The 56,313-nt window shown below is 61.2% G+C and carries 54 protein-coding genes and 1 tRNA gene (1 of these 55 only partly in view); 34 read left to right on the forward strand and 21 right to left on the reverse strand.

The genetic code is table 11. The features are described from left to right. From FFR93_RS12810 to FFR93_RS12825, 4 genes are all read right to left on the reverse strand, one after another. A partial coding sequence (locus FFR93_RS12810) for a porin (protein ID WP_170960109.1) occupies window positions 1-143 on the reverse strand: 143 nt, incomplete at its 3' end. A 565-nt stretch (window positions 144-708) separates the two neighbouring features. Beyond that, window positions 709-799 (reverse strand) — tRNA-Ser (locus FFR93_RS12815). Window positions 800-989: 190 nt separating this feature from the next. Beyond that, on the reverse strand, window positions 990-2,207 hold the full coding sequence (locus FFR93_RS12820) for an FAD-dependent oxidoreductase (RefSeq protein WP_138393499.1): 1,218 nt from the start codon (window positions 2,205-2,207) through the stop codon (window positions 990-992). Window positions 2,208-2,294: 87 nt separating this feature from the next. Then, window positions 2,295-3,410 (reverse strand): Gfo/Idh/MocA family oxidoreductase, encoded by a 1,116-nt coding sequence (locus tag FFR93_RS12825; protein WP_138393500.1) that lies wholly within the window; start codon window positions 3,408-3,410, stop codon window positions 2,295-2,297. A gap of 209 nt (window positions 3,411-3,619) precedes the next feature. On the opposite strand from FFR93_RS12825, the gene FFR93_RS12830 reads away from it, so the two are divergent. The 6 genes from FFR93_RS12830 to FFR93_RS40835 all read left to right on the forward strand — a co-directional run bounded on the left by FFR93_RS12830 (window position 3,620) and on the right by FFR93_RS40835 (window position 10,752). Then, complete coding sequence (locus FFR93_RS12830) at window positions 3,620-4,495, forward strand: MurR/RpiR family transcriptional regulator (protein ID WP_064706719.1); 876 nt, start codon at window positions 3,620-3,622, stop codon at window positions 4,493-4,495. A gap of 91 nt (window positions 4,496-4,586) precedes the next feature. Continuing rightward, a complete protein-coding gene (iolC, locus tag FFR93_RS12835; RefSeq protein ID WP_138393501.1) occupies window positions 4,587-6,521 on the forward strand; it encodes a 5-dehydro-2-deoxygluconokinase in 1,935 nt (644 codons plus the stop codon). Between the two features lie 196 nt (window positions 6,522-6,717). Next, window positions 6,718-8,568, forward strand: coding sequence for a 3D-(3,5/4)-trihydroxycyclohexane-1,2-dione acylhydrolase (decyclizing) (gene iolD, locus FFR93_RS12840; protein WP_138393502.1), 1,851 nt, complete (start codon window positions 6,718-6,720; stop codon window positions 8,566-8,568). Window positions 8,569-8,629: 61 nt separating this feature from the next. Next, entirely contained in the window at window positions 8,630-9,547 is a 918-nt protein-coding gene (gene iolE / locus FFR93_RS12845; RefSeq protein WP_138393503.1) for a myo-inosose-2 dehydratase, read from the forward strand. A 198-nt stretch (window positions 9,548-9,745) separates the two neighbouring features. Further along, entirely contained in the window at window positions 9,746-10,543 is a 798-nt protein-coding gene (gene iolB, locus FFR93_RS12850) for a 5-deoxy-glucuronate isomerase (protein WP_138393504.1), read from the forward strand. A gap of 68 nt (window positions 10,544-10,611) precedes the next feature. After that, window positions 10,612-10,752 (forward strand): hypothetical protein, encoded by a 141-nt coding sequence (locus tag FFR93_RS40835; RefSeq protein WP_171049175.1) that lies wholly within the window; start codon window positions 10,612-10,614, stop codon window positions 10,750-10,752. A gap of 35 nt (window positions 10,753-10,787) precedes the next feature. Here FFR93_RS40835 and FFR93_RS12855 read toward each other — a convergent pair whose 3' ends face one another. Both FFR93_RS12855 and FFR93_RS12860 read right to left on the reverse strand, forming a co-directional pair. Further along, on the reverse strand, window positions 10,788-12,155 hold the full coding sequence (locus FFR93_RS12855; RefSeq protein WP_138393505.1) for an MATE family efflux transporter: 1,368 nt from the start codon (window positions 12,153-12,155) through the stop codon (window positions 10,788-10,790). 79 nt (window positions 12,156-12,234) lie between these two features. Beyond that, window positions 12,235-12,669, reverse strand: a complete 435-nt coding sequence (locus FFR93_RS12860; RefSeq protein WP_171049178.1) for a glyoxalase superfamily protein — start codon at window positions 12,667-12,669, stop codon at window positions 12,235-12,237. A 351-nt stretch (window positions 12,670-13,020) separates the two neighbouring features. Here FFR93_RS12860 and FFR93_RS12865 point away from each other — a divergent pair, with 351 nt between their 5' ends. After that, window positions 13,021-13,353 carry a hypothetical protein gene (locus FFR93_RS12865; RefSeq protein ID WP_064706712.1) on the forward strand — a complete coding sequence of 111 codons (333 nt, stop codon included), beginning with the start codon at window positions 13,021-13,023 and terminating at the stop codon, window positions 13,351-13,353. Here FFR93_RS12865 and FFR93_RS41430 read toward each other — a convergent pair. Next, entirely contained in the window at window positions 13,304-13,552 is a 249-nt protein-coding gene (locus FFR93_RS41430) for a hypothetical protein (RefSeq protein WP_138393507.1), read from the reverse strand. The two genes, FFR93_RS12865 and FFR93_RS41430, sit on opposite strands and share 50 nt — an antisense overlap. A gap of 89 nt (window positions 13,553-13,641) precedes the next feature. Between FFR93_RS41430 and FFR93_RS12875 the strand changes: the two genes are divergently transcribed. Next, on the forward strand, window positions 13,642-14,508 hold the full coding sequence (locus FFR93_RS12875) for a LysR family transcriptional regulator (protein WP_138393508.1): 867 nt from the start codon (window positions 13,642-13,644) through the stop codon (window positions 14,506-14,508). Window positions 14,509-14,562: 54 nt separating this feature from the next. Here FFR93_RS12875 and FFR93_RS12880 read toward each other — a convergent pair whose 3' ends face one another. Further along, on the reverse strand, window positions 14,563-15,009 hold the full coding sequence (locus FFR93_RS12880; RefSeq protein ID WP_138393509.1) for a host attachment family protein: 447 nt from the start codon (window positions 15,007-15,009) through the stop codon (window positions 14,563-14,565). Between the two features lie 298 nt (window positions 15,010-15,307). Here FFR93_RS12880 and FFR93_RS12885 point away from each other — a divergent pair, with 298 nt between their 5' ends. Beyond that, on the forward strand, window positions 15,308-15,733 hold the full coding sequence (locus tag FFR93_RS12885) for a hypothetical protein (RefSeq protein WP_064706709.1): 426 nt from the start codon (window positions 15,308-15,310) through the stop codon (window positions 15,731-15,733). Between the two features lie 180 nt (window positions 15,734-15,913). Further along, a complete protein-coding gene (locus tag FFR93_RS12890; protein WP_138393510.1) occupies window positions 15,914-17,026 on the forward strand; it encodes a pyridoxal phosphate-dependent aminotransferase in 1,113 nt (370 codons plus the stop codon). A gap of 58 nt (window positions 17,027-17,084) precedes the next feature. Here FFR93_RS12890 and FFR93_RS12895 read toward each other — a convergent pair whose 3' ends face one another. Beyond that, complete coding sequence (locus FFR93_RS12895) at window positions 17,085-17,522, reverse strand: VOC family protein (protein ID WP_138393511.1); 438 nt, start codon at window positions 17,520-17,522, stop codon at window positions 17,085-17,087. Window positions 17,523-17,830: 308 nt separating this feature from the next. Continuing rightward, the gene (locus tag FFR93_RS12900) at window positions 17,831-18,100 is read right to left on the reverse strand and encodes a sel1 repeat family protein (RefSeq protein ID WP_011424668.1); all 270 of its coding nucleotides are present in this window, start codon (window positions 18,098-18,100) and stop codon (window positions 17,831-17,833) included. A 445-nt stretch (window positions 18,101-18,545) separates the two neighbouring features. Between FFR93_RS12900 and FFR93_RS12905 the strand changes: the two genes are divergently transcribed. The 3 genes from FFR93_RS12905 to FFR93_RS12915 all read left to right on the forward strand — a co-directional run bounded on the left by FFR93_RS12905 (window position 18,546) and on the right by FFR93_RS12915 (window position 20,868). Next, window positions 18,546-18,884, forward strand: coding sequence for a DUF2147 domain-containing protein (locus FFR93_RS12905; RefSeq protein ID WP_064706706.1), 339 nt, complete (start codon window positions 18,546-18,548; stop codon window positions 18,882-18,884). A 215-nt stretch (window positions 18,885-19,099) separates the two neighbouring features. After that, on the forward strand, window positions 19,100-19,279 hold the full coding sequence (locus FFR93_RS12910) for a hypothetical protein (protein ID WP_138393512.1): 180 nt from the start codon (window positions 19,100-19,102) through the stop codon (window positions 19,277-19,279). 86 nt (window positions 19,280-19,365) lie between these two features. Beyond that, window positions 19,366-20,868, forward strand: a complete 1,503-nt coding sequence (locus FFR93_RS12915) for an AMP nucleosidase (RefSeq protein WP_138393513.1) — start codon at window positions 19,366-19,368, stop codon at window positions 20,866-20,868. 9 nt (window positions 20,869-20,877) lie between these two features. On the opposite strand, the gene FFR93_RS12920 is transcribed toward FFR93_RS12915, so the two are convergent. Then, the gene (locus tag FFR93_RS12920; protein ID WP_246661310.1) at window positions 20,878-21,093 is read right to left on the reverse strand and encodes a hypothetical protein; all 216 of its coding nucleotides are present in this window, start codon (window positions 21,091-21,093) and stop codon (window positions 20,878-20,880) included. Window positions 21,094-21,248: 155 nt separating this feature from the next. On the opposite strand from FFR93_RS12920, the gene FFR93_RS12925 reads away from it, so the two are divergent. From FFR93_RS12925 to FFR93_RS12940, 4 genes are read left to right on the forward strand one after another with little or no spacing between them, the layout of a single operon-like run. Next, window positions 21,249-21,605 (forward strand): YciI family protein, encoded by a 357-nt coding sequence (locus tag FFR93_RS12925; RefSeq protein ID WP_138393515.1) that lies wholly within the window; start codon window positions 21,249-21,251, stop codon window positions 21,603-21,605. Between the two features lie 10 nt (window positions 21,606-21,615). Then, a complete protein-coding gene (locus FFR93_RS12930; protein WP_138393516.1) occupies window positions 21,616-21,975 on the forward strand; it encodes a YciI family protein in 360 nt (119 codons plus the stop codon). Window positions 21,976-21,977: 2 nt separating this feature from the next. Beyond that, on the forward strand, window positions 21,978-22,337 hold the full coding sequence (locus FFR93_RS12935; protein WP_064706700.1) for a YciI family protein: 360 nt from the start codon (window positions 21,978-21,980) through the stop codon (window positions 22,335-22,337). Window positions 22,338-22,344: 7 nt separating this feature from the next. Then, window positions 22,345-23,586: an RNA polymerase sigma factor gene (locus FFR93_RS12940; RefSeq protein WP_138393517.1), complete on the forward strand. Its 1,242-nt coding sequence runs from the start codon at window positions 22,345-22,347 to the stop codon at window positions 23,584-23,586. On the opposite strand, the gene FFR93_RS12945 is transcribed toward FFR93_RS12940, so the two are convergent. Then, entirely contained in the window at window positions 23,554-24,516 is a 963-nt protein-coding gene (locus FFR93_RS12945; RefSeq protein ID WP_138393518.1) for a lysylphosphatidylglycerol synthase domain-containing protein, read from the reverse strand. The two genes, FFR93_RS12940 and FFR93_RS12945, sit on opposite strands and share 33 nt — an antisense overlap. 183 nt (window positions 24,517-24,699) lie before the next feature. On the opposite strand from FFR93_RS12945, the gene FFR93_RS12950 reads away from it, so the two are divergent. The 4 genes from FFR93_RS12950 to FFR93_RS12965 all read left to right on the forward strand — a co-directional run bounded on the left by FFR93_RS12950 (window position 24,700) and on the right by FFR93_RS12965 (window position 30,346). Beyond that, window positions 24,700-26,193 (forward strand): glycosyltransferase family 39 protein, encoded by a 1,494-nt coding sequence (locus FFR93_RS12950; RefSeq protein ID WP_138393519.1) that lies wholly within the window; start codon window positions 24,700-24,702, stop codon window positions 26,191-26,193. 136 nt (window positions 26,194-26,329) lie between these two features. Then, the gene (locus FFR93_RS12955; RefSeq protein ID WP_138393520.1) at window positions 26,330-27,346 is read left to right on the forward strand and encodes a glycosyltransferase family 2 protein; all 1,017 of its coding nucleotides are present in this window, start codon (window positions 26,330-26,332) and stop codon (window positions 27,344-27,346) included. 12 nt (window positions 27,347-27,358) lie between these two features. Then, window positions 27,359-28,858: a glycosyltransferase family 39 protein gene (locus FFR93_RS12960; protein ID WP_138393521.1), complete on the forward strand. Its 1,500-nt coding sequence runs from the start codon at window positions 27,359-27,361 to the stop codon at window positions 28,856-28,858. Then, entirely contained in the window at window positions 28,859-30,346 is a 1,488-nt protein-coding gene (locus FFR93_RS12965; RefSeq protein ID WP_138393522.1) for a glycosyltransferase family 39 protein, read from the forward strand. Window positions 30,347-30,352: 6 nt separating this feature from the next. On the opposite strand, the gene FFR93_RS12970 is transcribed toward FFR93_RS12965, so the two are convergent. After that, complete coding sequence (locus tag FFR93_RS12970; RefSeq protein WP_138393523.1) at window positions 30,353-31,720, reverse strand: aspartate aminotransferase family protein; 1,368 nt, start codon at window positions 31,718-31,720, stop codon at window positions 30,353-30,355. A gap of 83 nt (window positions 31,721-31,803) precedes the next feature. Here FFR93_RS12970 and FFR93_RS12975 point away from each other — a divergent pair, with 83 nt between their 5' ends. Beyond that, the gene (locus FFR93_RS12975; protein ID WP_138393524.1) at window positions 31,804-33,156 is read left to right on the forward strand and encodes a glutamine synthetase family protein; all 1,353 of its coding nucleotides are present in this window, start codon (window positions 31,804-31,806) and stop codon (window positions 33,154-33,156) included. Between the two features lie 18 nt (window positions 33,157-33,174). On the opposite strand, the gene FFR93_RS12980 is transcribed toward FFR93_RS12975, so the two are convergent. Further along, window positions 33,175-34,119 (reverse strand): diacylglycerol kinase family protein, encoded by a 945-nt coding sequence (locus FFR93_RS12980; RefSeq protein WP_064706691.1) that lies wholly within the window; start codon window positions 34,117-34,119, stop codon window positions 33,175-33,177. 291 nt (window positions 34,120-34,410) lie between these two features. Here FFR93_RS12980 and FFR93_RS12985 point away from each other — a divergent pair, with 291 nt between their 5' ends. Beyond that, window positions 34,411-35,640, forward strand: a complete 1,230-nt coding sequence (locus tag FFR93_RS12985; RefSeq protein WP_138393525.1) for an MFS transporter — start codon at window positions 34,411-34,413, stop codon at window positions 35,638-35,640. On the opposite strand, the gene FFR93_RS12990 is transcribed toward FFR93_RS12985, so the two are convergent. Next, window positions 35,596-36,003: a helix-turn-helix domain-containing protein gene (locus FFR93_RS12990; protein WP_138393526.1), complete on the reverse strand. Its 408-nt coding sequence runs from the start codon at window positions 36,001-36,003 to the stop codon at window positions 35,596-35,598. The two genes, FFR93_RS12985 and FFR93_RS12990, sit on opposite strands and share 45 nt — an antisense overlap. 103 nt (window positions 36,004-36,106) lie before the next feature. On the opposite strand from FFR93_RS12990, the gene FFR93_RS12995 reads away from it, so the two are divergent. Beyond that, window positions 36,107-37,120 carry a zinc-binding alcohol dehydrogenase family protein gene (locus FFR93_RS12995; protein ID WP_138393527.1) on the forward strand — a complete coding sequence of 338 codons (1,014 nt, stop codon included), beginning with the start codon at window positions 36,107-36,109 and terminating at the stop codon, window positions 37,118-37,120. Window positions 37,121-37,435: 315 nt separating this feature from the next. Next, complete coding sequence (gene mgtE, locus FFR93_RS13000) at window positions 37,436-38,809, forward strand: magnesium transporter (RefSeq protein WP_138393528.1); 1,374 nt, start codon at window positions 37,436-37,438, stop codon at window positions 38,807-38,809. 160 nt (window positions 38,810-38,969) lie between these two features. Here mgtE and FFR93_RS13005 read toward each other — a convergent pair whose 3' ends face one another. Continuing rightward, window positions 38,970-39,443, reverse strand: coding sequence for an Lrp/AsnC family transcriptional regulator (locus tag FFR93_RS13005; RefSeq protein ID WP_064707055.1), 474 nt, complete (start codon window positions 39,441-39,443; stop codon window positions 38,970-38,972). Between the two features lie 144 nt (window positions 39,444-39,587). On the opposite strand from FFR93_RS13005, the gene FFR93_RS13010 reads away from it, so the two are divergent. Next, window positions 39,588-40,493: a DMT family transporter gene (locus FFR93_RS13010; protein ID WP_064706686.1), complete on the forward strand. Its 906-nt coding sequence runs from the start codon at window positions 39,588-39,590 to the stop codon at window positions 40,491-40,493. 82 nt (window positions 40,494-40,575) lie between these two features. Here FFR93_RS13010 and FFR93_RS13015 read toward each other — a convergent pair whose 3' ends face one another. After that, window positions 40,576-41,190, reverse strand: a complete 615-nt coding sequence (locus tag FFR93_RS13015; RefSeq protein ID WP_064706685.1) for a L,D-transpeptidase — start codon at window positions 41,188-41,190, stop codon at window positions 40,576-40,578. Window positions 41,191-41,325: 135 nt separating this feature from the next. Beyond that, on the reverse strand, window positions 41,326-42,990 hold the full coding sequence (locus FFR93_RS13020; RefSeq protein WP_138393529.1) for an electron transfer flavoprotein-ubiquinone oxidoreductase: 1,665 nt from the start codon (window positions 42,988-42,990) through the stop codon (window positions 41,326-41,328). A 244-nt stretch (window positions 42,991-43,234) separates the two neighbouring features. Between FFR93_RS13020 and FFR93_RS13025 the strand changes: the two genes are divergently transcribed. Beyond that, window positions 43,235-44,023: an SDR family oxidoreductase gene (locus FFR93_RS13025; RefSeq protein ID WP_064711290.1), complete on the forward strand. Its 789-nt coding sequence runs from the start codon at window positions 43,235-43,237 to the stop codon at window positions 44,021-44,023. Between the two features lie 9 nt (window positions 44,024-44,032). Here FFR93_RS13025 and FFR93_RS13030 read toward each other — a convergent pair whose 3' ends face one another. Next, window positions 44,033-44,914, reverse strand: coding sequence for an aminoglycoside phosphotransferase family protein (locus FFR93_RS13030; protein WP_064706682.1), 882 nt, complete (start codon window positions 44,912-44,914; stop codon window positions 44,033-44,035). 274 nt (window positions 44,915-45,188) lie between these two features. On the opposite strand from FFR93_RS13030, the gene FFR93_RS13035 reads away from it, so the two are divergent. The 6 genes from FFR93_RS13035 to FFR93_RS40840 all read left to right on the forward strand — a co-directional run bounded on the left by FFR93_RS13035 (window position 45,189) and on the right by FFR93_RS40840 (window position 52,650). Next, entirely contained in the window at window positions 45,189-46,487 is a 1,299-nt protein-coding gene (locus FFR93_RS13035; RefSeq protein ID WP_064706681.1) for an efflux RND transporter periplasmic adaptor subunit, read from the forward strand. Then, window positions 46,484-49,600, forward strand: a complete 3,117-nt coding sequence (locus tag FFR93_RS13040) for an efflux RND transporter permease subunit (RefSeq protein WP_138393530.1) — start codon at window positions 46,484-46,486, stop codon at window positions 49,598-49,600. The genes FFR93_RS13035 and FFR93_RS13040 overlap by 4 nt, the downstream gene beginning before the upstream one ends. A 221-nt stretch (window positions 49,601-49,821) precedes the next feature. After that, a complete protein-coding gene (locus FFR93_RS13045; RefSeq protein WP_138393531.1) occupies window positions 49,822-51,114 on the forward strand; it encodes an Hsp70 family protein in 1,293 nt (430 codons plus the stop codon). 68 nt (window positions 51,115-51,182) lie between these two features. Next, entirely contained in the window at window positions 51,183-52,076 is an 894-nt protein-coding gene (locus FFR93_RS13050) for a uracil-DNA glycosylase (protein WP_138393532.1), read from the forward strand. Between the two features lie 132 nt (window positions 52,077-52,208). Next, window positions 52,209-52,400 carry a hypothetical protein gene (locus tag FFR93_RS13055; protein WP_138393533.1) on the forward strand — a complete coding sequence of 64 codons (192 nt, stop codon included), beginning with the start codon at window positions 52,209-52,211 and terminating at the stop codon, window positions 52,398-52,400. Between the two features lie 94 nt (window positions 52,401-52,494). Next, entirely contained in the window at window positions 52,495-52,650 is a 156-nt protein-coding gene (locus tag FFR93_RS40840; RefSeq protein WP_167358954.1) for a hypothetical protein, read from the forward strand. Here FFR93_RS40840 and FFR93_RS13060 read toward each other — a convergent pair whose 3' ends face one another. Next, window positions 52,651-53,523 carry a hypothetical protein gene (locus tag FFR93_RS13060; RefSeq protein WP_138393534.1) on the reverse strand — a complete coding sequence of 291 codons (873 nt, stop codon included), beginning with the start codon at window positions 53,521-53,523 and terminating at the stop codon, window positions 52,651-52,653. A gap of 230 nt (window positions 53,524-53,753) precedes the next feature. Then, on the reverse strand, window positions 53,754-54,692 hold the full coding sequence (locus tag FFR93_RS13065; protein WP_138393535.1) for a DMT family transporter: 939 nt from the start codon (window positions 54,690-54,692) through the stop codon (window positions 53,754-53,756). A gap of 416 nt (window positions 54,693-55,108) precedes the next feature. On the opposite strand from FFR93_RS13065, the gene pepN reads away from it, so the two are divergent. Continuing rightward, window positions 55,109-56,313, forward strand: the start of a protein-coding gene (gene pepN, locus FFR93_RS13070; protein WP_138393536.1) for an aminopeptidase N. It continues 1,444 nt past the right edge of the window; only the first 1,205 of its 2,649 coding nucleotides appear in the window; its start codon is at window positions 55,109-55,111; its stop codon lies off the right edge, out of view.

The raw sequence follows: 56,313 nt of genomic DNA on the forward strand, positions 1-56,313 counted from the left end.
AAGTAGCCGGTGCCGTAAGCGTCGCAGACGCGAACATATTCAACCGGTTCCGGCTCAGCAGCAACAATAGCGTCAGCAGCCTGAGCACCGGAAACTACTGCGAGAGCAGCAGCGGAGCCGAGAAGAAGGCTCTTGATGTTCATAAATGACCTCCAATTCAAAGTTTCGATCGGGCCTGGGATCTTTCGCTGAGCAGCGTTCCCTGCCCCATTCCCGTGTTTCAAGAAGTGGACGATCCGTCGCCCTTGCTTCCGATGGTGAAAATACAAGACGGCAGCCGTCACGCAATCACCAACTTACTCGAAGGAGGGGTTTCACCGAGCCTTCCCGTCAGTCTGTTGCTGAAAGGACACAAGTCGGGCAACCGGCCTCGATTTCCTTTATGCTTTGTTAAGAAAATCCTGATTCTGCCGTCGTTTAGGCCAACTCGACAAACAGCTGGACACGCGTCTCTCGACATATTCAAGGCACTTTTTGGACAAGAACTGGCTGCTGCGGGAAGAGAAGGCGGTTCCCGAAAGCGTAACCGGACATTCACCGATCCGCTCTCGCTGCCGCTTGAAGAGCAGAAGCGCGTAAGTGATTCCCGCCGGCGATTCTCTCTTCGGGTGAAACCATCCCCGATCACGCATGTGGCAGAGATAGCCGACTGAGCGACAGCGATTCCCGCCTGATGATAAGCGGCGACATGCGTTGGGGAAATCGAGGTGGCGGAGAAGATGGGATTCGAACCCACGATACGCTTTTGACGTATACTCCCTTAGCAGGGGAGCGCCTTCGACCACTCGGCCACCTCTCCGGTGCGGCCTAACTAGGGTGAGCGGTTTGTGAATGCAAGGGTTTTTTGAGTTTTCACCAGAAGAAATGCAGCGGCCGGCCTTTCGGCTTTTGACAGGCGGACGGGGACGGCCACTGGTCTGCGCCCGCCCCGCAAGTTCGGGCGATCTTCTTTCAGGCGCACACGCCTTGCGGGGAGCTCGCTCCCGGACTCAGCTCAACAGGCTCTTGAGATCAGCCGAGGGGTCGGCGAGAATTGATCGATCGGGATTGATTCCGGCTTCCAGCAGTTTCTTGCCGGTCACATAGGCTTTTGCGTCATTGATCGCATCGACAGCGATCAGCAGACCTTCCCTGAAGTACCAGACCGAATGCGCCCCTTCGCGGGCACCGGGACGCAGCAGCGTGTCGTCATAACCAAGATTGAAGCCGGCGATCTGCAGCTTGACGTCGTACTGGTCGGACCAGAACCAGGGTTTCGGCTCATAGGGTTCGTTGCCGCCGGTGATGACGGCTGCCGCAGCTTCGGCCTGGTCGACGGCGTTCTGCACCGATTCGAGTCTGATGCGCCCACCCTGCCATGGAAGCGCGGCGCAATCCCCGGCCGCAAAAATCGCCGGATCGGAGGTGCGGGCGAATTCGTCGACGACGATGCCGTTGGCGACTTCGAGGTCAGCTTCCTTCGCAAGCTGGTCGTTAGGCACGACGCCGATGCCGACGACGACGAAATCGACGTCGATGACGGAGCCGTCGGAAAGGGCGGCACCGGAAACGCGGCCATTCTTGCCGACCAGATGCTTCAGGCCGGTCTTCTCGCGGATCACCACGTCGTGGCTCTCGTGGACGGCGCGCATGAGGTCAGCCGTTTCCTTTGCTGCAACACGCTGCAGGATGCGATCGGCCATCTCGATGACAGTGACCTCGAGGCCGCGATGGCGGGCGACGGCCGCAGCCTCGAGGCCGATGTAACCGCCGCCGATGATAAGGACACGACGGCCGGGACGCATTTCGTCGGCCAGCAGATCGGCATCGCGCTTGTCGCGGGCGACATAGACGCCTTCAAGATCGCCGCCGATGGCCGCCGGCAGCCGGCGCGGCGTCGAGCCGGTCGCCAGCACTAAGGTGCCGTAGTTGAGAACGGAGCCGTCCTGCAGCAGAACCTCTTTGCTGTCCCGTTTGATCTGCTCGGCCCAGGTCGAGAGGCGAAGCTCGACGTCGTTGTCGGCATACCAGTGTTCCGGGCGGAACAGCAGGCGGTCGAAGCTCATTTCGCCGAGCAGATATTTCTTCGAAAGCGGCGGACGCTGATAGGGTGCCACATCCTCGGCGCCGATGAGGGTGATCGGACGGGTATCCTTCAAAGCACGCAGTTTAGCTGCCAAGGCGAAACCCGCCTGCCCCGCGCCGATGATTACCACTCTATCCGTCACGATCTCACTCCTGAAACTAGGCTCGACACTTACGCCAAGGCCTATCCCCTGCCCTATGCGCCGTCAACGGAAAGCGGCTTCTTACATTCAGCCGATCTCGATCCAGCGACGCTCGTGGAAGGACTGTGCCATGGCATGCACCGACTTCTCTATCCTGAGACCGTCTTTAAATGTCACGATCGACGACGGCTCGCCTAATATTGCCCGGATCAGCTCGCGGCACTCGATGATCTTAAGATCGTTGAAACCGAGACCATGGCCGGGGGCCGGAATGAAGCGATCATAGGGCGGATGGGCAGGCGCCGCCAGTATCTTGCGGAAGCCCTGTTCCGAGCCCGGCCCTTCTGCCTGATAGAGTTCAAACTCGTTCATGCGCTCCTGGTCGTAGAGGATCGAGCCTTTCGAGCCGTAAACCTGCAGGGCGATGCGCCCCTTGCGACCCCAGGCGGCGCGATTCGCCATCAACACGGCGGAGATGCCGCCGCCAAGTCGCATCAGCACGTTGGCGGCGTCGTGATTTTCGACGGCACGGCGGCCACCCTCGCTTAGCGGACGATCGGCATAGGGCTTTACCATGTCTGTTATGACGGCCTCGACATGGCCGAAAAGATACCAGAGCAACGACAGCGGGTGCACGGCGAAATCGTCAAGCGCGCCATAGCCGGCGGAAAGCTCACTCTTCCAATAAAAAAAGGCCTCGGGATCAGCCATGAAATCCTCGTCCATTTCGACGCGGATATGATTGACCGTACCGATCGCACCGCCGCCGACGAGCTTCCTGATGTGCCGCATGACGGGATTCTGAATGTAATTATAGCCAAGAGCGGCGACCTTGCCGGAACGCTCCGCCGTCGCCAGCATGCGCTCGGCATCGGCATAGGCCGGCGCCATTGGTTTTTCACACCAAACATGCTTGCCTGCTTCCAGGGCTGCGATCACCATTTCGGCGTGGAACTGATTGGGCGTGGTGACTGAAACGACGTCGACTTCAGGATCGGCTATTAGCGCCCGCCAGTCGGCGGTCGCCTTCTCGAAACCGAATTCCCCGGCACGGGCCTCGGCAAGCGCGGCATTGGCTTCCGCCAGATGCACGAGACGCGGACGCTCGACATCGCCGAACACGGTCTTCACCGCATTCCACGCCAGCGCATGGCATTTGCCCATATAGCCTGTGCCGATCAAACCGATACCGAGTGGCTTCATTTTTCGTCTCCTCCAAGGCTGCGCAGGGATTTTTGGAATATTTGGATCATTTTGACAAGGGACGACAGGTGACGCATTTTCGCGTCTTTCCAGCGAATTCCGCTCCAAGTTGCTTCAATTACAGGCGATTAAAAACAATTAGGCGCTCCATCTGAAATCGTCTATGCTCGACAATATGGAATATTTGTTTCATCCGGCGAGCCGCAAGCATGGATAACGACCCCCAAAGGCACGCGCGCGTGCCGCGTGATTTCGAAAGCCTGCGCAGCACCATCATCGAACGCAAGGCGAGCATGCCGAAGCGGCTGGCCCAGGTCGCCGCTTTCGCGCTCGGCAATCCCGATGAAATCGCATTCGGCACGACGGCGAGCATCGCGGCCGCCTCCGACGTCCAGCCCTCGACGCTGGTGCGCCTGGCGCATCATCTGGGTTACGAAGGCTTTTCCGACCTGCAGAGCATCTTCCGCGAAAGGCTGCGCGACCGGACGCTGAGCTATGAAGAGCGGCTCGTCACACTGGAGCAATCGAGCGGCGACGATGAAGACGCCAATCTGCTTTCCGGATTCATTGCCGCGGCGAACCAGTCGGTCAACCGGCTGGCCGCGACGGTACAGAGCGAGACGTTCACGAAGGCCGTGGATGTCCTTGCTGCCGCCGAGACGATCTATCTGATCGCGAAGCGGCGCTCCTATCCGCTGACGGCGCATATGACATACGCATTTTCCAAGCTCAACATCCGACACCAGATCGTCGCCTCGCCGAACGGAGTCGATCCTGAGATGGTGCAGTTCGCAACCCATAGGGATGCGGCGATTGCGGCGAGCTTCTCCCCTTATGCGGCCGACAGCCTCAGCCAGAGTCAGGAGCTTGCCGATCGCGGCGTCCCCGTCATCGCTATCACCGATTCGGCCTTCTCGCCGCTTGCCGCCTGCGCCACGCACTGGTTCGAGGTGGCTGAAGCCGACTTCGCCGGTTTCCGCTCGCTTTCGGCCTCGATGGCGCTAACCATGGCGCTGCCGGTCGCAATCGCAGAACGGCGCCGCAAGCATCAACATCCAAAAGCTGGAAAAGCGAAAATGGAATAAACATTCCGAATTGACAAAATATCGGAACCAATGTTTCATTATTGAAATTCGCAGGCACTGGAAGCCGCGCAAAATCTAGCGGGAGGACATCATGGTACAATCGAATCCGGGTTCACAGCCGGAGCCGGCGCTTGATGTAATCACCATCGGCCGCTCCTCGGTCGATCTTTACGGTCAGCAGATCGGTTCGCGGCTGGAGGATATCGCCTCCTTCGCCAAATCCGTCGGCGGCTGCCCGTCGAATATCGCCATCGGCACGGCGCGGCTTGGCCTCAAATCCGGCCTCATCACCCGCGTCGGTGACGAGCAGATGGGACGCTTCATCCGCGAGCAGGCGGCGCGCGAAGGTGTGGCGACGGAGGGCATCGTCACGGACAAGGAGCGGCTGACGGCGCTGGTGCTGCTTGCGGTCGAGGCCGAGGGCGTGTCGCCGATGATCTTCTATCGCTCCGACTGCGCCGACATGGCGCTCGAGGAAGGCGATATCGACGAAAATTTCATCAAATCGTCGCGCGCCGTTCTCGTCTCCGGCACACATTTCTCGAGACCCAACACCGAGGCTGCTCAGCGCAAGGCGATCCGCATCGCCAAGGAGAACGGCCGCAAGGTGATCTTCGACATCGACTACCGGCCAAACCTCTGGGGGCTTGCCGGCCATGCGGAAGGCTTCGAGCGCTACGTGAAATCCGATCGCGTCTCTTCGAAGATGAAGGAGACGCTGCCGGACTGTGACCTTATCGTCGGCACCGAAGAGGAAATCCTCATCGCCTCCGGCGCCGACGACGTGCTCGGCGCGCTGAAGGAAATCCGCCGCCTTACGCCGGCGACGATCGTGCTCAAGCGCGGCGCGATGGGCTGCATCGTCTATGACGGGCCGATCGCCGACGATCTCGAAGCCGGCATCGTCGGCCAGGGCTTCCCGATCGAAGTCTTCAATGTACTTGGCGCCGGCGATGCTTTCATGTCCGGCTTCCTGCGCGGCTTCCTGCGTGATGAGCCGTTGCAGACCTGCGCCACCTGGGCCAATGCCTGCGGCGCCTTCGCTGTCTCGCGCCTGCTCTGCTCGCCGGAATATCCGACCTGGGCGGAACTCGACTTCTTTCTGAAGACTGGCAGCAAGCATCGTGCGCTGCGCAAGGACGACGCAATCAACCATATTCACTGGGCATCCACCCGCCGCGGCGAAATCCCGCTTCTGATGGCGCTCGCGATCGACCACCGCTCGCAACTGGTCAGCGTCGCCGATGAGCTCGGCGTCGGCCATGAAAAGATCGTCGCTTTCAAGCGGCTGGCGGTCGAGGCCGCCGCGCGCGTTTCGAACGGCCGCGACGGCTACGGCATGCTGATCGATGAGCGTTTCGGCCGCGACGCCTTCTTCGACGCGGCGACGAAGAATTTCTCGTGGATCGGCCGGCCTGTCGAACTGCCGGGCTCTAAGCCGCTGCGCTTCGAATTCAGCCAGGATATCGGATCGCAGCTTGTCGAATGGCCGCTCGACCATTGCATCAAATGCCTGTGCTTCTATCATCCCGATGATCCGGCCGAACTGAAGGCGGAGCAGCAGGAGAAGCTGCGCACGCTTTTCGAGGCCGCGCGAAAGGTGGGCCGGGAGCTGCTGGTGGAGATCATCGCCGGCAAGAACGGACCGCTCACCGACGATACGGTCGCGACCGCGCTGCAGGAACTCTATGTACTCGGCATCAAGCCGGACTGGTGGAAACTGGAGCCGCAAGCCTCCGGCGAAGCCTGGAAGAAGATCGATGCCGTGATCGCCAAAAACGATCCATGGTGCCGCGGCATCGTGCTGCTCGGTCTCGAGGCGCCGGCCGAGGAGCTGATCTCCTGCTTCGAGGCGACGCTGGCCGCCCCTTCCGTGAAGGGCTTTGCGGTGGGCCGGACGATCTTTGCCGATGCGGCACGCGCCTGGCTTTCGGGCGAAATGAACGACGAAGCGGCGATTGCTGACATGGCCGACCGTTTCCGGCAATTGACAGAGGCGTGGATGAAAACCCGCGGGCTTCACTAAGAAACAAGCCCCTCCCCAACCTCTCCCCACAAAGGGAGGGAGTTAACTTGAGGCGCCGCCTCACGCCATGACCAAGCATCCTCGGGATGAAATGTCGCGGCGGGAATGCAGAGGCCGAGGAGCTTATCCCCTCCCCCTTGTGGGGAGGGGTTGGGGAAGGGAAGATGGACAAAAGTTAAACGTTCGGGAGGCCCCGATGGGCAAGACGATTCGGTTGACGATGGCGCAGGCCGTCGCGCATTTCCTCAAAAAGCAGATGACAGTCATCGACGGCAAAAAGGTGCCGATCTTCGGCGGGGTCTGGGCGATCTTCGGCCACGGCAACGTCGCCGGGATCGGCGAGGCGCTTTATCAGGTGCGCGAGGAATTGACGACCTATCGCGCTCATAACGAACAGGGCATGGCGCATGCCGCGATCGCCTATGCTAAGGCGAATTTCCGCACGCGCTTCATGGCCTGCACGACTTCGATCGGCCCCGGCGCGCTGAATATGGTGACGGCCGCAGGCGTCGCGCACGTCAACCGCATTCCCGTTCTCTTCCTGCCGGGCGACGTCTTCGCGAACCGTGCGCCGGATCCGGTGCTGCAGCAGATCGAGGATTTCGGCGACGGCACGGTGTCCGCCAACGATGCCTTCCGACCGGTTTCGCGCTATTTCGACCGGATCACTCGGCCGGAGCAGATCATCACGGCGCTGAAGCGCGCCATGCAGGTGCTGACCGATCCGCTGGATTGCGGCCCGGTGACATTGTCGCTCTGCCAAGACGTTCAGGCCGAAGCCTTTGATTATCCGGAAAGCCTGCTCGAGGAAAAGATCTGGGCGACCCGTCGTCCGCAGCCGGATGCCGACGAGCTGGCGAATGCCATCGCGCTGATCAAGGCATCTGAGAAGCCGGTGATCGTTGCCGGCGGCGGCGTGCTTTATTCGCAGGCAACAAGGGAACTCGCGGCCTTTGCCGAGGCCCACGCCATTCCGGTCGTCGTCACTCAGGCCGGCAAGTCGTCGATCAACGAAACCCATCCGCTGGCTCTCGGTTCGGTCGGCGTCACCGGCACATCGGCGGCGAATGCGATCGCGGAGGAGACGGATCTCGTCATCGCCGTCGGTACGCGCTGCCAGGATTTCACCACCGGCTCCTGGGCGCTGTTCAAGAACGACAGCCTGAAGATGATCGGGCTCAATATCGCCGCCTATGATGCGGTGAAACACGACGGCCATCCGGTCGTCGCCGACGCCCGCGAAGGGCTGAAGGCGCTTTCCGCAGGGCTTTCTGGATGGAAGGCGCCGGCAGCGCTTGCCGAGAAAGCGGCGGCCGAGAAGAGGGTGTGGACGGAGGCTGCGGCTAAGGCAATGGCGACGACCAATGCCGCTCTGCCCTCCGATGCGCAGGTGATCGGCGCGGTGGCGCGCACGATCGGCGGCGAGAACACAACGCTGTTGTGCGCTGCAGGCGGTCTGCCCGGTGAACTGCACAAGCTCTGGCCCGCAACGACGCCTGGCAGCTATCACATGGAATACGGCTTTTCCTGCATGGGCTACGAAATCGCCGGCGGCCTCGGCGCAAAGATGGCGCGTCCTGAGCGGGACGTCGTCGTCATGGTCGGCGACGGTTCCTACATGATGATGAATTCCGAGCTCGCCACTTCGGTCATGCTCGGCCTCAAGCTCAACATCGTCGTACTCGACAATCGCGGCTATGGCTGCATTAACCGGCTGCAGATGGGAACCGGCGGGGCCAACTTCAACAATCTGCTCAAGGACTCCTATTACGAGGTGATGCCGGAGATCGATTTCCGCGCGCATGCCGAAAGCATGGGCGCCATCGCCGTCAAGGTCAGCTCCATCGCGGAACTTGAGCAGGCGATCGTCGATTCGAAGAAGAATGATCGTACATCCGTCTTCGTCATCGACACCGATCCCTTGATCACCACTGAGGCCGGCGGCCATTGGTGGGACGTCGCGGTACCGGAAGTCAGCCCGCGCGAAGAGGTCAACAAGGCGCGCAAGGGTTATGTCGAAGCCCGTGCCTCCCAGCGCATCGGCTGAACACCGCCATTTTTCGGGGGAGCGGGTCCGCTCCTCCGCCGTATCTTTAAGGAGAATATTGATGAAGGCCAAACTCGGCATGTCGCCTATCGCTTGGTGGAACGACGACCTTCCTGAGCTCAGCGACGATGTGTCCCTCGAAGAATGCCTGCGGCAATCGCGCAGCGCCGGTTTCACCGGCATGGAGCAAGGCCGCCGTTTCCCCAGCAACCCGGAGGAGATGCTGCCGATCCTGCGCGCCGCCGACGTCACGCTGTGCGGCGGCTGGTTCTCCGGCACGCTCGTCGATGAGGAGCTTGCCGCCAACAAGGACCGCATTGCGCCGATGATCGAGCTTTTCAAAGCGGTCAATGCACCCTGCATCGTTTATGGCGAAGTCGGCCGCTCCATCCAGGGCGACCGCACAAAGCCGCTCGCGACCAAGCCGCGCCTCTCCGAAGACGAGATGAAGGCCTATGCGCGCCGCGTTACCGAATTCGGCGAATGGTGCGCCGAGCAGGGCATGCCGCTCTCTTATCACCACCACATGGCGGCCGTCGTCGAAACCGAACCGGAACTTGACGCCTTCATGCGCAATTCGGGCGAAGGTATTCCGCTGCTGCTCGACGCCGGGCATCTGGCCTTTGCCGGCGGCGATGTGCTGCGCGCCATAGACAATCACCACGCCCGCATCAACCACGTCCACGTCAAGGACATTCGCCAATCCGTGGTGGATGGGCTCGACCGCAGCCGCCAATCCTTCCTCGACGCGGTGGCGCTTGGCGCCTTCACCGTGCCGGGCGACGGCTCGCTTGATTTCGGCGCAATCGTCCAGCGCTTCGCCGACCACGGCTATGAAGGCTGGTTCGTCGTCGAGGCCGAACAGGATCCGCGCAAGGCGCCGCCGCAGAAGATGGCAGAGATCGGCCATGCCGAGCTGATGCGCGTCATGACGGCGGCTGGTTACACTGTGGAAACGGAAGGCTTTCCAAAGGGATAACGGAACGAAAGACCCCTCCCCACACCGCGGGGATAGGCTGAACGAACTGCCGGAGCAAGGCGCCCCCTCATCCGCCTTTCGGGCACCTTCTCCCTGATGGGAGAACGAAGCAGCGCGGCATAATTCCTTCTCCCCTCGGGGAAAAGGTGGCGGCAGCCGGATGAGGGGCCGCAGTCATAAATACGAGGAGAAACACCAATGCCAAACCTCAAGGTGAAACCATCAGGCACGCATGGCCGCGTCACGCATATCACCCCTGAAAGCGCCGGCTGGACCTATGTCGGTTTCGATCTGCACCGGATGAAGCCCGGCGAGACGGTTTCGGGAGAGACCGACGATCGGGAAGTCTGCCTTGTCTGGGTGACCGGCAAGGGCAAGGCGTCGGCCGGTACAAAGGATTTCGGGACGCTTGGCGAGCGGATGAATCCCTTCGACGGGGCTCCGCATGCGCTTTATATCCCGATGGGCTCGGAGTGGTCGGTAACGGCGGAGACCGATCTGGAGCTCGCCGTCTGCTCGGCCCCTGGCGGCGGCACCTATGAGGCGAAGGCGATCCCGCCGGGCACCCATCCGCAGTTGACGCGCGGCAAAGGCACGAATGTGCGCTACGTCAACAACATCATGCCTGAAGACGACAACTCGGCGCATTCGCTGCTGGTCGTCGAGGTGATTACGCCGGGCGGCCATACCTCCTCCTATCCGCCGCACAAGCACGACCAGGACGACTTGCCGAACGAAAGCTTGCTGGAAGAGACCTACTATCATCGTCTCAATCCGCCGCAGGGCTTCGGTTTCCAGCGCGTCTATACAGACGACCGCTCGCTCGACGAAGCGATGGCGATCGAGGACGGCGACGTGACGCTGGTGCCGAAGGGTTATCATCCCTGCGCGGCAACGCATGGCTACGATCTCTACTATCTCAATGTCATGGCCGGACCGAAGCGGATCTGGAAATTCCACAATGCCGCTGAGCACGAATGGCTGCTGAAGGCGTAAAGGCGAATGCCGTCTTCGATGCTGTTATGACGGCGTCCCGATCAAGGCCGTCGATGGAGTGTTACCAGATGAAGACCACATGCGCTGCCTGCGACTATCTCAGCGCGGAGATCGTCACCATCACGCTCGGCGGCAAGAGCGTCGGGGTGCTAATGAGCCCGAAGCCACGACATCTACGGCGCAGAGCCGCAGGGACTAGATGGCGATGACAGAAGCCGCGCCGGCGAGGCGCGGCTTTCTCATCTCAGGCGGGCAGAAGCCCGTAGCGCCAGCCGTGGCGCCTGGCGTTCTCGGACAGGACCAGCACGGCAAGGACGCCCATGCATGCCTCGGCGAAGACCGGCACCATCCAAATTCCCTGCTCGCCGACAACCACGGGCATAAGGAAAGTCAGCGGCAGGGCGAAAAGATAAGGCCGCGACAGACCGAAGATAGCCGCGCGCGGCGCATCGCCGATCGACTGGAAATAAGACGAGAGGATCAGCGTTTGCCCAAATAGGAAATAGGCCCCGATCGTCCAGGGCAGAATTCGCCCGACCTCGGCTACAATGGCTGGATCGCCCACGAAAACGGCGCCGAGGCGACCGGCCAGCAACTCCAAGGTGATCTCCACCAGGCTGCAGTAGGCGAGTGCCGAAAGCATGGCGATCTTCAGACTGTGGCCGACGCGCAGCCTGAGTCCGGCGCCGTGATTGTTGCCCGCAATCGTCTGCAGGGCGATGCTGAGGCCAAGCAGTGGCAGATAGGTGAATGTCAGGATGCGGGTGATGATGCCGTAGGCGGCGACGGTGGCGCTATGATCACCCGTGTTCCAGAGCGAGACGTTGACCAGAATCGCCGCCGAGGACAGCGATATGCCGATGAAGCCGAGGCTCATGGGCGCACCCAAGGCGACGATGCCGCGCCATTCCAGAAAGGCGAATGCGGGAGAAGGCCTGAGCGTCGCCGGCCGGCGCCACCGATAGACGATAACGGCCGCAAGACAGATCAATTGCGACGCGATGGAGCCGACGGCCGAGCCCAGCACGCCCCAATGCAGCACGGCCATGAACAGCCAGTTTGCGAGGATGTTGAGCAGCGAGGCCGATAGCGTCACCAGCGTCATGAAGCCGATCCTGCCTTCGCAGCGCAGCCCATCGAGATGCAGCGACAAGAAGAAACTCACTGGCGCCGAGGCGATCATCGCCCCCATAAAGAGCATGGCGCCGTCTGCCACCGCGAAATTGCCGACGGCGCCAGCGTTGATGATCGACCTGCCGAGGGTCCAGTAGACTGTGTTGAGGCTGAGAACGACGGCTAGCGCTAGCGTATGGGCGCCTGCGAATACAAGGCATGCTCCTCGGCGGTCGCCGGCGCCCAGCCGGCGTGCGAGAACGCTCGCCATGCCGTTCGAGACCAGCGCCTGCAGAGCCACCAACAGCATCAGCCCCGGGAAGATAAGGCTGACGGCAGACAGCGCATCCGGGCCGACATAGGCGCCGAGGAAATAAGCGTCGACAACGGCAAACAGGCCGTTGAGTGTGGTGATCGTGACGATCGGCGCTGCCGTCTTGAGAAAAACGCCCGGCAGCGGGCCGGAAAGAAAGGCATTGTCTTGAGAAAAATTGGTCATGGAGAAATCCGTGCAATATCAGGCGACATCCGACCCGGCTTGAACACGCTTGTGCGGAGGGCCTCAAATGAAAGAGCAATCAGAGATCGAGCACCAGATGAGGCACGCCGTTCGAAGTCTTCCTTGGGGAGACGCCGTCGGCATCAATCTGTGCACTCACGCGCCGACGAAAGGCTGAAAAGCTCTCGAAGGTGACCACGTCAACCGCTTCGTCAAAGTGGATGGTGATCCGGTGGAGACCGCCCGGCAGAGCCGAGAGCGAGAGGATTTCGCCAGCAAACGGCTGATTGAGATAGCGGCCGCGGATATGGGCGCCGACGAAGAGCGGCGTCTTCGGAGCCGCGTTGGGTCTTGCCGCAAGAGCCGCCAGCGTGTTCCAGTCACGCGCGCCGTGCTGGCGGGCAATCATTTCCAAGGCCGCACTGTGGGTCAGCGCGGTGCCGCGATCGTTCATCGCCTGGCGCAAGCGCTTGGCCTGGGCCTTCAGTTCTTCAATGCCGGGATAGGTCGTCATGGAGTGAGCCTTCGCAAGGCATGCTCTTCGACTGCAGATGGGAGCTCGCATTGCCGTCAGTCAGCATGCACAGGGGCCGTGACCATGATCACGAGGACTTCACCATGGATCTTCATCCGCGAGCGGCTGGTGCCTCGAACCGGACTTTGTATGCGCGATCGCCGTCGGCATGTCAAGAACAGTGCAAATCCCCGAAGAATGCACGAATTTGGAGCAAGTCTGCCGGAAATCTGTGCATTTTCCGGCCGATCTCAGCAAAAGCCTGCAATCCTAACGATGATCTTCAGCAATTGTCAGCACTCCTGCGTTATTCTCTACCTACGATGAGCGGAGGCTAAAAGGGCCTTTCAGATGCACCTCGATACAGAACACCCCAAGCCGGAACGTGCCTACAGGGAATTCAACCTCGACAGGCCCGGCAACATCATCTTCGTTGGCCATCACCTCAGCACCGGTACCCAGGTACGCTGTCTGATCCGTACGATCACGCTTGCCGGCGCAGTGCTCGAAGTCAGTCCCAGCCTGGAGATGCCGAGCCATTTCTTTCTCGAAATACTCGGCATCCATGACGAGATCGGTGCCACCGTCGTCAAGCGTGAAGATGAGTTGGTGACGATCAGCTTCAACATGCTGCTCAATCCGGAATTCCTGCACCACGTGCTAAGACTGAGCTTCGAAACCTGAGGCCATCTCCAATCGCTGCCCTATCGCGGCGCGGCCTCCTCGTCTCGCCTCTTACTGAGGTAAGATGCGCGATGATCGGAATGATCCACAGAAGTCCGCGCCATTCCGGGCCGTCGAGCGGATCGGCCATGGGATCGCGGCGCATCCGCCAATTGCGGGACGCGACTTCCTTGTAGAGTACTACCCAGTTGAGAAGCATTGCCTATCCTCCATCTATTGCTGGAGTACTTGAGCTAGGCCTTAATGCCGTCGCTATGTAGAGGCGCGGAGGAAAGGGGGTTTTCATCCATGAAAGACGCGAGCTGGGACGATCTGCAACTATTCTTCCATGTCGCGACCGGCGGTGGGCTTTCGGCGGCGGCGGCGCGTACGGGGCTCAGCGCCCCGACGATCGGACGGCGCATGCTGGCGCTCGAACGGGTGACCGGCCGTTCGCTGTTCACCCGCGGCCCCACCGGCTACCTCCTGGCCAAGGACGGGCAGGAGCTGCTTGATCGCGTCCGGCTGATGCAGGATGCGGCACGGGCAATTTCCGACTGGCGGGGCGAAGTGCTGACGCTGCCGATCGTCTCGACGGTCGTCGACAGCTGGACGTCGCGCTTCATCGCAGACCACCTGGCCAGCGTCTGGACGCCGAAGGACAGTTTCCGCATGTGTTACAAGACCTGTGACGCGAGCGTCGATTTCACCTATCGCGAGGCGCATATCGCCATTCGCCACAGCCGGCCGGACAGCGGCAACGTCGCAATCCGCCGCTCAGTCAAGGTGGCGCATGCCGTTTATCAGGCGGCGAGCTATGACGAGGCCAATTGCAACTGGATTTCGCTCGGCACCGACTCCGCCATCACGCCGGCTGACAAATGGACTTTCGAACAGCCGGATTACTGGATCACCAGCTGGACGAATACGCCGCATATGCTCTTTTATCTGATCCGCGGCGGCGCCGGCCGCGGCGTGTTGCCCTGTTTCATCGGCGACCAGGAACGCAGGCTCGTGCGCGCCGGGCCTGTCATCGACGAACTGACCTACGAGATGTGGATCGTCGCGCATGACGACGAGCGGCAAAGGCCTGAAGTCAGGACGGTCATTGACCGCCTGTCGGCGCTATTTGCCGATCATGAAGATCTGTTCGCCGGGGAGAGACCGTCGGTCTGAAGCAACAAGAAAGGCAGGCCACGGGGCCCGCGTCAGCTCAGTGCTCCGTCGTCATCACGCGGCCAGATGCCGCTCGATCTGGTCGACCGGCAGATTGGTGTAGTCTTTCGCCAGTTCCGCCGATATCGCCGCCTGCGTCTCGGCACTGAGCTCCGGCCGGAGGGTGCCGAGCGCCTTCGGCGGCGCAATGAGGACGATACGTCGCGCATCCTTTGCCTGGGTCAGCTCGTCCATTCGCTCCGCCACATGTTTCAGAAATTGAGTCTCGGCCTGCTCCTGCCAGCTGGTCTCTTCGACAGCGCTGCGGCTAAATCCATCTGCGGCATGGCTGCGACCGGGCTTGTCAGCGCCGATCTCGCGATCGGGTTCATTCGGCTGCGTCAGGGTTTCCAACACCTTCAGATTCATCAGTTGGGCATCGCCGGCGTTCTGCATTATGAGGGCCTTGGCTCCATTGCAGACTACGACCCATGATTTCCCAGGGATTCTGATGTCGGTCATCTTCAACTCCTCGCTGTCGTCATCGAAGCGCGCTGTGCTTCATCGGTCTAGGCAGAACGCCCGGTCATTGAAATAGTTCGAGAATTCGCCGAAATCCGTCGGCGTGCAGTCCGCAATTCGATTTGGCGTTCCGATCGTGAACATCAGCCGTCCCGCTTGGGAACAAAATTTGAACTCGTTAAAATTGTCTTTTTATGTTTGACGAATGTGCAAAACATTCATGTGACCGTGGCTGAAGCAAGATCAGCTTGCTCCAGAGCAAGAACCCAACTGTGCCCTGTCTGACGGAGAATGTAAGATGACTATGCTCCGCGCCACACACCTTGCAACGGTCAAATCCGCCATTTACGATCTGCGCTGGGAAGAATTCAACGTGAAGCGTCCGGCCCGCATCGTGGCCGTCCGGCCGTGCCTCACCGGCGTCTCAATGCGAAGCGCCGAGATCATTGATATATCGCAAGGCGGTGCAACCTTCATCGTCTCGACCACCGCCGGTCTGCCGAAACATTACTATCTCAATATTCTCGGCCTTGCCTATCGGATCGGTTGCGCCGAGGTCTACCGCCATAAGGAACGCGTCGGTGTACGGTTCATCAACCTGCTGGATCCCGATGTTCTGCGCCGCGTCGTGCGCGCCGATTTCCTTGTCGGCAACATGGAAGCGATCGACGCCCGGCGTGCACCGATCTTCCGGGAAACGAGGTCAGCGTCCGGCGCCATATAAGTCCGTTGGACCCAAAGCGATCCAAGGACAAATTATCGGCAATTCAAAGTGCTACGCCGCCCTGCCCTTTGAAAAAGATGCGCCGAGGGCACTGTGGTAACGGAATAATCTTGCTTGCCTTGGCCGTGCCCGGGCCTATTGTTGCGCCTGAATTCAACATGTCCGGGAAACCGCTTTCGCATGTCCGCCTTCTCGCGCTTCACGCCCCTCATCAGCGCCCTGCCCTCCACAGTTCCCTTCGTCGGTCCCGAGGCCATCGAACGTCAGCGGGGACGCGCCGTCCTGGCACGCATCGGCGCCAATGAAAACGGCTTCGGCCCGGCTCCTTCCGTGCTTGCCGCGATGCGCGAAGAAGCGCGCGACATATGGAAATATAATGACCCGGAAAATTTCGCGCTGAGGGAAGCGCTTGGCGCCCATCTCGGCGTCCCTGCCGCCAATATCGCTATCGGCAGCGGCATTGACGAGTTGCTCGGTCAGATCGTCCGGCTGGTGATCGAACCGGGCGCGCCCGTCATCACCTCGCTCGGCGCCTATCCGACCTTCAATTTCCATGTCGCCGGTTTCGGCGGCCGGCTGGTGACCGTCCCCTACGTGAACGATCGCGAGGATCTCGACGGGCTGCTCGAAGCCGTCAGGCGCGAGAATGCGCCGCTTGTCTATTTCGCCAATCCCGACAATCCGATGGGAAGCTGGTGGGACGCCGACAGGATCGTCGCTTTCGCCCGGGCGCTGCCGGAGACCACGATGATGGTGTTGGACGAAGCCTATAGCGAAACGGGGCCGGCAAATTCCTTGCCATCGATCGCCTCGCTCATCGATCTTCCGAACATCGTCCGCACCCGGACCTTTTCCAAGGCCTATGGACTTGCCGGCTCACGCACCGGCTACGTGATCTCGACATCAGGCACCGCGCAGGCCTTTGGCAAGATCCGCAATCATTTCGGCATGAACCGGTTGGCGACGGCCGCAGCGTTGGCCGCGCTCAAGGATCAGGCCTATCTGGCCGAAGTGGTCGGGAAAATCCATGCGGCGCGGGAGCGGATCGGCCGCATTGCCCGGGCAAACGGCCTTGAGCCGCTGGCTTCGGCGACGAATTTCGTGGCGATCGATACCGGCCGCGACGGCGCCTATGCGCGGACGATCGTCGATGGCCTGATGGAGCATGGCGTCTTCATCCGCATGCCGGGTGTCGCGCCGCTCAATCGCTGCATCCGCGTCAGCGTTGGGCCGGAGGCTGATATGGAGTTGTTCGAGGAAGCGCTGCCGCAGGTCTTGAAGACGCTCGCCTGACAAAGCGGGAGAAGCGAAGCCGATGAAGGAGCCGTCGCCGTTTCCTTCTCCGCACTGTTCAGCTGAGTTCCTGGGCGAGTCCGATGAGAAGCCGTTCAGGCCCGCGGATGTAGCAGAGCCGATAGGCTTCCTTATACTGGACGACTTCCCCGACAAGCTGCGCCCCGCGCCTGCGGAGCCTTTCGAGCGTTTCGTCTATGTCATCAACGGTGAACATAGCTCTGAGGTAGCCGAGCGCGTTGACCGGGGCGTTCCGATGATCTGCCACGACAGGCGGTGTGAGGAAGCGGGAGAGCTCCAGCCGGCTGTGGCCGTCCGGCGTGCGCATCATGGCAATCTCGACATGCTGATCGCCCAGTCCGGTGATACGTCCGGCCCATTCTCCCTCGATCGTCGCCTGCCCTTCGAGCTCGAGGCCGAGTTCGCGGAAGAATTCAATCGCCGCTTCGAGGTCTTCGACGACGATTCCGACGTTGTCCATTCGTTTGAGCGCCATGTTTCCAATCTCCAGGGTGTCGTTTCAATCGACAAGGTGTCGCCTCGTCGAACAAAGGACGTTCGAGATACGTCAACGCCGACAGTCATCCGCCCATCAGTATTTTCCGCATCAGAAACTGAATCATGGACGGGCTCAACCGTCACGGCTTCAAATGGTCTGACAGAGCGCCGTGCGTGCTTTCCGGACGCCCAGGGCGCTCTGACACTTCAGCGCTAGCGCGCCACATGAAACACTTCATGCGGCGCGCTTCAGCTCTTTCTTTTCAAGCATGACGCTATCCGCCGCTGCACGCTCGGGGACATGCATCAGTGAACGGTCATCCATTCGCGGGCAGCGCGCAACGCTTCCACGAGTTGCATCTTGTTCATGGCGGCGGCCACGTCGGCGCGAAGCTCGGCGGCGCGGTCATTGCCCTTGATTGCGGCGATGTTCAGCCACTTGTGAGCAGCAACGAGATCGACGGCGCAGCCTCGGCCAGTCGCATACATCAGACCCATTTCGCAGAAGACATCGGCGCTGTTGTTATCGCCACCCATGGTGGCCGTTTCAGCATTGTGCATTTCAAAGCGTGCCATCGGTTTTATCCCTGTTTAGCCTGTTTATGACTTACCCTGTTTTACCTTCGGACCTTGCCATCTATCGCGGCTTTGCGGCCCTTCCGGTCCGGCGGGTTTTCCCCGCTCGTTTGATGGTTTGACTATGCCAAACGGCTTTCAAAAAACGCCTAAAATGCATGATTAATTTGAGACAAACAAATTGCAAATACTTGGTAAAATTGGGTTTTCGTTAAACATCGGATTCCCTGGGCTTTAAGGATTTTCGCTCGAATTTTACGAAAGATTTAGATTCGGAAATAAACGGACCGTTCATCATGAAATCAGCAGGCTGCAGGTTTAAAAGCTCCATAGCCGGCCTTTCGACCGCTTTCAGCGAGCGCCGAACAGGCATTCGGCTCTATTTACCTTTACGTTCGCGTCAGTTATTTTCGCGGCCGGTCAGAGGAACATCAGGGAGGAAAAGATGATCCGCAGTTTCATTCTTGCCGGCGCCATCGCCGTGATCGCGGGCACCGCGCGTGCTGAGGAGCCGATCGTCGGCAATTGGAAGACGGCCTCCGGCGAAACGGCGGTGATTGCAGCCTGCGGTGGCGGTTACTGCGTGACGCTGAAAACTGGCAAATATAGCGGCCGCAAGATCGGCACGCTTGCGGGGAGTGGCGGCAGCTATTCCGGCGAGATCACCGACCCCGCCGCCGACAAGACCTATAGCGGCTCAGGAGAGGTTTCCGGCAATTCGCTGAAGATGCAGGGCTGCGTGCTGAAGATCCTCTGCAAGACGCAGACCTGGACCCGGCTCTGACGCGATAGCCCGTCGTGGCAATCATTCCGAAACCCACAATCCATGCCGGTCGAAAATGCCGGCATGCCTCGAAGTCCTCTCGGCTTGCCGATTTTCTGCAGTAGCCCCGAACCTGCCTTGCAAGCTGAACGGCGGATGAACCGGCATCTCAGCACTCGTTCAGCCGACGCGTGGCAAAACTCATGTCACGGTTAAGTTGCGTATCGGGGCTTGAGATGAACTACTATATCCTGGCAAGACGTTTCAGCATCATCACGCTGTTCGCGGCGATCTTCGCGGTCACATTTTCAGCGGTCGTCGTGCATAATGGCGGCGGCGGCACACAGTCGCATTTCGGTGCGATCTATACCTGCCTCGAAACAAGCGGGACCTTCTGTGCGCCGACGGTGCGATGACCGCATCAGGCCCACACCAGGATAAAAAATCGGATTCCGCCGGCGCGCGTCGTTTGCTTGTCAAAAACAACTCTCTATAATGCGCCATGAACAAACGAATCTCCCCTCTGTCGCCCCTCGACATCTCCTCTCCGCCCCCTTTCCAGCCTGAGAGCTTCGATGATCCCGCCAAGGCCGTCGAGACGCTGACTGCGCTTTACGAACGCAATACGGCGTTCCTGATCCAAAACTTCACCGAGCTTGCCCAGGGCGCTCCGATCGCCTCGCGGTATCGCGCCTTCTATCCGCAGGTCAGCATCGAGACGACGAGCTTCGGCCATGTCGATTCGCGCCTTTCCTACGGCCATGTCACGGCGCCCGGCATCTACACGACGACGGTCACCCGGCCGAAACTCTTCAAGCATTACCTGAAGGAGCAGCTGTCGCTGCTGATCAAGAGCCACAATGTTCCGATCGTCGTCTCGGAATCGTCGACGCCGATCCCGCTGCACTTCGCCTTCAGCGAGGGCGCGCATGTGGAAGCCTCGGCCGCCGCCTTCGTCGACGTTCCGATGCGCGATATCTTCGACACCCCCGACCTCAACACCACCGATGATGAGATCGCCAACGGCGAATATATTCCGCCGCCGGGGGAGCCCTCGCCGCTTGCGCCATTCACCGCGCAACGCATCGACTATTCGCTCGCCCGTCTGTCGCATTATACCGCGACGCATGCCGAGCATTTCCAGAACTTCGTGCTGTTTACCAACTACCAGTTCTATATCGATGAATTCTGCAGCTGGGCGCGCAAGCTGATGGCGGAGGGCGGCGACGGCTACACCGCCTTCGTCGAGCCCGGCAATATCGTCACCCTACCCGGCTCGAGCGTGCCGGAAACGGACGCGACATTGACCCGCCTGCCGCAGATGCCCGCCTATCATCTGAAAAAGAAGGGCCATGCCGGGATCACCATGATCAATATCGGCGTCGGCCCCTCCAACGCAAAGACGATCACCGACCATGTCGCCGTGCTGCGCCCGCATGCCTGGCTGATGCTCGGCCACTGCGCCGGTCTTCGCAACAGCCAGCGGCTCGGCGATTATGTTCTCGCCCATGCCTATATGCGCGAGGACCATGTTCTTGACGACGACCTTCCGGTCTGGGTGCCGATCCCGGCGCTGGCCGAAGTCCAGGTGGCGCTGGAAGCGGCCGTTGCCGAAATCACCGGTTACGAAGGTTTCGAGCTGAAGCGCATCATGCGCACCGGCACCGTCGGCACAATCGACAACCGCAACTGGGAACTGCGCGACCAGCGCGGGCCGGTGAAGCGGCTTTCGCAGGCGCGGGCGATCGCGCTCGACATGGAATCGGCGACGATTGCCGCCAACGGCTTCCGCTTCCGCGTGCCCTATGGGACGCTGCTGTGCGTCTCCGACAAGCCGCTGCACGGCGAGCTGAAGCTGCCCGGTATGGCGACGGCCTTCTACCGCACGCAGGTGAACCAGCACCTACAGATCGGCATCCGCGCCGTTCAGAAGCTTGCGGCCATGCCGCCGGAAGCGCTGCATTCGCGCAAACTGCGCAGCTTCTTTGAGACGGCCTTTCAATAGGCCGTATCCTCATCTCTCCGCCACGGCGGGCGCCGAGCCCGCCACAAGCGTCGACGGACTGCCGGCGGCAAGTTTCAGCCCCGATATCAGCAGGGCAAAGGCCATGACGACGAAGACGGTACGCAGAAGAATCTTCACCGCATCCGCATCGTCGAGCCCCAATTGACGCCTCTCATGGCGGCGTGCCCAGATCTGGCTTGCCAGCGCGATTTCAAGAATACTCATTTCAGTTCTCCTCGACAGGCTTTGACGAGGCCTTGTCGAGTGCCGTCCCGCGATTTCGACAGGTGACCGGCACAAAAGATTTTTCCTGGCGCTGTCGAAATGTGCGCGGCCCGTTCGTCCAGAGGTATAGAAACCCTGCAAGGAGGCTGTCCGCGATGAAATATCTCTGCCAGGTCTGGTTCGATGGCGCGATACTCGACGCCATGACCAAAGAGGAGAGAGTCGAACTCGACGCGAATTCCCTGAATTACGACAGGGACCTGGTGGAAAGCGGGCATATGATTGTCGCGCAGGCGCTGCAGCCGCCAACATCGGCGGTGACGGTTCGGGTGCGCCGCGGCGAGACATCGGTGACAGATGGCCCCTTCTCCGAGACGAAGGAAGCGCTCGGCGGCTTCATTCTCATCGAAGCCAAGGACCTGAACGACGCCGTCCGCGTTGCCGCCGGCATCCCGCTCGCCAAACTCGGCGCGATCGAGGTGCGACCAATCCACGAATTCGGCGCTAAATGAGGAGAAACCGATGAAATTTCTATGCCAGATCTGGTTCGACACGGAAAAAAGCAAGCAGGTCCCTCAGACCGAGTGGGATGCGCTCACACAGGAGTGCATCATCAGCGACAATCGCTGGCGCGAAAGCGGTCACCTGCAGGTGGCGCTCGCCCTACACGAACCGTCAACAGCGATCACGGTGCGCCTGCGCAATGGCGAAGTCTCCGCGACCGATGGCCCATTTGCCGAAATCAAGGAGCATCTCGGCGGTTTCGTACTGATCGAAGCGGCAACCATCGACGAGGCGCAGACGATCGTGTCCAGTTTTCCGATCCTCAAATATTGCTCGATTGAAGTGCGCCCCGCTTATTCGATCCAGGACGGGAGATAGCCATGCGCTACATCTGCCTCATCTACAATTGCGCCGACACCGACGGCACGCTGACGCCTGATGAAACCAGCGAACTCATCAAAGCACATTTGGCCTTCGACGAGGAACTGCTCCGCGAAGGCATCATGATCCACTCGGATGCGCTCGAGATGCCTGACCAGGCAACCGTCCTGCGCGTTCGAAACAGCAGGCTGTCCGCAACCGATGGCCCCTATGTGGAGACGAAGGAGCATCTTGCCGGCTTCTACGTCATCGAGGCGCCGGATATGGTGAAGGCGAAAGAGATCGCCGGACGAATCCCATCGGCGCGTTACGGCGCGGTCGAACTGAGGCCCGTTCGGACGCTCACACTGCCGGACTGAGGTGCCCTTGGAAAATGTGATCGAGGAGATTTATCGAACGCAGTCGCGCCGGGTGCTGGCGACACTGATCCGCCTGCTCGGGGATTTCGACCGGGCGGAGGAAGCGCTTCAGGATGCCTTTGCCGCGGCCGCCCGGACATGGCCGACGGATGGCATTCCCGTCAATCCGTTCGCCTGGCTGGTTTCGACGGGACGGTTCAAGGCGATCGACACCATCCGGCGGCGAGCGCGCTTCGATGCCTCGCAGCAGCACATCGAGGACAGCCTCTACAGCGTCGACGAAACGGAGATTGGCGATATGGAAGCAATCGAGGACGACATGCTGCGGCTGATCTTCACCTGCTGCCATCCCGCCATTCCCGCCGACGCGCAGACGGCGATGGCGCTGCGGGAAATCTGCGGATTGACTACCGAAGAGATCGCCCATGCCTTCCTTGTTCCGGCGCCGACGGTCGCCCAACGGATCGTGCGCGCCAAGAACAGGATCCGGGCAGCGAATATCCCCTACGAAGTGCCGGGCCGCGATTCATTGCCAGAGCGGCTGGATCAGGTGCTGCACGTCATCTATCTCGTTTTCAACGAGGGCTATTCCGCCTCATCAGGCGGAGACGTGGTACGCGCAGACCTGACCGCAGAGGCGATTAGGCTGGCGCGGCTGCTTCTGACGCTGCTGCCACATCCCGACGCACGCGGTCTGCTGGCGCTGATGCTGCTGCAGGATTCCCGCCGCTTGGCACGCAGCGACGAGCAGGGGGCGCTGGTCCTGCTTGCCGATCAGGATCGCTCGCTCTGGGACGACGCAAAAATCGCGGAAGGCCTGGCGCTGCTCACCGAGGCGATGCGGGCGGCAGAGATTGGCGCCTATACGGTACAGGCGGCGATCGCTGCCGAGCATGTCAGGGCGCTGACCGCCGAAGAGACCGACTGGCGGCGGATCACCTTCTATTACGACCTGCTGCTGGCGGCGCAGCCCTCCCCCGTCATCGAGCTCAACCGCGCCGCGGCGATCTCGATGGCCGAAGGACCGGCAAAGGGGCTGGATCTGGTCGATGCCATTTTAGCGCGCGAGGAGCTCAAGGCTTATCACCTCGCCCATGCGGCGCGTGCGGATTTCCTGCGCAGGCTCGGCCGCACCGAAGAGGCAATCGCAGCCTATCAAAGGGCACTGTCGCTCTGTCGGCAGGAGCCAGAGCTGGCCTTTCTGCGGAAGCGGATTTCAGAGCTTGCCGCGGCGCCCGAGCGGCAATGAGATCGCCGTGCCTGTCAGCGCCGAGACGATGATCAGGAGATGCGCATTGACGCTCGCCTGCGCTAGCGCGGCCAGCGCCATCCGCTCGCTCGACGCTCCAAGCGCAATGGCGCCGGCGGTGATGCCGGCGGGATAGGTGCCGACACCTCCGGGCGCATGCACCGGCAGAACGGAGGAGAGTTCGCCGCCGAGCGCGCCGCCGAAGCTTGCCGCCATCGGCAGCACCCCCATCAGGTCGAGCGCCCATGCGAGCACGATCACCTTCACCAACCAGTTGACGATGGTCATCGCCCAGGCGCGCGCGAAGGCTGCGGCATCAAGCGGCAGCCCGTTTTCGATCTCGACGACGAATTTCTGCAGCTTCGCAGGCAACAGCCTGGCGGCCACGCGCAACAGCGGCTTGCGGGCGGCGAACGCTGCGACAGGCAGCAGCAGGAAGACCACCCAAAGCGACCATGCGATGAGCGCATCGGCCGCGGCAAACGCAAAGCCGATGCCGGCGGCCGCGAGAAGCGCGTGCAGGTCGAGCAGCCGCATGACCAGGAGCGCCGAGGTTCCGCGCGTCAGGGGAATGCCGAATTCGGTGCGCATCAATAACGGAAAGCTGGTCTCGCCGGTGCGGAAGGGCAACATGATGTTCAGCAGATTATGGATCTGCGTGACGCGGAAGAGGGTCGCGAACCGGCCCGCCGCTTCCTTCGGAAAATAGTCGTAGATGCGCCAGGTCCGCAGGAAATAGGTACTTGTCAGAGCCACGAGCGCGCCGATCACGGGGCCAGCCCCGACATCGGCCCATTGGCCAATGATGACCGGCCAACCCCAGAACCATTGCACGAAGAGCGCATAGGCTGCGACAATAACGACCGTCAGCGCCGTCATGCGATTGCGCATAAACCAGGACTGCTGGCTTTCAACGGTCGAACTCTTCATGTAGTAGGCATTCCTCGCTTGGCGTCGGCATGGGCCTCGGTCCCGTCGCAGGCGTTTTAGGAGAAATGAAGGTTGCGCACAACGGCGGAGTTGATGGCGATGGCGGCGAGATCGCTTCATGGCCGACGATCCCCGCAGCGGACCGACGGATGACGGCGCCTCGCCCGCTTGACTTGGAGACCGATGTTGGAGCGCATTACCAGAAGCATCACGAGCGCCAGCATTTTTCTGGCAGTCTATTTTCTGCTGAACATCGCGCTCCGCGTCGCGCTCCCTCATACGCTCGATCTCGATGAGGCCGAGCAATCGTTCTACTCGCAATATCTTCTCGCTGGCTACGGTCCGCAACCGCCCTTCTACAACTGGATCCAATATGCCATCGTCTCGGTGACGGGCATCACAATGTGGGCCCTCTCGGTTCCGAAGAATATCATTCTCTTCGGCTGCTATCTTTTTTACGGGCTGGCTGCCCGCGAGGTGCTGAAGAGCCGCTTGCTCCCGCCCATTGCCATGTTGAGCCTGATTACCCTGCCGCAGGTCGGCCTGATGGCGCAGCGCGAACTCACTCACACAGTTGCCCTGCTGTTTGCGACCTCGCTCTTCCTCTTCGGCTTTTTTCGCACACTTCGACAGCCGACGATCGGCAGCTACCTCGTCGTCGGCATCGCCACCGGCATCGGGCTGATTTCCAAATACAATTTCGCCATCCTGCCATTTGCCGCCTTCGTCGCCGTCATGATGGACCGAAAGTGGCGCAGCCGCCTGTTCGACTGGCGTCTGCTGCCAGCGTTCGCAATCGCCATTCTGATCATTCTGCCGCATGCGCTCTGGTTGCCCGACAATCTCGTCAGCGCTTCGGCCCCGACCATGGAGCGGATGACCGCCGACCACGAGGCAGCCGCGGGCCTCCCGCGCATCGGACAGGGACTGCTGTCCCTCGTCATCGCCGTTATCGGCTTCGTCGCACTGCCGATCGTGCTTATCGCAGCAGCCTTCCGACGCGATTTCTTCCGTGCGCTTTCCGCGTCCAGTCCGATGATCCGGGTGATCGAACGGATGATGATCGTCAGCCTGCTTGCCTTCGTCGGCGTCGTTATCTTCGCCGGCGCGAGCGATATACATGAGCGATGGCTCGATCCGTGCCTGCTCGTCCTGCTGATCTATCTGTTCCTGAAACTCGAAACCGCAGGCTTGGATCTTTCCGCCGGCCTTGCGCGTTTCCGGCCCGTCGTGCCTGTCTTCATGACCGTCATCCTGGCGATACTTCTGCTCAGGATCGTCGCCATTCAGTATATCGGCACCTATACGAGAACGAACGTGCCTTTCTCCGGCTACGTGGCCGAGCTGACCAAGACCCGCAAACCTGTCCTGATCGTGGCCGGAACGAAGTTCGTGGCAGGCAATATGAGGCTGCGGTTTCCCGACGTTCCGGTCGTAATTCCATTCTTTCCAGGCCCCGGAGTTCCCGAATATGCGGCTGCCAAGGGTCCTGTGCTCGTCGTCTGGCGCGGTGAAACGGCAAATGACCCAACCATTTCTCCAGTTTTTGCCAGCGATCTCGTGAAATCGGGCATTCATCTGAAAGAGTTGAACACGTTGACGCTGCCCTACCTCTTCGGTGACGGCAAACATAGCTTTTCCATTGGCTATTCCTGGGTGGAAGGCGGCGCGAAATAGCGTTGCGGCAAGCCCGCCGTTTGCGGGGAAAGCGGCATTGCCCGCTGGCAACGTGCTGACACTTCATGTACTAGGCTTCCGCTAGCGCGATGGCGGCAGTAAGATTGCAAGGCCGCCGGCCTTTTGGAGATAAGAGTTGCAGACAACGGTAGAGCCCATTCGCGGCACGAATGATCCGGTACAATCGCTCGAGCTATCGCTGGTCGTGCCCGTTTTCAATGAAGAGGAAAGCGTCGGTCCGCTTGTCGAGCGTATCCTTGCGGCTATGGCCCAGTATCCTCATCGATGGGAACTGATCCTCGTCGACGACGGCAGCACGGATGCGACGCTCGTCAATGCCCGCAAGTTCGTCGGGCGCGAGGGGCTGGTACTCAGGATCGTCGAGCTGCAGCGCAACTTCGGCCAGACCGCTGCCATGCAGGCCGGCATCGACACCGCCCGCGGCCGCCTGATCGCGACGATGGACGGTGACCTGCAGAACGACCCGAAGGATATCCCTTCGATGGTCTCGGAGCTCGAACGGCGCGAACTCGATCTCCTGGTCGGCTGGCGCAAGAACCGCCAGGACGGCCTGCTGTTACGCAAAATTCCTTCCTGGTGCGCCAACTACCTGATCGGCCGCATCACCGGCGTCAAGCTGCACGACTACGGCTGCAGCCTGAAGATCTACCGGGCGTCGATCATCAAGCAGGTCAAGCTGATGGGCGAGATGCACCGCTTCATCCCGGCCTGGGTCGCCGGCGTCGTGCCAAGCTCGCGCATCGGCGAGATGGTCGTCACCCACCATGCCCGCGAGCACGGCGTTTCGAAATATGGCATTTCGCGCACCTTCCGCGTCATCCTCGATCTGCTGTCGGTGATGTTCTTCATGCGCTACAAGGCCCGGCCCGGCCATTTCTTCGGCTCGCTCGGTCTCGGTCTCGGCGCGGTTGCCATATTGATCCTGCTCTATCTCGGCTTCGACAAGTTCATTTTGGGCAACGATATCGGCACACGCCCGATGCTGATGGTGGGCGTCGTGCTCCTGCTTTCGTCGGTGCAGATGATCACCACCGGCATTCTGGCGGAAATGATCGCGCGCACCTATTACCGTGATGACGCATCCCCGAACTATATCGTGCGGCAGATCTTCGACGATCAAAGCCGAGCGTAAACCGGCAGCACGATGCTGGAACGCGCGACGAGGACGATCAGAACCGCGGCGCTGCTGCTTGCAGCCTATTTCGTGCTGAACATCGCGTTGCGATTGGCGCTTCCGCACTCGCTTGAACTCGACGAAGCCGAGCAGTCCTTCTTCTCGCAATATCTGCTGGCTGGCTACGGCCCGCAGCCGCCCTTCTACAACTGGATGCAATATGCGGTCGTTTCGGTGACCGGATTGTCGATGGGCGCCCTTATCATCCCGAAGAATATCCTGCTCTTCCTGTGCTATCTCTTTTACGGCCTTGCCGGGCGCGAGGTCCTGAAGGACCAGGCACTCGCCGCCGCCGGGATGCTGGCGCTGATCACACTGCCCCAGGTCTCCTACATGGCGCAGCAGGATCTGACCCATACGACGGCGCTGCTTTTTGCAAGCTCGCTCTTCCTCTACGGCCTCTTCCGCACGCTCGAGCGCCCCGATATCGGCAGCTATCTCCTGCTGGGGCTTGCCACCGGCATCGGTCTGATCTCGAAATATAACTTCGCACTGATGCCCGTCGCCGCGCTGATCGCCATCCTGCCCGATGCCGAATGGCGGCGCAGAGCGCTAGACCGGCGCCTGCTGGCGGCGATCGGCGTCGCGCTCGTCATCGTTCTGCCGCACGCGATCTGGCTGCGGAACAATCTCGAATTCGCCTCCTCCGATACTCTCGTCAAAATGGCTGCCGGCAATGAACCGGCCGGGGCATTGCGGATCGGCAAAGGTATTCTCGCCTATGTCGTCGCCATCATCGCCTTCGCAGCGCTGCCCGTCGCCATTTTCGCCGCCGCCTTCCGCGGGGATTTCTTCCGGGCGCTTTCATCCGGAAACCGCTGGACCCGCATGATGGAGCGGATGATGCTCGCGAGCCTCGGGGGTATTCTTCTGATCGTGCTGCTCACCGGCTCCACGACCGTGCGCGAGCGCTGGCTTGATCCGTTCCTGCTGGTGCTGCCGATCTACTTCCTGGCAAAGATGCAGGCGGCCGGGCTCGACCTTTCCGCCGGCCTCCGCCGCTTCCGGCCTGTCGTGCCGGTGCTGATGGCCTGTGTGCTGATCGCACTCGGCTTCCGCGTCGTCGGCGCCCGGCTGATGGGCACCTACAGCAGGCCGAATGTGCCGATAGCCGATCTCGCGCGCGACATGACGCGGCAGGCTGAACCTGCGCTGATCATCGCCTCTGATACCTATGTCGGCGGAAACATGCGCCTGCAGTTTCCCGACGTGCCCGTCGTCATCCCGGATTTCCCCGCGTCCGGCATCCCGGCCTATGCGACGTCAGGCGGACCGGTGCTCATCGTCTGGCGCGGCAAGAAGACGGCGACGGCTGCGGATGCGGTCATGCCGGAGCGGTTTTCATCGGCACTGGCGGCAGCCGATATCACACCGCAGGAGATCGCCGCCGTGTCGCTTCCTTATTATTTCGGCCGCCAGGGGGACAATTTCGCCCTTGGCTATGCCTGGGTTCGGCCGGGAGCGCGATAGATGACTGAGACCAGTAATCGGGACATCAGGTGGATTTTTGTCCTGCTTGCCGCCTATTTCGCGCTTCAGATCGGCGTGCGGCTCGCAACCTCACATTCGCTCGACCTCGACGAAGCCGAGCAGGCCTTCCGCTCGCAGTGGCTCGCCGCCGGTTACGGCCCGCAGCCACCATTCTACAACTGGCTGCAATATACAGTCTTCCTGTTTGCCGGGGTTTCGCTTGTCGCGCTGTCGGTGGTGAAGAACCTCCTCCTGTTCACCTCCTATCTGCTCTACGGCCTGACCGCGCAACTCATCCTGCGCGACAAGAGGCTGGTGGCGATGGCGACACTCGGATTGCTGACCATCCCGCAAATGGTTTTCGAGATGCAGCGCGATCTGACGCATACCGTAGCGGTCTTCTTTTCGGCCAGTCTTTTCTTCTACGGCTTTATCCTCAGCTTGAAACGGCCGAGCCTCGCCTCCTATCTGGTCGCCGGCATCGGCATCGGTTTCGGCCTGCTTGCCAAGTACAATTTCGCCATCCTGCCAGCCGCAGCCTTAATTGCCGCGCTGACGGATGCGCGCCTTCGGACGCGGATCTTCGATCGGAGGCTCGCGGTGACTGCTGTCGCGGCGCTCGTCATCACGCTGCCGCATCTCTTCTGGCTGAAGGACAATCTCGATTTTGCGACGGCCCGCACCCTGGAGAAGATGACCGCCAGCGGCGATGCGAGCTATCTCATGCAAGTGGGAATGGGCGCCGGTTCCCTCGCCCTTGCCACCGTCGGCTTCGCCGGATTGACGGTGGCGGTGTTCGCCGTCGTCTTTGGCAAGAGCCTTCGTCCAGCGCTGACCGCCCAATCGGAATGGACGCGGCTTATCGAGCGGATGATGCTCATTTTTCTCACCGGCATTCTGCTGTTGATCGTCTTGGGCGGCGCAGCCGGCATCAAGGACCGCTGGCTGGTGCCGATGCTCTTCATCGTGCCGCTGTATCTCTGCCTGAAGATCGAGGCGGCAGGCGTTGAGACCAGCAAGGCTTTACGGCGCTTCATGCCCGTGATTGCCGTCATCATGATCGGCGTGCCTGCGGCCCTTTACGGCAGTGTGGCAAGCGCGCGGTTCACGGGTCACTATGAGCGCCTGAACAGGCCATATGCCGATATGCTCGAAAGCTTGCGCAAAAAGGCCGAACCGGCGGCGATCCTTGCCGGCGACAGCCTGCTCGCCGGCAATCTCAGACAGGATATTTCCGGCATTCCCGTCCTCTCCATTGATTACCCCGGCTTCAAGCCGGATCTCTCCGGCCGCCGGCCGCTTCTTCTCGTGTGGCTCATACCGCATAAGGGGAAAAACGAAGCGCTTCCGCCGGATATGGCGCAATGGCTCCAGGCCCACCTCGGCATATCAGCGCCGGAGTCGTCGGTCATCGACGTACCCTATCTCTACAGTCGCGGCGACGACAGCTATCGCTTCGGCTATGCCTGGGTTGATCAGCCGAGCTGAACGAAATCAGGATCTTAGCTCCTTCCAAGCCGCATCCAGTGCCAGCTTGGTAACCCTTGCCATCTCGTCCACCTCCGCATGGCTGATAATAAGCGGCGGTGAGGCGAGCATGCGGTCGGCCGTGGCGCGCAGTACGAGGCCGTTCGCCAATGCGTGGTTGCGCACCAGCGCGCCAATCTGATCGGGCTTTTCATAGCGAGCGCGCGTGCGCTTGTCGGCGGCAAGCTGCAGGCCGCCCATCAGCCCGATACTATCGGCTTGCCCGACCAGATCGTGTTCGAATAGCGCCGCCCAAGCTTTGCCGAAATAAGGGCCGATATCGTCGCGCACACATTCGACCAGCCGTTCCTCCTCAATAATGCGCAGATTTTCAAGTGCGGCGGCGGCACAGACCGGATGGCCGGAATAGGTGAAGCCGTGATTGAACTCGCCGACCTCGTTGATCAGCACATCGGCGACACTGTCGCTGACGAGCACGCCGCCGATCGGCAGATAGCCGGAGGAAAGGCCCTTGGCGATCGGCGCGAGATCCGGCTCGACGCCGAAATGCTGATGGCCGAACCAGGCGCCCAGACGGCCGAAACCGCAGATCACCTCGTCGGTTACGAGCAGGATATTGCGCGCCTTGCAGATCCGGTCGATTTCCGGCCAATAGGTCTCGGGCGGGATGATGACGCCGGCAGCACCCTGCACCGGTTCGGCGACGAAGGCTGCGACATTCTCCTCGCCCAACTCGTCGATCTTCGCCTCGAGCTCGCGGGCGACCTTGAGGCCAAATTCGGCGGGCGAGAGATCGCCGCCCTCGCCATACCAATAAGGCTGCCCGATATGGACGATGCCCGGGATCGGCAGGTCGCCCTGCTCGTGCATGTATTTCATGCCGCCGAGGCTGGCGCCGGCAACGGTCGACCCGTGATAACCGTTCTTCCTGGCGATCACGATCTTCTTCGACGGCTCGCCGACGGCGCTCCAATAAACTCGGGCCATGCGGAACCAGGTGTCGTTTGCCTCCGAGCCGGAGCCGGTGAAGAAGATATGGTTGAACCGCGCGCCGGCATGGGATGTAACCTTCTGCGCCAGCAGCGTCGCCGGCGTCGAGGTCGTGCCGAAGAAGGTGTTGTAATAGGGCAGTTCGTTCATCTGCCTTGCGACGGCGTCAGCGATCTCCCGGCGGCCATAGCCGATATTGACGCACCAGAGGCCGGCGAAGCCGTCGAGATATTTCCTGCCGCGATCGTCGAAAATGTAGACGCCCTCGCCGCGCTGGATGATGCGCGTACCGTCGGCATTCAGCTTCTTCATGTCGGCGAAGGGGTGCAGATGGTGCGCAGCGTCGATCGCGGCAAGGTTGGAGGGCGGGTAAGTATCGGGCATGACTTGTAAAAGACCCTCGCGGATTGAAAGGCTGATATCGATGAGATAGGAGCTTGGCCTTCTCCCGGAGGATTTTCAAGGTCATGGCGAGCGACAGGATGGACGGCAAGATCGAAGGCGGCGATCCGCGTCTCGAGATCCTGATCGTTGGCATGAACGGCGAACTGCGCGGCAAGCAACTTCCCCCCGGCAGCGAAGGCAAGATCTGGGCCGGCGACATCCGCTTGCCAACCTCGACGCAATCGCTCGACATCTGGGGCGACGACAATGACGCCATCACCGGCCTGTCGCTGACCATCGGCGATCCTGACGGCATGGTCGTTGCCGACCGACGCAGCCTCGCGCCGATGCCTTGGGCGCCGGAGGGCTCGATGCAGGTGCTCGCCACCATGTGCGAATTCGACGGCAGCCCGAGCTTCATGGATCCGCGCGCCATCCTAGCCTCTGTGGTCGAGCGCTATAGACTGCGCGGGCTGACGCCTGTCGTCGCCACCGAGCTGGAATTCTACGTGATGTCGGGAGACTGGCGCGAGACCGGACGCCCTTCTCCGCCCGAAAGCCTCACGTATCGCGGCGAGCCGAACGGTTTTCAGCTTTACGACATGAGCGCCGTCGATGCGCTCGATGGCTATCTGAGGACGCTGAGGGCCTATGCGAAGGCGCAGGGACTGCCGGCGGACGCGACCACAGCCGAATTCGGACCTGGACAGTTCGAGGTCAACCTCCTGCACCGCCCAAATGCGCTGGCCGCGGCTGACGACTGCCTCTACTTGAAGCGTATCGCCGAACAGGCGGCGCGCCGCCACGGGCTGAAATCGACCTGCATGGCCAAACCCTATTCCGACCATGCCGGCTCCGGCCTGCATGTGCATGCAAGCGTCATCGACGAACAGGGCCGCAACATTCTCGATGCCAAAGGCGGCGAGCCGAAGCTGCTGAAATCGGTAACGGCAGGCATGCTCGACAGCATGCGCGAGGCGCAGCTGATCTTCGCCCCTTTCGCCAATTCCTACCGGCGCTTTCAGCCGGGCTCCTTCGCGCCCGTCGATCTGACCTGGGGCAACGGCCATCGCGGCACGGCAATCCGCATACCCGAAAAGGATGGGCCGGCCGCGCGTATCGAGCATCGTGTCGCCGGCGCCGACGCCAATCCCTATCTGCTGCTGGCGGCGATCCTCGGCGGCATGCTCACCGGCCTCGACCGCGAGCTCGATCCCGGCGAGGAGACGACGCCCGCGCACATGCCTGAAGATACGACACGACTGACGCATGATTTCCTGTGCGCGGTCGAGACCTTCCGCACCTCGCGTTTTATCGCCGATATCTTCGGAACCCGCTATCAGGCGCTCTATGGCGACACCAAACGCAAGGAAGCGCTTGCGCATCTGCGCACGGTCTCGGATTTCGACTACCGCACCTATCTGCCGCGGTTCTGAAACTCCGCGGCGGCAGGCTTACGCGGCGGGCTCGCGGCGTTCGTCCGCATCGATCTGGGCGGCAAGGCCCTGTTTGACGAGAACCTTCAGTTCACCCGGATGCAGCCGGATCAGCACATCGCGTTCGAGCGGCAGCAGTTCGCCGTCCATGACGCAATTGGCCTTGTATCGCAGTTTCGGGAAATGCAGGCGCACCTCGGCCGGATGCATCACCATGACATCCGCGTTCTCGCGAACCTTGCCGCGCAGCATGTCGATGGCGAGGCGGGCGACACCGAGCGGTTTCAGCGGATTAGCCGTATAGAAGCCAAGCTCGCCGCTTCTCAGATTATCGGCATAAAGCAGCGCGTTTTCGCCGAACGGGTTGTTGGAGACCGAGATCGCCGAGACCCTGCGGCGCTCGCGCATGCCGACCGCCTCGAACTCGACCTCGAACTCGGGCGGGTTGAAGATCACGCCGAGAGCCGCCTTCGTGCTCGCCCTGATCTTGCCCAGCCGCGAGCGATAGCTGTAGGAATTGCGGTAGCGCACCATGCGGGCATGCAGGCCGGCTGAAAACTGATGGATGAACGGGCGGCCGTTGGCGCTGGCGATGTCGACATTGTCGATTTCACCGGTAGCCAGCACATCGAGCGCCTGCCAAATATCGAGCGGCACACGCAGCGATCGGGCAAAGAGGTTCATGGTGCCGGCCGGCACGACGCCGAGCGCGATGCCGTTTTTCCAGGCGATCGACGCCGCCGCCGAAATCGTCCCGTCGCCGCCGCCGGCGACGATGCCGTCGATATCGTCTCGCTTGGCCGCCCGCTCCATCGCGGGGATGATTTCCTTGCCTGAAAAAACGATTGCATCGAAATCGTGTCCCGCATCTCGAAAGGCCGCCTCCGCTCTCTTCTCGTAGGCCAGCATGTCGGTGGTCCTGAAGGTGCCGCCGTCGCGGTTGAAAAAGCCTACAAGCTTCATACGGGCTCCCGTCCCTGGCGCGGAAATGGTCCTGCCTTGCTCCTCAGATGGTTGCGGCACCGTCGATTTCAAGCGCCGTCCCTCCACAGCAGAAATGACAGAAATGCAAATATTGCAACGGACATATGCACATAGCAGGACACTGCACTGCAAAAAATGCACTCGACGCCGGCCGCTCCCTTGCGGATAGATCAAGATACCGGAGAGATCGTCTCCACCTCCCGCCATTTAATCCCAACCGCCTCGCGGCGTCAGGGCCGTTACCAAGCAGAACCTTCCTACGGAGCTCTCATGAGTGAGATCGCCATCAATGATTCCATTGAATCCCGGCCGGATGACGAACTGCCGTCGGCAACGACGGTCGCTTTGGTTCAACTTGCACTCGCTTGCGGCGGCTTCGGAATCGGCACGGGCGAGTTCGCGATCATGGGGCTGCTGCCCAATGTCGCGGAAACCTTCTCGGTTACAACGCCACAGGCGGGCTACGTCATCAGCGCCTATGCCCTCGGCGTTGTTGTCGGCGCGCCCGTCATCGCCGTGCTTGCCGCGAAGATGGCGCGTCGCACGCTGCTTTTGACGCTGATGCTCATCTTTGCCGTGGGTAACATATCGAGCGCAGTGGCGCCAAGCTTCGAGACCTTCGCCGTGTTGCGCTTCATCACCGGCCTGCCGCATGGTGCCTATTTCGGCGTCGCGGCGCTCGTCGCCGCCTCGATGGTGCCGTTGAACCGGCGGGCGCGGGCGGTCGGGCGCGTCATGCTCGGCCTGACCGTCGCGACACTTCTCGGCACGCCGTTGACGACCTTCTTCGGCCAGTCGCTCGACTGGCAGGTGGCGTTCTGGTCGGTCGGAATCGTCGGCCTGCTGACCGTGGCCTTGATCTGGATCTATCTTCCGAAGGACAGGGTCTCCGAAGAGGCGAGCTTCTCACGCGAACTCGGCGCCTTCCGCCGGCCGCAGGTGTGGCTGACGCTCGCCATCGCCGCCGTCGGCTATGGCGGCATGTTCGCCATGTTCAGTTATATCGCCTCGACGACGACCGAGGTGGCGATGCTGCCGGAAAGCGCGGTCCCGATCATGCTGGTGCTCTTCGGCGTCGGCATGAATGCCGGCAATTTCATCGGCTCGTGGCTCGCCGATAAATCGCTGCTCGGTACGATCGGCGGTTCGCTCATCTATAATATCGTCGTGCTCACCACTTTCTCTCTGACGGCCGCCAACCCCTATATGCTCGGCCTCTCGGTCTTCCTCGTCGGCTGCGGTTTTGCCGCCGGGCCGGCGCTGCAGACGCGGCTGATGGACGTCGCCGCCGATGCGCAGACGCTTGCCGCCGCCTCCAACCACTCCGCCTTCAACATCGCCAATGCGATCGGCGCCTGGCTCGGCGGTCTCGTCATCGCCTGGGGTTACGGGTTTGCGGCCACCGGTTACGTCGGCGCAGCACTCTCCTTCCTCGGCCTCTTCGTCTTCGCAGCCTCAGCCCGCCTGGAGAGGCGAAGCCGGCGCGTGCAGCCCGCCTGACGACGTGCGCAGCTCGCGTCCTTCCGGGCTGCAGAAGACATAATCGTCGCCCCAGGCGGCAAGCGCATCAACGACCGGCTTCAGCGTCATGCCGAGCGGCGTCATCGCATATTCGACACGCGGCGGCACCACCGGAAAGACGGTACGCGACACCAGACCCGACTCTTCGAGTTCGCGTAACTGCTTTGTCAGCATACGCTGGGTGACGGCCGGCAGCTTGCGGCGCAGTTCGTTGAAGCGCAGTGTGCCCTTCATGAGGTGAAAAAGGATCACGCCCTTCCATTTGCCGTCGAGGTAGCTCAGCGTCGCCTCGACAGGGCAACCGGGAAAGTTCCTGACGAGTTTCGCGCGCGGCAACGACATTTTGCGGTATCCTTTTTGGTACTACGTACAGAATTTGTGCATTCTTGCATTGCTCGAACATAGTGCGCATCTAGCTCCCGTGCAAAGAACACAGGAGTTTCCCATGCGTGCCGTCGCCTATAAGATCCCACAGCCCATTGCCGCCGAGACTTCGCTGATCGATGTCGACTTGCCGATGCCGGAAGCTCATGGCCACGATCTGCTCGTCGAGATCAAGGCTGTCTCCGTCAACCCCGTCGATGTAAAGGTACGCGCCCATTCCGCGCCACCCGCCGACGAACTGAAGGTGCTCGGCTGGGATGCCGCGGGTGTCGTCAAGGCCGTCGGCACTGACGTCACGCTGTTCAGGCCGGGCGACGAGGTGTTCTACGCCGGTGTCATCAGCCGTCCGGGCAGCAATGCCGAATTCCACCTCGTCGACGAGCGCATCGTCGGAAAAAAACCGAAGAGCCTCGATTTCGCGGCCGCAGCCGCCCTGCCGCTGACCTCGATCACTGCTTATGAGGCGCTGTTCGATCGGCTGAAGGTGCAGGACGCTATTCCGGGCGCGGCACGCTCCATCCTGATCATCGGCGGCGCAGGCGGGGTCGGCTCGATCGCCATCCAGATCGCCCGGTCTCTCACCGATCTCACCGTGATCGCAACGGCATCGCGGCCGGAAACGCAGAACTGGGTGAAGGCGCTCGGCGGACATCACGTCGTCGATCATTCCAAGCCGATCGCGCCTGAGGTGGCAGCGCTCGGTATGGGCGCACCGGGGTTCGTGTTTTCGACAACCAATACCGGCGGTCACGTCGGCGACATCGTGGAAGCCATCGCGCCGCAAGGCCGCTTTGCACTGATCGACGATCCCAAGACACTCGACATCGTCCCCTTCAAGCGCAAGGCCATCTCCATCCATTGGGAGTTGATGTTCACCCGTCCGCTTTATGGCACGCCTGACATGATCGAGCAGCACAAGCTGCTGAACAAGATTTCGGAACTGGTCGACAACGGAAAGATCCGCACGACTCTCACCGAGACCGTCGGCCCGATCAATGCGGCGAATCTGAAGAAAGCGCATGCGATGGTCGAAAGCGGCCGGATGAAGGGCAAGGCAGTGCTTGCAGGCTTCTGATTCGCACTTGCAATGCGGTCTTTTGAGGCCGCCAGCCGCAAGCGACCGCCATACCCGCCGAATGCCGCGCCGCACAGGTGCGACATTCTGGCGGTAAGCATTTCTCCTGCTTGACTCTTTAGGCGTTCGGGGCCACCTAGCATGACACGTGGATGACACTCATCTTCCGCGGATTCCAACGGAGCCATCACTCAGATGCCAAGCGACAGTAGCAGTCGATTGCCTTTGCCGTACGCGGCCGCCCTCGTGCGCTGACCGACTCCTGTCGGCTCGCCCGATCGGACGCTACGGCGGATCGACGGAAAGGCGAGCCTCATGAATATCAATCGCTTCCCTCTTCGGGCAGGCCATGCCGCCCGTGCCTTCATCAACAACAGCCGCGGCGCGACGATCGCCGAACGCGTCGAGGCGTTGAATGCGCTCAGCGTCCAGGACGCCGGGCGTGTGCTATCAGGCATGCCGCTCGATTATGCCGTCAACATCCTCGACCGGCCGGAGCTTCGCAACGCCGCTGAGATCCTCGCGCTGATCAGCGCCGAGGAGGCCGCACGACTGCTGCACGGCATGTCCAACGACCGCGTCGCCGACGTGCTGCTCGAACTCGACGGTGAGACCCGCGCCAGGCTGTTTGCCAGCCTCGACGAGCCGGTGCGCATCGCCATCCAGCACCTGATGGGTTATCCGCCGCGCACGGCCGGCGGCATCATGACGACGGAATTCGTCAGTGTGCCGGACAGCTGGACCGTCGCCCAGACGCTCGACCATGTGCGCCAGGTCGAACGCTCGCGCGAGACCGTCTACGCCATCTATGTGCTCGATGAGATCAGCCACGCGCTGCAGCATGTGGTGACGCTGCGCCGTCTCATCACCGGCGAGCCCGACGCATCTATCCTCTCCGTGGCTCAGAAGGGCGCGCCGGTTTCGGCCGATCCACTGATGAAGCAGGAGGACGTCGCCCGGCTGATCCGCAAACACGATCTTCTCGCCTTACCCGTCGTAGACGAATATGGACAGATGCTCGGCATCGTAACCGTCGACGACGTGATCGACACGATGATCGCAGACACGACGGAAGCGGCCCAGAAGTTCGGCGGCATGGAGGCGCTCGGCCAGCCCTATATGAAGATCGGCTTCGCCGGCATGATCCGCAAACGCGCCGGCTGGCTCGCCGCCCTCTTCCTCGGAGAGATGCTGACGGCCAGCGCCATGCAGCATTTCGAAGGCGAACTGGAAAAGGCCGTGGTGCTGACGCTGTTCATCCCGCTGATCATGAGCTCGGGCGGCAATTCCGGCTCGCAGGCGACCTCGCTGATCATCCGGGCCCTAGCACTCGGCGAATTGAAGCTCTCGGACTGGTGGAAAGTTCTTCTCCGTGAACTGCCGACCGGCATAGTGCTCGGCGCGATCCTCGGCCTTGTCGGCTTCATCCGCATCGTCTTCTGGCAGACGGCCGGGCTCTACGACTACGGTCCGCACTGGCAGATGGTCGCGGCCACGGTGTTTGCCGCGCTGATCGGAATCGTCACCTTCGGCTCGATGTGCGGCTCGATGCTGCCGTTCGTGCTGCAGAAACTCCGGCTCGATCCGGCCAGCGCCTCGGCTCCCTTCGTCGCCACGCTGGTCGACGTCACCGGACTCGTCATTTACTTCTCGGTGGCGCTGCTCATCCTCAGCGGGACGCTACTGTAGCGCCTGAGTCCCATCCCCAACCCCTCCCCACAAGGGGCTTAAACTGCCGCACCCTTATTCCAAACATTTGACCTTTAGGTTGAAGTGAGACGGTGCGCCAAGTTAGTCCTTCCCCCTGTGGGGAGTTGGGGAGGGGTTTTTACAGAAAAAAGTATCGGAATTATCTTCCTTCCGGCAGCTTCAACGGCCCATGCGTCTTGATGCTGCGGATGGCGAAGTTCGAGCGGATGTCGCTGACATTCGGCAGGGTCAGAAGCGTGTCCGTCAGAAGGCGCTCATAGGCGGCGAGATCCTCCACAACCACTTCGGCCAGGAAATCGGCCGTTCCCGAAATCAGGAAACAGGAGACGATCTCGGGAATTGCCAGGAGCGCCTTCTGCTGCGCCTCGGAGTTTTCGCGGCTGTGATGGATGACCTTGAACTCGACGAAGACAGTCAGACCGAGACCGACCTCCTTGCGATCGATATCCGCGGTGTAGCCGCGGATGATGCCGGAACGTTCGAGATTGCGGATACGGCGCAGGCAGGGCGACGGCGAGAGGTTCACCTTTTCGGCGATCTCGACATTGGTGGCGCGCGCATCCTCCTGCAGACATTTGAGGATGGCAATATCAAATTTATCGAGATTTGGCATTTTCATAACATCCAATCGCCCCCTTTGGCAGAAGATTGCGTATAGCACGACTTTCCTGCCATAGATAGCAAGGACATGCCCCGGCCTCCGGCGCTAATCTTCTTTCAACCGGACAGGATCCGGATGGAGGAAAGGATTGGAACGATGAGCACGATCGCATTTTCAAACGACAAATCACCTTCGCAAACCTTGGGTTATGCCGCCGGCAGTATCACCGTCTTGATCTGGGCGACCTGGTTTCTGGCAACCCGCCACAGCGCCGCAACGTCGCTCGGCCCCATCGATATCGGTCTCATCCGCTTCGGCATTCCCGCGCTCGCGCTTTCGCCCGTCTGGCTCCGCACCGGCCTGCTGCCGAAGGGTTTGCCGCTCCATCTGCTGGCGATCATGGTCGCCGGGTGCGGCGCGATCTTCTTTCTGGTGACGGCGCTTGCCATCCATTCCACCCCGGCCGCCTCATCAGGCATCCTGCTCGGCGGCTCCATGCCGCTTGCCACCGCATTGATCGGCATGTTGCTGTTTCGGGAGCGGCCGGATGTAACGCGCATCGCTGGGCTGGCGGCAATCGTCGGCGGCGTAATGATCCTGCTCACCCGCAGCCTTGCCGATGCCTCCCTGCCCTGGACAAGCTTCGTCCTGCTGCCGGCCGGCGCCGTGCTCTGGGCAAGCTATACCCATGCCTTCCGCCGCTCGGGACTGACGGCCATTCAGGCGAGCGCGCTGATCGCCGCCTGGTCCTTCCTGATCATCGCCGGGCTCGCCCTCGTCTTCGGCGTATCGCTGCCGCAGGCCCCGCTTGCCGAAATCGGCCTGCAGGTGTTGAGCCAGGGCATTCTGTCAGGCCTCGTCGCCATGGTCGCCTATGGCACGGCCGTCCGCACGCTCGGCGGAACGCAGGCTGCCGCCTTCACGGCGCTGACGCCTGTTCTAGCGACTTTCGGCGGCGGCTTGCTGCTTGGCGAAACGATCGGCATTGCCGAAATCAGCGCCGCCGTAACCACCGGCATCGGCGTGGCGCTTTCCACCGGTATCGCAGCACGCCGCCACTGACGCGCCCACATCAGCCGCAAAAGCAGAAAACCGCCGGTAGTATCGCTGCCGGCGGCTTGTCTTATGGTCGTCCTTTGCTCGTTCAAGCCTGAATGACGACGACCCTGGCGCCGACCTCGACGCGATTATAGAGATCGATCACGTCATGGTTCATCATACGGATACAGCCGCTCGACATGGCGAGACCGATCGATTCCGGCTGATTTGTCCCATGTATGCGGAAATGCGTGTCGTTGCCGCCGCGATAGAGATACATCGCCCGCGCGCCAAGCGGATTGTTCGGGCCGCCTGGCATGCCGCCAGCGAGCCTGCGATAGCGCTCCTCGCGGCGCTGCATATTTTCGGTAGGCGTCCAGCTCGGCCATTCCGCCTTGCGCCCGACATAGGCGTTTCCGGCGAGTGCCAGCCCCTCGCGGCCGACACCGACGCCGTAACGCATGGCCCGCCCGTTCCCGAGGACATAGTAGGCGCGACGCGCCGGCGTATCGATGACGATCGTGCCTGCAGCATAAGCGGTTTCATAGGCGACTTCCTGACGGCGAAGCTCCGGCTTGATCTTGTCGATCGGCACCTGCTTCAGCGGAAACTTTTCATCGGGAAGCGCTGCGTAATTCGTCTGGCTGTTCAGGCCGGTGGAAGAGCAGCCGGCCATGAAAAGAGGCAGAGCAATCAGAAAGCCCCGGCGGGAGATCGTCATGAATGTGTCCTTAGTGCGTCAAGAAGATGTCGCAAGCTAAGGAATTTATGGTTAACGAATGGCTAAGAGCGGCCGTCGGCGGCCGATCACGAAGGCGTCAGCACGTGAAATTGTCGGCTGCGATGCCGATCCGCCTCACATATTCGGATAGACCGGCCCCTCGCCGCCCTGTGGCGGCACCCAGTTGATGTTCTGGTTGGGGTCCTTGATGTCGCAGGTCTTGCAGTGCACGCAGTTCTGGGCGTTGATGACGAAGGTCTTGTCGCCATCCTTTTCCACCCATTCGTAGACCCCGGCCGGACAGTAGCGGGTGGACGGGCCGGCATAGATGCCGAGCTCGGAACTCTTCTGCAGCGCCATGTCCTTGACCTGCAGATGCACCGGCTGATCCTCCTCGTGATTGGTATTCGACAGGAAAACCGAGGAGAGACGGTCGAAGGTCAATACGCCATCGGGTTTCGGATAGGCGATCGGCTTGTGATTTGCAGCCGGCTCCAGGCTTTCGGCATCCGTCTTGCCGTGCTTCAGCGTGCCGAAGAAGGAGAAGCCGAACAGCGTATTCACCCACATGTCGAAGCCGCCGAGCGCCACGCCGAGCGCCGTACCGAACTTCGACCAGAGCGGCTTGACGTTCCTCACCTGCTTCAGGTCGCGGCCGATGTCGCCCCGGCGCCATTCATTTTCGATCTCGACGACCTCGTCGTGACTGCGGCCTGATGCAATCGCCGCCGCGATCTTCTCGGCTGCCAGCATGCCCGACAGGACCGCATTGTGGCTGCCCTTGATGCGCGGCACGTTGACGAGGCCGGCCGAACAGCCGATCAGCGCCCCGCCCGGGAAAGAAAGCTTCGGCACCGACTGATAACCGCCCTCGGTGATCGCGCGCGCGCCGTAGGAGAGCCGCTTGCCGCCCTCGAAAGTGCCTCGGATCGCCGGATGGGTCTTGAAGCGCTGGAACTCCTCGAAGGGGTAGAGATAGGGGTTCTTATAGTTCAGGTGGACGACGAAGCCGACCGCCACCAGATTGTCTTCGAGATGATAGAGGAAGGAGCCGCCGCCGGTCTTCATGCCGAGCGGCCAGCCGAAGGAGTGCTGCACCAGGCCCGGCTTGTGGTTCTCGGGCGTGACCTGCCAGAGTTCCTTTATGCCGATGCCGAATTTCTGCGGTTCGCGGTCGCTGGAGAGATCGAACTTGGCGATCAGCTGCTTGGCGAGCGAACCGCGCACCCCCTCGCCGATCAGCGTGTATTTGCCGCGCAACTCCATGCCGCGGGTGTAGTTGGGGCCAGGCTCGCCGTTCTTCTCGATGCCCATGTCGCCGGTGGCAACGCCGATCACCGCGCCCTTGTCATCATAGAGCACTTCCGCGGCGGCAAAGCCTGGATAGATCTCGACGCCGAGTTCCTCCGCCTTGGTCGCCAGCCAGCGACAGACATTGCCCAGCGAGACGATGTAGTTACCGTGATTGTTCATCAGGGGCGGCATCATAAAATTCGGCAGGCGGATCGAGCCTGCCGGCCCCAGCAGCAGGAAATGGTCCGCCGTGACTTCCGTCTTGAAGGGATGCCCCCCCTCCTCGCGCCAGCCCGGCAGCAGCCGGTTGATCCCGACAGGGTCGACGACGGCGCCAGACAGGATATGGGCGCCGACCTCAGCGCCCTTCTCCAGCACGACGACGGACAGTTCCGGATTGACCTGCTTCAGCCGGATCGCCGCCGCGAGGCCAGCAGGACCCGCCCCGACAATCACGACGTCGAACTCCATGCTCTCGCGTTCGGGCAGCTCAGTCATCTCGGTCATTCATTCGTCTCCGCTTGGCCGCCGTGGCCATCATCCCATAAGCACTGTCTTGTCAAAACAACGAAGCATTGTCGAGCCGGGATGCGACAGCCAATCTTCAATTCGCACAATGCTATTGAACTGATCCGAGACTACAATAACGTTTACGTTAACGTCAAATATGAAACGCGGCACCACCGCAAGCCTCCCTTTCCTTTTTCGTCGCCTGCGCCTTATACATCGCTCGAAGACATCGGAGGATATCATGGATCTCGGCATCAAGGGCAAAAGGGCACTCGTTCTCGCCTCCTCGCGCGGGCTTGGCCTCGGCATAGGCGTGGCGCTGGCGCGGGAAGGCGCAAACGTGCTTCTGTGCGGGCGCAGCGGTGAACAGCTAGAGGCCAATTGCAAGGCGATCAACAGTGAAGGCAAAGGCCGGGCCGACTGGATCTGGGCGGACCTCACGGACGACCATTTCGTCAAGACGGCAACGACGGCGGTGAAGGACAAGTTCGACGGCCTCGATATTCTCGTCAACAATACCGGCGGACCGACGCCCGGCACGACAGAGGACATGACGGCCGAAAAGCTCGAAACCTATTTCCTTTCCATGGTCGCCCGGGTGATCACGCTCACCAATGCGCTTCTGCCTGATATGAAGGCGCAGGGCTGGGGCCGCATCCTGACGGTCGCCTCATCAGGCGTTATCGAACCGATCCCCAACCTGGCGCTGTCGAATACGCTGCGCCCGGCGCTTGCCGGCTGGAGCAAGACGCTCGCCTCGGAAGTCGGGAGTTTCGGCATCACCACCAACCTGCTTCTGCCGGGCAGCATTCTGACGGGGCGGCTCGACGATCTCGACGGCGCCGCAGCAAAGCGGACGGGCAAAAGCATCGAGGAGATCCGCGCCGACAAGGAAGCGCGCATTCCGGTCGGCCGCTACGGCAGCGTGGAGGAATTTGCCGCAACGGCCGCCTTCCTGTGCAGCGAGCCGGCAAGCTATATCACCGGCTCACTCATCCGCTGCGACGGCGGCGCAGCACGCTCCGTCTGAGGCATCCTTTCAGGCAATCCGGGCCGCCGCAGCGGCCCAGTTCGCCACGCCGCGGACCATCTGTTCGACATTGGCCGGATCGTCGGAAAGTTCAGCGAGTTCGGAAAGCCGATGGAAGCCGGTCATGATTGCAATGCGCCGCCGGTCGAGGCTGCGTCCGGTCAGCATTTCATAGGCCGAGATGATGCGCGCGGTCAGATCGGGCGAGATGAAGTTCGAATAGATGAACTCCTGGTGCAACGGACCGAAACCCGAATCGGCGAAGTCGTAAATGCCGTTGAGCCTGCGTTGCCGAAAGTCGAATGCCATGTTCCAGCCGTGACCGTCGAAGAAGCCGTAGACCTTGCCATAGGGGTCGGGCGGCAATGCTTCGAAATCCGAGACGACGGCTTCCGCAAAGCCCTTGATATCAGACGGCAGCTGCGGCAAAGCCTTCGCCCGCACCGCCTCCGGCGATTGCCATGGCTGGATCGCTCCGGCGCCCGCCGCCCGCAGGCGATCGGCATCGAGCGCGTGCAGTTCGGCGTAGAAGCGCGCGAGGTCGTCCGCCAGGTGCTGACGGTCGCCCTCCCCGAGCGCACCGTAATCTTCCGTGATGAGGTGTTCACCCTCGAGCTTGGCGTGGCTGGAGAAGATCGGCGGGCCGTCGTGAATGCGCATATCGGGAACCGCCATCGACAGCGACGGTCGAACGATATCGAGCAAGGCGGCTTCCTTGACAAGCGCTCTCTCCGCGCCGAGGTGACGGGGAAACTTGAAGATCAGCGTGTCGTCCACGTCGACCGCCATGGAATCCCAGCCCTTTGCCGCCAGCTTGAAGACGGAGGCCGTCAATTCGGGAAACACCCTTGTGATGAGAGAGCGAAATTCGCTGGCATCCAACTCAGTCATGACGACCTGCCTTCTCTGTTTTTCCGCTCTTCTTTGCGTTTGGGGAGCGGCATTAACTTGTCGCGGACCTGCCGGAGCGCAGCCGCCGGACCCACATCGATCTGCACTTGCCTATATTAGTATAGTTTGAATATTACTGAATATTCATTACAAAGATTTAAGCCTTTATAACCACTTAGTGATCGCGACCGGGAAATTATGTCTTTTTTGCGCCGCAATATAAGCGGCTCAATCAAAGCATAATTTCGCAATCTTGCTCAACCCCGGTCTCGCCATGAAGAAATTTTGGATTACCGTCAGCATCATCGCGGTTGCCGCCGTCGGTCTCTGGCAATTCGGCAATCTGATCCCTTATGCTTCGCGCATTCCTTACCTCTCCCAGTTCATCACGCAGCCGGTCAGCGGCAATGGCGGCGGGCAACAGGCGCAGGCCGATCAGACCCTGGCTGGGGATAACGGACAGCATCAGGGTGGCGGGCGCAGACGCGGCAGCGGTCCAACCGTCGTTAAGACCGTTGCGGCAATCAAGACGACGCTGCCGATGGATGTGACGGCTTCCGGCTGGGCCGACGCGGATGACAATACGACGATCGCCGCACAAGAACAGGGGCTAATCGTCAGCATCAATGCGCACGACGGGGCGACGGTGAAGGCCGGGGACCTGATCGCCAAGCTGGACGACCGGACGGCCAGGGCAGCCGTCGACAAGGACAATGCGATGATCGTGCGCGACACCGCAACTCTGTCGGAATCCGAGACCGCGCTGGTGCGCGCGCAGGACCTGTTCGACCAGAAGGCCGGCACCCAGCAGAGCCTCGATCAGGCGAGAGCCGCCCGCGACACCGCCGCGGCCACCGTCGACGCCGACAAGGCGACGCTCACCTCGGATAAGATCATTCTCGAGAATACCGACATTCGTGCTCCCTTCGACGGCCGGCTCGGCGACATTGCCATCAGCCAGGGCGCTTTCGTCAATGCCGGTTCGGCTATCGTCACCATTGCGAAATACGACCCGATCTATGTGAAATTTCATCTGCAGGAACGTTATCTGCGCGAGCTGAAGAAGGCATTGGCAGCCGGTCCGGTCGAGGTGAGCACAGCCCCTAACTCCACCAGGGGGCAAGTCCGCAAGGGCGCAATCAGCTTCTACGACAACACGGTCGATACGGCCTCGGGCACGATCCTTGCCAAAGCAAAGTTCGACAACGTCTCCGGCGCCCTCTGGCCCGGCCAATCGGTTAACGTCATCGTGCATTTCAACAACGACGAACAGCAGGTGGTGGTGCCGACGGTTGCCGTCAGCCCCGGCCCCGATGGTTTCTTCGCCTTCGTCGCCAGGGGCGGCAAATCGCATCTGACGCCGGTCACCGTCGCCCGCGCCAATGGCGGCTTTACCGCCATCGAATCGGGCCTTCAGCCAGGGGATCATGTCGTCGTCGAGGGCCAGGGCCAGCTCAACGACCAGCAGGCCATCAACGAGCAATTCGACGAAAAGACGCTTGATGTCGCCGCCGCCGAAGTGCCTCGGCAACAGCAGCAGTCCGAGACGGTCACGGTGAGAGCCCAGCAATGATCCCGAATTTTTGCATCCAGCGCCCCGTGGCGACGACGCTGCTTGCCATCGGCGTCATTCTGGCCGGCCTTGCCGGCTACAGGCTCGTGCCGGTTGCGGCCCTGCCGCAGGTCGATTTTCCGACGATCAACGTCTCGGCGCAATTGAGCGGCGCTTCGCCGCAGACCATGGCGACTTCGGTTGCGACGCCGCTGATCAAGCAGTTCGAGACCATCCCCGGGATCAGTGAAATCAGCGCCTCGAGTTCGCTCGGCAACACCAGCATCGTGCTTCAGTTCGATCTCAACCGCGATATTGACGCGGCCGCAGCCGACGTCCAGGCGGCGATATCGCACGCGACCCGGCAGCTGCCCGACAATCTGACGACGCCGCCGAGCTATCGAAAGACTAACCCGGCCGATGCGCCTGTGATGCTGCTCTCCGTGCAGAGCAACACCATGCCGCGCAGCAAGCTCGACGAGATCGCCGAAGACATCATCTCGCCGTCGCTTTCAACGCTTCCCGGTGTTGCCCAGGTCAGCGTCTATGGCGCGCAGACCTATGCGGTGCGCGTCGAGGTCGACCCCAACAAACTGCTCACGCGCGGCATCGGCATCGATACCGTCAACAAGGCGCTTGCTGCGGCCAACAGCCAGCAGCCTGTGGGCACGCTGCAGAACAATGCCCAGAGCATGACCATCACTGCGGATACACAGCGCACCAATGCCGAACAATTCCGCTCGCTGGTCATTGCCAATCCGAACGGCGCGCCGATCCATCTCGGCGATGTCGCCGATGTGCAGGACGGGGTCGAGAACCAATATACCGGCAGCTGGTATGACGGCCAGCGCGGCATCATCCTCGCCATCCAGCGTCAGCCGGATGCCAACACGGTCGATGTCGTCGACGCGATCAACGCCAAGCTGCCGCAACTGCACGCCGAAATTCCTGCTTCGGTCACGACTGTTGTCATGAACGACGCGGCAAAACCCATTCGCGACGCCATCGCCGATGTGAAGTTCACGCTTTTCCTGACGATCGGTCTCGTCGTTCTCGTCCTCTACCTGTTCACCGGCCATGCGACCGCGACGATCATCCCGGGGCTCGCCGTCCCGCTGTCGCTGATTGCGACCTTCGGCATGATGTATGTACTCGGCTACAGCATCGACAACATCTCCCTACTGGGGCTAACGCTCGCGGTGGGGCTCGTCGTGGACGACGCTATCGTCATGCTCGAAAATATCCTGCGCCATGTTGAGGAAGGCATGCCGGTACGGGAGGCGGCGATCAAGGGCGCCGGCGAGGTCAGCTACACCATCATCTCGATGTCGGTTTCGCTGATCGCGGTCTTCATCCCGATCCTCCTGATGGGCGGCGTCGTCGGTCGCGTGTTCAATGAATTCGGCATTGTGGTTGCCATCGCCATCATCTCATCGGCAATCGTCTCGCTGACCGTGACGCCGATGCTCGGCTCGCGCCTGTCGAACAATCACAGCCGCCCGCCGCTCCTCATCCGCCTTTTCGATGCCGGCTTCGAGCGGACGCTCAACGGCTACGACCAGGCAGTCGGCTGGTGCCTCCGCCATCGTCTGACGATCCTCGGCATCTTCCTGGGCTCGGTGGCTTTGACGTTCTATCTCTTCATGACGCTGCCAACGAGCTTCTTCCCGCAGGAGGACATCGGCCGCGTGACGATCAGCACCCAGGCCCGGCAGGACATTTCCTATTCCGCCATGGAGGCGCTGCAGCAACAGGCAGCAGCCGCCGTCAAGGCGAACCCGGCGGTCAGTCATGTGATGTCGACGATCGGCGGCAACCCGAACAAACCGCAGAACAACGGCACGATGTTCGTCGAACTCAAGGACAAGAAGGAGCGTCCGCCGCTTGATCAGACCCTTCGCGAGCTGCGCGCCGCGATCAACGATATCCCCGGACTGCAGGCCTTCGTCACTCCGAACCAGAGCCTGCGCTTTGGCGGCCGGCAGACTGCAAGTCAGTATCAGCTGGTCATACAGGCGCTGAGCGCCGACCAGACCGACCTCTGGGCTGGCAAGATCCAAGGGGCGATGCGTAAGGAAAGGCTGTTTACCGACGTGACCTCGGATGCCCAGAACAACGCGCTGCAAGCCAATATCGTCATCGACACCGAGCGGGCGGCGGCCTATGGGATCGACAATGATACCTTGCGCACGACGCTGCAGGAATCCTTCAGCGGCTATACGGCGGCGGAGATCCAGTCGACCGGCGACAGTTACGACGTCATCGTCGAATACGACACGAGCAAGCCGTGGGACGACCAGAAACTGTCGGAAATCCGCGTCGCCTCCTCCAATGGCAGCCTGGTGCCGCTGTCGAACTTCGCACATGTTCAGCGCACCACCGGCCCGGTCACCATCAATCAGACCGGGCAGCTCGTCTCCACCACCGTTTCCTTCAACCTGCCGGAGGGTGTTTCGCTCAGCGACGCGACGGCAGCGATCGACCAGATCAAGAAAGAGATCGGTTTGCCGACCGACGTCTTCACCTCCTATGGCGGCACGGCCGAAATCTTCCAGCAGTCGCAGGGCAATACGCCTTATCTGATCCTCGCGGCCGTGCTGACCATCTATGTGGTGCTCGGCGTGCTCTACGAAAGCTTCATCCATCCGCTCACGATTCTCTCCGGCCTGCCGGCGGCGGCCTTCGGCGCGCTTCTCGCCTTGAAAATCATGGGCTTCGACCTGTCGATCATCGCCTTGATCGGGCTCCTGATGCTGATCGGCATCGTCAAGAAGAATGCGATCATGATGATCGACGTGGCGGTGGAGACGATGCGCACGACCGGAGAAAAGGCGGCGGCGGCGATTCACGAAGCCTGTGTGCGACGCTTCCGGCCGATCATGATGACCACCTTCTGTGCCCTGCTCGGCGCGCTGCCCATTGCGCTCGGCACCGGCGCAAGCTCGGAGCTGCGCCAGCCGCTCGGCATCGCCGTCGTCGGTGGCCTCGTCGTCTCGCAGCTGCTGACGCTGTTCATCACCCCCGTCATCTTCGTCGAGATGGACCGGTTCGGCAATTTCCTCGGTCGGCTGATGGGTAGGAAGACGGTCGAGGCGCCGGTGTTGCAGGAGACAAGGGCAATGGCCGCCGAATAGCGGCCGTCTGCCAGACTTCAGCATTGGCGATTCAACGACAGGGTGCATGTCTTCTCTGCGAGCGGGAGAAGATGTGCGCCTCCGAGTATTTCGGTCTTCAATTCGCTTGAATGTGTCACGCCGCTATGGCATCACCCGCCCTCCTGAATCCGGGCGCTTCTGCGCCCCTTCGCGGAGCAATGCTCCGTCTCCAATAACAATCGGCATGAAGAGGTGCGGGCATGGCTCAGGCGCTGGGTTTCGACTTCGGCACGACGAATACGGTTCTCGCCATGGCGGATGGCGGGGCGACGCGCTCGATGGCGTTCACAAGCGCGGCGGGGACGGCCGACAGCATGCGGACCGCACTCTCCTTCATGAAGGATGGCCAGCTCGGCGCCGCGGCGCTGAAGGTGGAAGCGGGCCATGCCGCGATCCGCCAGTTTATCGACAATCCCGGCGAATGCCGCTTCCTGCAATCTATCAAAACCTTCGCGGCAAGCGCGCTGTTTCAGGGCACGCTGATCTTCGCCAAGCGCCACAATTTCGAAGATCTGATGGAGATCTTCGTGCGGCGCCTGCGTAGCTATGCCGGCGACAGCTGGCCTTCTCATGTCAGCCGCATCGTCACCGGCCGCCCGGTTCATTTCGCCGGCGCCAGCCCGGATCCGGCGCTCGCGACCGAACGCTATAACGAGGCGCTGTCGCGTTTCGGCTTTCCCGAAATCCACTATGTCTATGAGCCCGTCGCCGCCGCCTTCTATTTCGCGCAGAACCTGAAGCAGGATGCGACGGTGCTGGTTGCCGATTTCGGCGGCGGCACGACCGACTATTCGCTGATCCGCTTCGAAACTGTCGCCGGCAGGCTGACGGCAACGCCGATCGGCCATTCCGGCGTCGGCGTCGCCGGCGATCATTTCGATTATCGGATGATCGACAACATCGTCGCGCCGCTCATCGGCAAGGGCAGCCATTTCAAGAGCTTCGACAAGATTCTCGAAGTTCCGTCCAACTACTATTCCAGCTTCGGCCGCTGGAACCAGCTGTCGATCTTCAAGACCACGCGCGAATTCGAGGATTTGAAAAAACTGGTGCGCACCAGCCTGGAGCCGGAGAAGCTCGAAATCTTCATCGATCTCATCGACCATGACGAAGGCTATCCGCTCTACCAGGCGGTGTCGGCGACGAAGATGGCGCTTTCGGCCGCTGATGAGGCGCCTTTCGACTTTGTGCCGCTCGGCCGCGGCGGACATCGCAGCATCAAGCGCCGCGACTTCGAAAGCTGGATTGCCGAGGACCTCGCCCGCATCGAAGGCGCGCTCGACGAGGTGCTCGACAAGACCGAGACGAAGCCTGCCGACATCGACAAGGTGTTCCTGACCGGCGGCACCTCCTTCGTGCCGGCGGTGCGACGCATTTTCACCGAGCGCTTCGAACGCGATCGGATAGAAAGCGGCGGCGAGCTCCTGTCGATCGCCCATGGTCTGGCGCTGATCGGGGAACGCGACGACATCGCGCAATGGACTGTGCAATAAAGCCGGCAAGAACGGCCAATGTGCCGCCTGCCCTTTCAATGCCACGATCTCTCCGCTAGATTTGCCGCATGATCTCCGCCAACGACCTTTCCCCCGCCGAGCTTGCAGCGCTTCTGCATTTTCATGCGGATGCCGGCGTGGAATGGCTGCTGGAGGAGGAGGCGGTCGACCGCTTCGCCGAATTCGAGGCGATGAAGGCCGCGCGCCGTCCGGCGGCGCAGCCGCAGCAGGAACGGCCCACTGCCGAGGAGCGGCCATTCCCGGTGGATCGCCAGACATCGCCTCGTCCGAGTGCAGCAGCGCGTCCGGCCCCGGCCTCCAGCCCGCAACCGGCGATCCCGGATGGCGAGGCCGTGCAGCAGGCGCGTTTCGTCGCCGAAGCCGCACGCTCCCTCAGCGAGCTCAAGACCGCGATCGAAGCGTTCAACGGCTGCAATCTCAAGCACAGCGCCCGCTCGACCATCTTTGCCAGCGGCGACGCCGAAAGCCGCATCATGGTGATCGGTTCGGCGCCGAGCGCTGAAGACGACCGTGAAGGCACGCCCTTTTCTGGAAAATCCGGCCAGCTGTTCGACAAGATGCTGGCGGCGATCGGGCTCAGCCGTTCCGGCGTCCTGCTGACGCAGGTCATCCCCTGGCGGCCGCCCGGCAACCGCGCGGCGTCGCCGGCCGAAATGGATATCTGCCGTCCCTTCATCGAGCGGCAGATTGCGCTCGCCGAACCGCAGGCGATCCTGCTGCTCGGCAATTTCGCAGCGCGGTTCTTCTTCGGAGAAAACGATACGATTCACGGCCTGCGCGGCCGCTGGCGGGAAATTGCCGTCGCCGAGCGCGTCATCCCCGCAATCGCCAGCCTGCATCCTCAGGATCTGTTAACCGCACCGGTCAATAAGCGGCTGGCTTGGAACGACCTGCTGGCCTTTCAAGCGAAGCTTAACTCGCTCTCCCTGCTTAGAAATTAGCCGAAGTTTAACAGTTTATGAAGTGGTCCATGCGTTTTTCGCATGGCTGCATCGCGTCGAGGTGCATTGCAGAATCGATGCTGCACTGCAATATAAAGGGGTGTCTTGGGAGGAATTACAGGAACCAAGGCCATGAACAAGCGCTTCCGCCCTATCCATTGCGGGTTTGAAACCCTCCGCCTCGCCGGCGACCAAATTCGTTCCACTCACGGCCATAGCCGTTTCGGCTTTGCCGCGAACGAGCAGATGGTTGCGCGCGGCACCGGCATCAACAGCCGCACGGCGCGTCCGAACGCCATCTTTTCCGACTTCCAGCAATATTGAGCGGCAGGTTTAGAGCGCTTGCATTCGGAGGCGCAAAGGGCGCCGATGCAAAGAACCGTGCGACTGCCTGCCTTCCATGCCAGAGTAAACCGACATGTCGACGATCCTGCTATCGCTTTTGCGCAACATCGAAACCTTCGAGCATATCCGAGTCGCGGTCTGCGCCGCACGGGAATATGAGCGCGAGCTTTCGGTAAAGCCCGGTGCCGCCTCGAATGTTGGTGCGGCTACAGCAGCGATCGTTCTCTGATCAGACGGCTATTTCTTCTATCCGGGTCTTCGCCCATTCGAAGGCTTCGTCGACATAGGCGAACTTGACCGCCTGCCACGCGCAATATTCTTCGACGAAATCCCGCGATATCCATAGACGCGTCTTGCGCGGCTCATCATTCCAACCGACGCAGCCGCGCTGCGCTGCCTTTGCCAAGAGCCGCTGCAGGTGCGTGCGCGACATCATGAAATCGGCGGCGAGCGCGCGGGTTTCGACGCGGCCGACGAGAAACCTGCCCCGCTCGGTGTTTTCCATATCCAGCCGGCTGATGAAGTTGTCGATGACGAGGCCGCCGGCTTCGGTCCAGAGAAATAGCGCCACCTGCTCCGGCGGCTCCCGCCAGCCCGCATCTTCCAGGCAATGACGGGCAATGCGCGGCTGAACGAGCTTCATCAATGATGGATTTGCCTGGAAAAACGCCGCCCTGTCACCGCCGTCGAGCAGGTCCAGCGAGGCGAGATTGGCGTGAATCCAGGCGAACATCGCCTGATGGCTAACAGCCGCCGGTTCGAAATGTCGTGGCCGGCGCCGCTCGTCGCCAGGCGTGTGGATGATGAAGCGGTAGGTATAGAGTTCTTCGATGAAGGCGAGCACGGTGTTACGGCTCGCCACTTTATGCGCCGTGATGCGGCCGATCAGCCGGACGGCGGTAAGACCCGACGTCGGGTCGTGCGGATCATGTTCCAGGTGGAGGGCATAGGCAGTCTGGGTCAGGAGCCAGCGCTGATGGGAGGCGAGCAGTCTCGCCAAACGCGGACCGGCGTCGAACATGCCGCGCGTTTGCCCAGCCAAAAAGCGGATGCTCATCAGAAAGGAGCAGTTCCCCGCCAATTGCTCCGCCGTGAATGCCATTATGCTTTTCTCCACCTCCGCTCGCAGGCCAGCGTTCGGAGCAGCAATATCGAAGGCCGCAAAACGGCCCATTCAGACATGCATAGCGTTGAATAAATGATAGTTTCTCACGTTCAACAATCATATTCCGCAGTTCTACGCCATCCTGAGAATTCACCACTCTTTTCACTCGCCGGAAGCAAGAATGCCCAGCGGCAATCCGTGCGTTAAAATCCTGCCGGTCCCTAACCTCAGGCTTGCGGCGTCGTCGCCTTGCGCGCCTCCCGCTGTTCGATACCCAGCTGATGCTCGCGATAGATGATGAAGATACCGGCAGCAACGATGATGACGGTGCCGATCAGCATGGTCACGCTGGGCACGTCGCCGAAGACGACGTAGCCGACGATGCCGCCGAGCAGGATCGAGGTATATTCGAACGGCGCGACGGTGGAGACATCCGCATGGCGGTAGCTTTCCGTCAGCAGGATCTGCGCAACGCCACCGCAAAAGCCGGCAGCGATCAGATAAAGCGCCGACGGCCATGGCAGGACGAGCCAGCCGAAAGGAAGGGAAGCCAGCGAGAAGACCGACGCGGTGAGCGAAAAATACAGCACGATCGTCGCAGTCTTCTCTTCCTCGACAAGACGACGCACCTGGATCATCGCCATGCCGCCGAGAACGGCGGACAGCAGGACGCAAACCGCACCGAGGGCCTGCCCGGCTTCCATGCCGCCGTCGCGAAACAGCGTAAGTTTCGGCCAGGAGACGATGGCCACACCGACCAGACCGACGAAGACGGCGCTCCAACGATAGATGCGCACGGTTTCGCCGAGAAAAACCGCGGCGAAGATAACGGCGACGAGGGGTAAGGCGTAGCCAAGCGCGATCGCCTCCGGCAGCGGCAGATGCAGAAGGCCATAAAAACCGAAAGCCATCGACAGGATGCCGATTGTGCCGCGCTTGAGGTGCCCGACCGGATTGGCGGTGTGGAAACCTGCCTGCAGCTGACCGATATAGGCGAGATAGGCCATGATCGGAAAGAGCGCGAAGAAGGACCTGCAGAAGGTGACCTGACCCGGCGGAATATCCGGTCCGGCCAGCTTGATGAAGGTCTGCATGGCCAGGAAGACCACGACCGACGAGACTTTCAGCGCAATGCCTCTCATCGGGTTTCTGAGAACCGAGTGCATGATCCTGGCTCTGATGCTGACTTAACAGGAACGGGGAGACGCGTCCGACTCGGGGACGCGGCGAGTGACGTCAGCCATCGTAGCTAAAGAAAACCGAGAGGGGCGAAAAAATCGCACCAACGCCGGAAAATTACGAAATCACTTTCGGCTGCAGCCGACAATGCGGCTAAAAGAATTGCGATGGCCCTGGCTGATACCGCGCCGCGCTGCGGACGGCGAGCGACGCGGCGAACAAGGGGCGCTCAATCCATTGAGCGCATTTCGACCAGCAACATATTTTGCCCGTGAACTTCGCACTTGGGGGCAATTTGCTTTAACTTTGGTTCAGACTTTAATGTAATCATGCCCAGCAATTTAGGCAGAGCGCGCCCGCCTCTGTATCCGCGGTTATCAAATAACGGTCTTCAGGAAACACCATGCGAACAGATACCGGCCAGGTCATTCATCTGGCAGATTACCGTCCCACCGACTTCGTGCTGGAACGCGTGGACCTGACATTCGAACTCGATCCGACGGAGACGAAGGTCGAAGCACGTCTGATCTTTCATCGTCGCCCGGGCGCCGATATTGCGGCGCCGATCGTGCTCGACGGCGACGAGCTGACGCTGGCGGGGCTGCTGTTCGACCAGGTAGAGCTTGACCCTTCACGTTATGATGTCACGCCGGAAAGCCTGACCGTGAGCGACCTGCCGGAGAGCGCTCCCTTCGAGCTGACCATCACCACGATCATCAATCCCGAAGCCAATACGCAGCTGATGGGCCTCTACCGCACCGGCGGCATCTACTGCACGCAGTGCGAGGCGGAGGGCTTCCGCCGCATCACCTATTTCCCCGACCGGCCCGACGTGCTTGCTCCGTACACGGTCAACATCATCGCCGACAAGGAGGCCAACCCGCTGCTCCTGTCGAACGGCAATTTCCTTGGTGGCGCCGGCTACGGCCCCGGCAAACATTTCGCCGCCTGGTTCGACCCGCATCCGAAGCCGAGCTACCTTTTCGCCCTCGTCGCCGGCGATCTCGGCGTCGTCGAAGACACCTTCACCACCATGTCCGGGCGCGAAGTGGTGCTGAAGATCTATGTCGAACACGGCAAGGAGCCACGCGCAGCCTACGCCATGGATGCGCTGAAGCGCTCGATGAAGTGGGACGAAGAGAGGTTCGGGCGCGAATACGATCTCGATATCTTCATGATCGTCGCCGTCTCCGACTTCAACATGGGCGCGATGGAGAACAAGGGTCTCAACATCTTCAACGACAGATACGTCCTTGCCGATCCCGAGACCGCGACCGATGCCGACTATGCCAATATCGAAGCGGTCATAGCGCATGAATATTTTCACAATTGGACGGGCAACCGCATCACCTGTCGCGACTGGTTCCAGCTGTGCCTCAAGGAAGGCCTGACGGTTTATCGCGACCAGGAATTTTCCTCCGATCAGCGCTCGCGCCCGGTCAAGCGCATCGCCGATGTGCGCCATCTGAGATCCGAGCAATTTCCAGAGGATGGCGGTCCGCTCGCCCATGCCGTGCGGCCGACGACATACCGCGAGATCAACAATTTCTACACGCGGACCGTCTACGAGAAGGGCAGCGAGGTCACGAGGATGATCGCGACGCTGCT

Origin of the sequence: Rhizobium sp. MHM7A, assembly GCF_005862215.1 — a bacterium.
GTDB lineage: Bacteria > Pseudomonadota > Alphaproteobacteria > Rhizobiales > Rhizobiaceae > Rhizobium > Rhizobium bangladeshense.

Excerpts from the sequence above, each read along its gene's own strand:
- FFR93_RS12935 (WP_064706700.1), top strand. The coding sequence starts at position 21,978 with ATGCGCTACATCTGCCTCATCTACAATTGCGCCGACACCGACGGCACG.
- FFR93_RS13045 (WP_138393531.1), top strand. The coding sequence starts at position 49,822 with ATGGCTCAGGCGCTGGGTTTCGACTTCGGCACGACGAATACGGTTCTC.
- FFR93_RS13055 (WP_138393533.1), top strand. The coding sequence starts at position 52,209 with ATGAACAAGCGCTTCCGCCCTATCCATTGCGGGTTTGAAACCCTCCGC.
- iolD (WP_138393502.1), top strand. The coding sequence starts at position 6,718 with ATGGGCAAGACGATTCGGTTGACGATGGCGCAGGCCGTCGCGCATTTC.
- FFR93_RS13060 (WP_138393534.1), bottom strand. The coding sequence starts at position 53,523 with ATGGCATTCACGGCGGAGCAATTGGCGGGGAACTGCTCCTTTCTGATG.
- iolB (WP_138393504.1), top strand. The coding sequence starts at position 9,746 with ATGCCAAACCTCAAGGTGAAACCATCAGGCACGCATGGCCGCGTCACG.
- FFR93_RS40835 (WP_171049175.1), top strand. The coding sequence starts at position 10,612 with ATGAAGACCACATGCGCTGCCTGCGACTATCTCAGCGCGGAGATCGTC.
- FFR93_RS12895 (WP_138393511.1), bottom strand. The coding sequence starts at position 17,522 with ATGGCGCTCAAACGAATGGACAACGTCGGAATCGTCGTCGAAGACCTC.
- FFR93_RS12890 (WP_138393510.1), top strand. The coding sequence starts at position 15,914 with ATGTCCGCCTTCTCGCGCTTCACGCCCCTCATCAGCGCCCTGCCCTCC.
- FFR93_RS12910 (WP_138393512.1), top strand. The coding sequence starts at position 19,100 with ATGAACTACTATATCCTGGCAAGACGTTTCAGCATCATCACGCTGTTC.
- FFR93_RS12900 (WP_011424668.1), bottom strand. The coding sequence starts at position 18,100 with ATGGCACGCTTTGAAATGCACAATGCTGAAACGGCCACCATGGGTGGC.
- FFR93_RS12855 (WP_138393505.1), bottom strand. The coding sequence starts at position 12,155 with ATGACCAATTTTTCTCAAGACAATGCCTTTCTTTCCGGCCCGCTGCCG.
- FFR93_RS12950 (WP_138393519.1), top strand. The coding sequence starts at position 24,700 with ATGTTGGAGCGCATTACCAGAAGCATCACGAGCGCCAGCATTTTTCTG.
- mgtE (WP_138393528.1), top strand. The coding sequence starts at position 37,436 with ATGAATATCAATCGCTTCCCTCTTCGGGCAGGCCATGCCGCCCGTGCC.
- FFR93_RS12945 (WP_138393518.1), bottom strand. The coding sequence starts at position 24,516 with ATGAAGAGTTCGACCGTTGAAAGCCAGCAGTCCTGGTTTATGCGCAAT.
- FFR93_RS12915 (WP_138393513.1), top strand. The coding sequence starts at position 19,366 with ATGAACAAACGAATCTCCCCTCTGTCGCCCCTCGACATCTCCTCTCCG.
- FFR93_RS12975 (WP_138393524.1), top strand. The coding sequence starts at position 31,804 with ATGGCGAGCGACAGGATGGACGGCAAGATCGAAGGCGGCGATCCGCGT.
- FFR93_RS13020 (WP_138393529.1), bottom strand. The coding sequence starts at position 42,990 with ATGACCGAGATGACTGAGCTGCCCGAACGCGAGAGCATGGAGTTCGAC.
- iolC (WP_138393501.1), top strand. The coding sequence starts at position 4,587 with ATGGTACAATCGAATCCGGGTTCACAGCCGGAGCCGGCGCTTGATGTA.
- FFR93_RS12885 (WP_064706709.1), top strand. The coding sequence starts at position 15,308 with ATGACTATGCTCCGCGCCACACACCTTGCAACGGTCAAATCCGCCATT.
- FFR93_RS12990 (WP_138393526.1), bottom strand. The coding sequence starts at position 36,003 with ATGTCGTTGCCGCGCGCGAAACTCGTCAGGAACTTTCCCGGTTGCCCT.
- FFR93_RS13065 (WP_138393535.1), bottom strand. The coding sequence starts at position 54,692 with ATGCACTCGGTTCTCAGAAACCCGATGAGAGGCATTGCGCTGAAAGTC.
- FFR93_RS12880 (WP_138393509.1), bottom strand. The coding sequence starts at position 15,009 with ATGACCGACATCAGAATCCCTGGGAAATCATGGGTCGTAGTCTGCAAT.
- FFR93_RS12865 (WP_064706712.1), top strand. The coding sequence starts at position 13,021 with ATGCACCTCGATACAGAACACCCCAAGCCGGAACGTGCCTACAGGGAA.
- FFR93_RS13025 (WP_064711290.1), top strand. The coding sequence starts at position 43,235 with ATGGATCTCGGCATCAAGGGCAAAAGGGCACTCGTTCTCGCCTCCTCG.
- FFR93_RS12860 (WP_171049178.1), bottom strand. The coding sequence starts at position 12,669 with ATGACGACCTATCCCGGCATTGAAGAACTGAAGGCCCAGGCCAAGCGC.
- FFR93_RS13015 (WP_064706685.1), bottom strand. The coding sequence starts at position 41,190 with ATGACGATCTCCCGCCGGGGCTTTCTGATTGCTCTGCCTCTTTTCATG.
- FFR93_RS12905 (WP_064706706.1), top strand. The coding sequence starts at position 18,546 with ATGATCCGCAGTTTCATTCTTGCCGGCGCCATCGCCGTGATCGCGGGC.
- FFR93_RS12830 (WP_064706719.1), top strand. The coding sequence starts at position 3,620 with ATGGATAACGACCCCCAAAGGCACGCGCGCGTGCCGCGTGATTTCGAA.
- FFR93_RS12995 (WP_138393527.1), top strand. The coding sequence starts at position 36,107 with ATGCGTGCCGTCGCCTATAAGATCCCACAGCCCATTGCCGCCGAGACT.
- FFR93_RS13050 (WP_138393532.1), top strand. The coding sequence starts at position 51,183 with ATGATCTCCGCCAACGACCTTTCCCCCGCCGAGCTTGCAGCGCTTCTG.
- FFR93_RS13005 (WP_064707055.1), bottom strand. The coding sequence starts at position 39,443 with ATGCCAAATCTCGATAAATTTGATATTGCCATCCTCAAATGTCTGCAG.
- FFR93_RS12980 (WP_064706691.1), bottom strand. The coding sequence starts at position 34,119 with ATGAAGCTTGTAGGCTTTTTCAACCGCGACGGCGGCACCTTCAGGACC.
- FFR93_RS12930 (WP_138393516.1), top strand. The coding sequence starts at position 21,616 with ATGAAATTTCTATGCCAGATCTGGTTCGACACGGAAAAAAGCAAGCAG.
- FFR93_RS12960 (WP_138393521.1), top strand. The coding sequence starts at position 27,359 with ATGCTGGAACGCGCGACGAGGACGATCAGAACCGCGGCGCTGCTGCTT.
- FFR93_RS12825 (WP_138393500.1), bottom strand. The coding sequence starts at position 3,410 with ATGAAGCCACTCGGTATCGGTTTGATCGGCACAGGCTATATGGGCAAA.
- FFR93_RS13030 (WP_064706682.1), bottom strand. The coding sequence starts at position 44,914 with ATGACTGAGTTGGATGCCAGCGAATTTCGCTCTCTCATCACAAGGGTG.
- FFR93_RS12965 (WP_138393522.1), top strand. The coding sequence starts at position 28,859 with ATGACTGAGACCAGTAATCGGGACATCAGGTGGATTTTTGTCCTGCTT.
- FFR93_RS12970 (WP_138393523.1), bottom strand. The coding sequence starts at position 31,720 with ATGCCCGATACTTACCCGCCCTCCAACCTTGCCGCGATCGACGCTGCG.
- FFR93_RS13035 (WP_064706681.1), top strand. The coding sequence starts at position 45,189 with ATGAAGAAATTTTGGATTACCGTCAGCATCATCGCGGTTGCCGCCGTC.
- FFR93_RS13040 (WP_138393530.1), top strand. The coding sequence starts at position 46,484 with ATGATCCCGAATTTTTGCATCCAGCGCCCCGTGGCGACGACGCTGCTT.
- FFR93_RS12875 (WP_138393508.1), top strand. The coding sequence starts at position 13,642 with ATGAAAGACGCGAGCTGGGACGATCTGCAACTATTCTTCCATGTCGCG.
- FFR93_RS41430 (WP_138393507.1), bottom strand. The coding sequence starts at position 13,552 with ATGCTTCTCAACTGGGTAGTACTCTACAAGGAAGTCGCGTCCCGCAAT.
- FFR93_RS12985 (WP_138393525.1), top strand. The coding sequence starts at position 34,411 with ATGAGTGAGATCGCCATCAATGATTCCATTGAATCCCGGCCGGATGAC.
- FFR93_RS13010 (WP_064706686.1), top strand. The coding sequence starts at position 39,588 with ATGAGCACGATCGCATTTTCAAACGACAAATCACCTTCGCAAACCTTG.
- FFR93_RS12920 (WP_246661310.1), bottom strand. The coding sequence starts at position 21,093 with ATGAGTATTCTTGAAATCGCGCTGGCAAGCCAGATCTGGGCACGCCGC.
- FFR93_RS40840 (WP_167358954.1), top strand. The coding sequence starts at position 52,495 with ATGTCGACGATCCTGCTATCGCTTTTGCGCAACATCGAAACCTTCGAG.
- FFR93_RS12925 (WP_138393515.1), top strand. The coding sequence starts at position 21,249 with ATGAAATATCTCTGCCAGGTCTGGTTCGATGGCGCGATACTCGACGCC.
- iolE (WP_138393503.1), top strand. The coding sequence starts at position 8,630 with ATGAAGGCCAAACTCGGCATGTCGCCTATCGCTTGGTGGAACGACGAC.